Source organism: Sphingomonas oligoaromativorans (genome assembly GCF_011762195.1).
GTDB classification, from domain to species: Bacteria; Pseudomonadota; Alphaproteobacteria; order Sphingomonadales; family Sphingomonadaceae; genus Solisphingomonas; species Solisphingomonas oligoaromativorans.
Map to the genome: position 1 here is coordinate 1 of NZ_JAASQK010000012.1, position 55,933 is coordinate 55,933.

At 66.9% G+C, this 55,933-nt stretch carries 52 protein-coding genes; 18 read left to right on the forward strand and 34 right to left on the reverse strand.

Going from position 1 to position 55,933, the window contains the following annotated elements; all coding sequences use genetic code 11:
• Positions 1-448 precede the first annotated feature (448 nt).
• Both FHS98_RS17170 and FHS98_RS17175 read left to right on the forward strand, forming a co-directional pair.
• Positions 449-706, forward strand: coding sequence for a ribbon-helix-helix domain-containing protein (locus FHS98_RS17170; protein ID WP_167108123.1), 258 nt, complete (start codon positions 449-451; stop codon positions 704-706).
• 1 nt (position 707) lies between these two features.
• Positions 708-1,022 (forward strand): type II toxin-antitoxin system RelE/ParE family toxin, encoded by a 315-nt coding sequence (locus FHS98_RS17175; protein ID WP_167108126.1) that lies wholly within the window; start codon positions 708-710, stop codon positions 1,020-1,022.
• Positions 1,023-1,293: 271 nt separating this feature from the next.
• Here the strand turns inward: FHS98_RS17175 and FHS98_RS17180 are convergent, their stop codons facing one another.
• From FHS98_RS17180 to FHS98_RS17190, 3 genes are all read right to left on the reverse strand, one after another.
• Positions 1,294-1,701, reverse strand: a complete 408-nt coding sequence (locus FHS98_RS17180) for a nuclear transport factor 2 family protein (RefSeq protein WP_167108129.1) — start codon at positions 1,699-1,701, stop codon at positions 1,294-1,296.
• Positions 1,702-1,722: 21 nt separating this feature from the next.
• Positions 1,723-2,418: an MBL fold metallo-hydrolase gene (locus FHS98_RS17185; protein ID WP_341786098.1), complete on the reverse strand. Its 696-nt coding sequence runs from the start codon at positions 2,416-2,418 to the stop codon at positions 1,723-1,725.
• Positions 2,419-2,520: 102 nt separating this feature from the next.
• Entirely contained in the window at positions 2,521-3,426 is a 906-nt protein-coding gene (locus tag FHS98_RS17190; RefSeq protein WP_243848092.1) for an alpha/beta fold hydrolase, read from the reverse strand.
• A gap of 109 nt (positions 3,427-3,535) precedes the next feature.
• Here FHS98_RS17190 and FHS98_RS17195 point away from each other — a divergent pair, with 109 nt between their 5' ends.
• Positions 3,536-4,486, forward strand: a complete 951-nt coding sequence (locus tag FHS98_RS17195; RefSeq protein ID WP_208402349.1) for a LysR family transcriptional regulator — start codon at positions 3,536-3,538, stop codon at positions 4,484-4,486.
• 152 nt (positions 4,487-4,638) lie between these two features.
• Here the strand turns inward: FHS98_RS17195 and FHS98_RS17200 are convergent, their stop codons facing one another.
• The 3 genes from FHS98_RS17200 to FHS98_RS17210 all read right to left on the reverse strand — a co-directional run bounded on the left by FHS98_RS17200 (position 4,639) and on the right by FHS98_RS17210 (position 8,318).
• Positions 4,639-5,508 (reverse strand): 23S rRNA (adenine(2030)-N(6))-methyltransferase RlmJ, encoded by an 870-nt coding sequence (locus tag FHS98_RS17200; protein ID WP_167108132.1) that lies wholly within the window; start codon positions 5,506-5,508, stop codon positions 4,639-4,641.
• A 208-nt stretch (positions 5,509-5,716) separates the two neighbouring features.
• Positions 5,717-6,298, reverse strand: coding sequence for a pseudouridine synthase (locus FHS98_RS17205; RefSeq protein WP_167108135.1), 582 nt, complete (start codon positions 6,296-6,298; stop codon positions 5,717-5,719).
• 481 nt (positions 6,299-6,779) lie between these two features.
• Positions 6,780-8,318 (reverse strand): MFS transporter, encoded by a 1,539-nt coding sequence (locus FHS98_RS17210; RefSeq protein ID WP_208402350.1) that lies wholly within the window; start codon positions 8,316-8,318, stop codon positions 6,780-6,782.
• An 86-nt stretch (positions 8,319-8,404) separates the two neighbouring features.
• Between FHS98_RS17210 and FHS98_RS17215 the strand changes: the two genes are divergently transcribed.
• Positions 8,405-9,271, forward strand: a complete 867-nt coding sequence (locus tag FHS98_RS17215) for a LysR family transcriptional regulator (RefSeq protein WP_167108138.1) — start codon at positions 8,405-8,407, stop codon at positions 9,269-9,271.
• A 10-nt stretch (positions 9,272-9,281) separates the two neighbouring features.
• Here the strand turns inward: FHS98_RS17215 and FHS98_RS17220 are convergent, their stop codons facing one another.
• From FHS98_RS17220 to FHS98_RS17240, 5 genes are all read right to left on the reverse strand, one after another.
• Positions 9,282-10,169 (reverse strand): 2-hydroxy-3-oxopropionate reductase, encoded by an 888-nt coding sequence (locus FHS98_RS17220; RefSeq protein WP_167108140.1) that lies wholly within the window; start codon positions 10,167-10,169, stop codon positions 9,282-9,284.
• 18 nt (positions 10,170-10,187) lie between these two features.
• Positions 10,188-10,970, reverse strand: coding sequence for a 2-oxo-tetronate isomerase (gene otnI, locus FHS98_RS17225; RefSeq protein WP_167108143.1), 783 nt, complete (start codon positions 10,968-10,970; stop codon positions 10,188-10,190).
• The gene (locus FHS98_RS17230) at positions 10,967-12,259 is read right to left on the reverse strand and encodes a glycerate kinase type-2 family protein (RefSeq protein ID WP_167108146.1); all 1,293 of its coding nucleotides are present in this window, start codon (positions 12,257-12,259) and stop codon (positions 10,967-10,969) included. The genes otnI and FHS98_RS17230 overlap by 4 nt, the downstream gene beginning before the upstream one ends.
• 65 nt (positions 12,260-12,324) lie before the next feature.
• The gene (locus FHS98_RS17235) at positions 12,325-14,559 is read right to left on the reverse strand and encodes an alpha-amylase family protein (RefSeq protein ID WP_167108149.1); all 2,235 of its coding nucleotides are present in this window, start codon (positions 14,557-14,559) and stop codon (positions 12,325-12,327) included.
• Between the two features lie 29 nt (positions 14,560-14,588).
• Complete coding sequence (locus tag FHS98_RS17240; protein WP_167108152.1) at positions 14,589-17,378, reverse strand: TonB-dependent receptor domain-containing protein; 2,790 nt, start codon at positions 17,376-17,378, stop codon at positions 14,589-14,591.
• Between the two features lie 193 nt (positions 17,379-17,571).
• Between FHS98_RS17240 and FHS98_RS17245 the strand changes: the two genes are divergently transcribed.
• On the forward strand, positions 17,572-18,360 hold the full coding sequence (locus tag FHS98_RS17245) for an FCD domain-containing protein (RefSeq protein WP_167108155.1): 789 nt from the start codon (positions 17,572-17,574) through the stop codon (positions 18,358-18,360).
• A 149-nt stretch (positions 18,361-18,509) separates the two neighbouring features.
• A complete protein-coding gene (locus FHS98_RS17250; protein WP_167108158.1) occupies positions 18,510-20,114 on the forward strand; it encodes an L-lactate permease in 1,605 nt (534 codons plus the stop codon).
• Positions 20,115-20,172: 58 nt separating this feature from the next.
• On the opposite strand, the gene ahpF is transcribed toward FHS98_RS17250, so the two are convergent.
• Both ahpF and ahpC read right to left on the reverse strand, forming a co-directional pair.
• Positions 20,173-21,756, reverse strand: coding sequence for an alkyl hydroperoxide reductase subunit F (ahpF, locus tag FHS98_RS17255; RefSeq protein WP_167108161.1), 1,584 nt, complete (start codon positions 21,754-21,756; stop codon positions 20,173-20,175).
• A 124-nt stretch (positions 21,757-21,880) separates the two neighbouring features.
• Positions 21,881-22,444 (reverse strand): alkyl hydroperoxide reductase subunit C, encoded by a 564-nt coding sequence (ahpC, locus tag FHS98_RS17260; RefSeq protein WP_167108164.1) that lies wholly within the window; start codon positions 22,442-22,444, stop codon positions 21,881-21,883.
• Positions 22,445-22,751: 307 nt separating this feature from the next.
• Between ahpC and FHS98_RS17265 the strand changes: the two genes are divergently transcribed.
• Positions 22,752-22,988 carry an HP1242/YdcH family protein gene (locus tag FHS98_RS17265; protein ID WP_167108167.1) on the forward strand — a complete coding sequence of 79 codons (237 nt, stop codon included), beginning with the start codon at positions 22,752-22,754 and terminating at the stop codon, positions 22,986-22,988.
• 3 nt (positions 22,989-22,991) lie between these two features.
• Complete coding sequence (locus FHS98_RS17270) at positions 22,992-23,693, forward strand: Bax inhibitor-1/YccA family protein (protein WP_167108170.1); 702 nt, start codon at positions 22,992-22,994, stop codon at positions 23,691-23,693.
• 52 nt (positions 23,694-23,745) lie between these two features.
• On the opposite strand, the gene FHS98_RS17275 is transcribed toward FHS98_RS17270, so the two are convergent.
• A complete protein-coding gene (locus tag FHS98_RS17275) occupies positions 23,746-25,077 on the reverse strand; it encodes an MFS transporter (protein WP_167108173.1) in 1,332 nt (443 codons plus the stop codon).
• 166 nt (positions 25,078-25,243) lie between these two features.
• Between FHS98_RS17275 and cyoA the strand changes: the two genes are divergently transcribed.
• From cyoA to FHS98_RS17300, 5 genes are read left to right on the forward strand one after another with little or no spacing between them, the layout of a single operon-like run.
• Positions 25,244-26,305, forward strand: a complete 1,062-nt coding sequence (cyoA, locus tag FHS98_RS17280; protein ID WP_167108176.1) for a ubiquinol oxidase subunit II — start codon at positions 25,244-25,246, stop codon at positions 26,303-26,305.
• A 21-nt stretch (positions 26,306-26,326) separates the two neighbouring features.
• Positions 26,327-28,324, forward strand: a complete 1,998-nt coding sequence (gene cyoB, locus FHS98_RS17285) for a cytochrome o ubiquinol oxidase subunit I (protein WP_167108179.1) — start codon at positions 26,327-26,329, stop codon at positions 28,322-28,324.
• A gap of 1 nt (position 28,325) precedes the next feature.
• A complete protein-coding gene (gene cyoC / locus FHS98_RS17290) occupies positions 28,326-28,961 on the forward strand; it encodes a cytochrome o ubiquinol oxidase subunit III (protein WP_167108182.1) in 636 nt (211 codons plus the stop codon).
• A complete protein-coding gene (gene cyoD, locus FHS98_RS17295; RefSeq protein WP_167108185.1) occupies positions 28,958-29,326 on the forward strand; it encodes a cytochrome o ubiquinol oxidase subunit IV in 369 nt (122 codons plus the stop codon). The genes cyoC and cyoD overlap by 4 nt, the downstream gene beginning before the upstream one ends.
• A gap of 17 nt (positions 29,327-29,343) precedes the next feature.
• Positions 29,344-30,066: an SURF1 family protein gene (locus tag FHS98_RS17300; protein ID WP_167108188.1), complete on the forward strand. Its 723-nt coding sequence runs from the start codon at positions 29,344-29,346 to the stop codon at positions 30,064-30,066.
• Between the two features lie 98 nt (positions 30,067-30,164).
• Here the strand turns inward: FHS98_RS17300 and FHS98_RS17305 are convergent, their stop codons facing one another.
• The 11 genes from FHS98_RS17305 to FHS98_RS17355 all read right to left on the reverse strand — a co-directional run bounded on the left by FHS98_RS17305 (position 30,165) and on the right by FHS98_RS17355 (position 43,362).
• A complete protein-coding gene (locus FHS98_RS17305) occupies positions 30,165-31,649 on the reverse strand; it encodes a tryptophan 7-halogenase (RefSeq protein ID WP_167108191.1) in 1,485 nt (494 codons plus the stop codon).
• 20 nt (positions 31,650-31,669) lie between these two features.
• Positions 31,670-32,695 (reverse strand): cupin-like domain-containing protein, encoded by a 1,026-nt coding sequence (locus FHS98_RS17310; protein ID WP_167108194.1) that lies wholly within the window; start codon positions 32,693-32,695, stop codon positions 31,670-31,672.
• A 4-nt stretch (positions 32,696-32,699) separates the two neighbouring features.
• Entirely contained in the window at positions 32,700-33,452 is a 753-nt protein-coding gene (locus tag FHS98_RS17315) for a SapC family protein (protein WP_167108197.1), read from the reverse strand.
• Positions 33,453-33,638: 186 nt separating this feature from the next.
• Positions 33,639-36,863, reverse strand: a complete 3,225-nt coding sequence (locus FHS98_RS17320; protein ID WP_167108200.1) for a TonB-dependent receptor — start codon at positions 36,861-36,863, stop codon at positions 33,639-33,641.
• 304 nt (positions 36,864-37,167) lie between these two features.
• On the reverse strand, positions 37,168-37,491 hold the full coding sequence (locus FHS98_RS17325; protein WP_167108203.1) for a polyhydroxyalkanoic acid system family protein: 324 nt from the start codon (positions 37,489-37,491) through the stop codon (positions 37,168-37,170).
• 69 nt (positions 37,492-37,560) lie between these two features.
• A complete protein-coding gene (locus tag FHS98_RS17330) occupies positions 37,561-37,887 on the reverse strand; it encodes a hypothetical protein (protein WP_208402352.1) in 327 nt (108 codons plus the stop codon).
• Between the two features lie 73 nt (positions 37,888-37,960).
• On the reverse strand, positions 37,961-38,551 hold the full coding sequence (gene kdpC, locus FHS98_RS17335; RefSeq protein WP_167108210.1) for a potassium-transporting ATPase subunit KdpC: 591 nt from the start codon (positions 38,549-38,551) through the stop codon (positions 37,961-37,963).
• A gap of 10 nt (positions 38,552-38,561) precedes the next feature.
• Positions 38,562-40,631, reverse strand: a complete 2,070-nt coding sequence (gene kdpB, locus FHS98_RS17340) for a potassium-transporting ATPase subunit KdpB (protein WP_167108213.1) — start codon at positions 40,629-40,631, stop codon at positions 38,562-38,564.
• Positions 40,632-40,645: 14 nt separating this feature from the next.
• The gene (kdpA, locus tag FHS98_RS17345; RefSeq protein ID WP_167108216.1) at positions 40,646-42,349 is read right to left on the reverse strand and encodes a potassium-transporting ATPase subunit KdpA; all 1,704 of its coding nucleotides are present in this window, start codon (positions 42,347-42,349) and stop codon (positions 40,646-40,648) included.
• 13 nt (positions 42,350-42,362) lie between these two features.
• Entirely contained in the window at positions 42,363-42,452 is a 90-nt protein-coding gene (gene kdpF / locus FHS98_RS17350; RefSeq protein WP_019834363.1) for a K(+)-transporting ATPase subunit F, read from the reverse strand.
• A gap of 106 nt (positions 42,453-42,558) precedes the next feature.
• A complete protein-coding gene (locus FHS98_RS17355) occupies positions 42,559-43,362 on the reverse strand; it encodes a TorF family putative porin (RefSeq protein WP_243848093.1) in 804 nt (267 codons plus the stop codon).
• 328 nt (positions 43,363-43,690) lie between these two features.
• Here FHS98_RS17355 and mgtE point away from each other — a divergent pair, with 328 nt between their 5' ends.
• A complete protein-coding gene (gene mgtE / locus FHS98_RS17360; RefSeq protein ID WP_167108219.1) occupies positions 43,691-45,058 on the forward strand; it encodes a magnesium transporter in 1,368 nt (455 codons plus the stop codon).
• Between the two features lie 23 nt (positions 45,059-45,081).
• On the opposite strand, the gene FHS98_RS17365 is transcribed toward mgtE, so the two are convergent.
• The 4 genes from FHS98_RS17365 to FHS98_RS17380 are packed head-to-tail and all read right to left on the reverse strand — an operon-like array spanning position 45,082 to position 47,534.
• Entirely contained in the window at positions 45,082-46,074 is a 993-nt protein-coding gene (locus FHS98_RS17365; RefSeq protein WP_341786095.1) for a zinc-dependent alcohol dehydrogenase family protein, read from the reverse strand.
• Positions 46,075-46,119: 45 nt separating this feature from the next.
• On the reverse strand, positions 46,120-46,494 hold the full coding sequence (locus FHS98_RS17370) for a hypothetical protein (protein WP_167108222.1): 375 nt from the start codon (positions 46,492-46,494) through the stop codon (positions 46,120-46,122).
• Positions 46,495-46,550: 56 nt separating this feature from the next.
• Positions 46,551-47,015: a nuclear transport factor 2 family protein gene (locus tag FHS98_RS17375; protein WP_167108225.1), complete on the reverse strand. Its 465-nt coding sequence runs from the start codon at positions 47,013-47,015 to the stop codon at positions 46,551-46,553.
• A gap of 12 nt (positions 47,016-47,027) precedes the next feature.
• On the reverse strand, positions 47,028-47,534 hold the full coding sequence (locus tag FHS98_RS17380) for a DUF1993 domain-containing protein (protein ID WP_167108228.1): 507 nt from the start codon (positions 47,532-47,534) through the stop codon (positions 47,028-47,030).
• Between the two features lie 272 nt (positions 47,535-47,806).
• Here FHS98_RS17380 and FHS98_RS17385 point away from each other — a divergent pair, with 272 nt between their 5' ends.
• Positions 47,807-48,013: a hypothetical protein gene (locus tag FHS98_RS17385; protein WP_167108231.1), complete on the forward strand. Its 207-nt coding sequence runs from the start codon at positions 47,807-47,809 to the stop codon at positions 48,011-48,013.
• Positions 48,014-48,086: 73 nt separating this feature from the next.
• Here the strand turns inward: FHS98_RS17385 and FHS98_RS18910 are convergent, their stop codons facing one another.
• Positions 48,087-48,683 carry a Ros/MucR family transcriptional regulator gene (locus tag FHS98_RS18910; RefSeq protein WP_341786096.1) on the reverse strand — a complete coding sequence of 199 codons (597 nt, stop codon included), beginning with the start codon at positions 48,681-48,683 and terminating at the stop codon, positions 48,087-48,089.
• Between the two features lie 573 nt (positions 48,684-49,256).
• On the opposite strand from FHS98_RS18910, the gene FHS98_RS17395 reads away from it, so the two are divergent.
• A complete protein-coding gene (locus tag FHS98_RS17395) occupies positions 49,257-50,297 on the forward strand; it encodes a LacI family DNA-binding transcriptional regulator (RefSeq protein ID WP_167108234.1) in 1,041 nt (346 codons plus the stop codon).
• A gap of 108 nt (positions 50,298-50,405) precedes the next feature.
• Here FHS98_RS17395 and FHS98_RS17400 read toward each other — a convergent pair whose 3' ends face one another.
• Together FHS98_RS17400 and FHS98_RS17405 are read right to left on the reverse strand one after the other, a co-directional pair.
• Positions 50,406-50,708, reverse strand: coding sequence for a hypothetical protein (locus tag FHS98_RS17400; RefSeq protein WP_167108237.1), 303 nt, complete (start codon positions 50,706-50,708; stop codon positions 50,406-50,408).
• A 1-nt stretch (position 50,709) separates the two neighbouring features.
• Positions 50,710-51,153, reverse strand: a complete 444-nt coding sequence (locus FHS98_RS17405) for a DUF983 domain-containing protein (protein WP_167108240.1) — start codon at positions 51,151-51,153, stop codon at positions 50,710-50,712.
• Between the two features lie 71 nt (positions 51,154-51,224).
• Between FHS98_RS17405 and FHS98_RS17410 the strand changes: the two genes are divergently transcribed.
• On the forward strand, positions 51,225-52,625 hold the full coding sequence (locus FHS98_RS17410; protein ID WP_341786097.1) for an aminotransferase-like domain-containing protein: 1,401 nt from the start codon (positions 51,225-51,227) through the stop codon (positions 52,623-52,625).
• Positions 52,626-52,680: 55 nt separating this feature from the next.
• Here FHS98_RS17410 and FHS98_RS17415 read toward each other — a convergent pair whose 3' ends face one another.
• Entirely contained in the window at positions 52,681-54,144 is a 1,464-nt protein-coding gene (locus FHS98_RS17415) for a catalase (RefSeq protein ID WP_167108287.1), read from the reverse strand.
• A gap of 150 nt (positions 54,145-54,294) precedes the next feature.
• On the opposite strand from FHS98_RS17415, the gene FHS98_RS17420 reads away from it, so the two are divergent.
• Entirely contained in the window at positions 54,295-55,215 is a 921-nt protein-coding gene (locus FHS98_RS17420; protein ID WP_167108243.1) for an AraC family transcriptional regulator, read from the forward strand.
• A 3-nt stretch (positions 55,216-55,218) separates the two neighbouring features.
• Here the strand turns inward: FHS98_RS17420 and FHS98_RS17425 are convergent, their stop codons facing one another.
• A complete protein-coding gene (locus FHS98_RS17425; RefSeq protein ID WP_167108247.1) occupies positions 55,219-55,866 on the reverse strand; it encodes a helix-turn-helix domain-containing protein in 648 nt (215 codons plus the stop codon).
• Positions 55,867-55,933: the final 67 nt, after the last annotated feature.

Sequence of the window (55,933 nt, forward strand, 5' to 3'; positions counted from 1 at the left end):
GCCACCCGCTACGACAAGACCGCCCTGTCCTTCGCCAGCTTCCTCAATCTCGCTGCCATCCGCAGGTGGTTGCCGCACTTTGTCAACGCAACCTAAATGAACGATCGGATTCGGGTTTCAAGTTAAGTCGTTCGAATGACCACTTTGCTGGCGCTCTGTTGACATGCAGCTTCGTGCGGGCTGAACGACAGCTTCTATCAGAACCGGGCGTTCACCGAAGCTGATATGAACGACCGGATCTAGCGCTAGCCGCCGACCGTACTTTCATGTGGCCAATGGGATTATGGAAGCCGGCCAGTGGGAAGCCGCAAGTTCGGGGTCGCCAGTTGAACGAGGCGTTTGAAGGGCAGGCGCCCCAGCCTTGCACGGGTGAGCGACTGATCGACAGATCGCCTCGCACATTGCGAAGCGGCTTGCTCGTCCACATCTTTCCACTATATTGAGACACATGAACAAACCCATGACCCTTAACGTCCGCATCGGCGGCACGCTGGGCGATTTCGTTGCCACCAATGTCGGCGACCAGGGTGCCTATGAGAATGTCAGCGAATATGTTCGCGACCTGATCCGCCGCGACAAGGAGCGAACCGAAGCCGAGCAGTTCGACCGGCTCAAGGCCGAGCTGACCCGGGCCTTCGCCGCGCCCCAATCCAGCTATGCGCCGCTCGATGCGGACTCGGTGATCGCGCGTAACCGTCGGGGCTGACATGACCGGCTTCACGGTCTCGCCAAGCGCCGGGCAACGCCTCGACGAGATCTACGTCTATACCCGCGATACCTGGGGCGAAGCGCAAGCGGAAACCTATGTGCGGGAGCTCTTCGGGGGCTTCGACCGTATCGTGTGCCGCGATCAGGTCTGGCGCGCGGTGCCGGCCGAGTTTGGCGTGGACGGCCTCTACTGCCGGCACGCGCATCATTACGTCTATTGGCGCCACTTCGCCGATGGCACGGTCGGCATCGTGACGATCCTGCATGAGCGGATGCACCAGATGGATCGCTTCCGCGAAGACAGTGCGCCCTAATCAACCACCCGAGGCTTCCGACACCTGCTTGGGTCGTCGCGATCGGCAAGGAGTGGGCACCAATTGCCCGACGGCTCAGCGCCCATTTCAGACCCTCATTGCAATATGGCCTGATCCTAGAAGCGGCCCTTCATTCATGCGCGCCGATCCGGCTTCGGCTGAGCAAATTTCGAGTCTCCAATCCGTGCGCTGGGAATGATCGAAGCCCCAGTTACCGCTACACTCTGCCAAGGATGCGCTCAAGTCGGAGAAGCCAGTGGGTTGCCGAGCGTCACGTCCGTGCCGCTCTCGACACGGCGAAACTATCCTCCAGCATCTGGAACCGCGTGATGCAGTCACCGGACGTGGTGAGGATGATCGCAAAATCGGTTTCGACGACCTTCTCGGTTGCCTTAATCCGGGAGGCGATTTCTCCGACGATCACGGCGCGTGTGTCGTTCGCCAGGATGTCCGCGACGTCGAAACTCAGGGGCTCCGTTAGTGACCGTATGGCGGTGATGAAGTTGACGACCGCAGGGTGGCCCGTCCGACGGCCCACCCACGGCAGCACGCCGTCATCCCCGGGGATTTCAAACAGAGCATCGTCGCTGAACATGGCCGCGATCGTTTCAGCAGGCGATCCGTCACCGATCGCGGCGAGGAGGCGTTGCGCCAGGACGATGCTGTTCGGCTGCGCCATGCCCTTCCTCCCGCTCCGGCGTCAGACGCCACGATAAACAAGCGCGGTGAAGAGCTTGCCATCGATGACCGACCTGCCCCATTTCACGTCGAAGGCGGCGGCCGGGTGTGCGGCCTGCACCTCCTCCAGCGACTTGCCCTGTGACTTGAGCGAAGACACGCGGGCGCGGACGCTGACCAGCATGTCGCGGAAGGCGACCAAGGCGGTGCGATCGCCCACCGGGCCATGTCCCGGTATGACAACCGTGCGTGCGCCGACCATCGCGATGTTGGCATTGGCGGCGGCGATGGCGCCGTCGATGCTACCGCCAGTCACATAGTCGATGAACGGATACATGCCGTTCCAGAAGGTGTCGCCGGTCTGGAGGATGTCGGTCTTTTCAAACAGGGCCGCAAGATCGCCATCGGTATGGCCCGGACGATAGTGCCGGATCCGCACCGTCTCGCCATCGAAGCGGAGCAGCTTGTCACCCGTGAGCACGGAGTTCGGCAAATCCTTCGTCAGGACCGGGGAGAAGCTGTGCCCCCATTCGACGACGCGGATCGTCTGGGTGAACCGCTGCACCGCCAGCTTGTCGGCGATCAACGTGGCACCGGCGGCACGGCCCCAGCCATCGCCGTCGCCATGATCCCAATGCCAGTGGGTGATGATCGCGTAATGCACCTGCCCCGACCGGCGCCGCGCCGAGATTGAGAATGGCGGCGGCCATGAGAATATCCCCTTCGTCGCCGCCCGTCAGCCACAAGGCGTCGCGCGGATGCCGGATTATGGAGAGGATCGCGCATCGCTCGGTCTCCCGATGGTGGATGGCTGGCCGGGTCAGTTGTCGTCGAGATGACGGCCGAGGAAGCTGCGCATCAGCGGCACCATCTCGTCAAGCTTGTCCTCGAGCGCGAAATGGCCGGTGTCGAGCAGATGCAATTCGGCCTCCGGCAAATCGCGCAGGTAGGGCGTCGCGCCGTCGGCCGGGAAGATGAAGTCGTTCTTCCCCCACAGGATAATCATCGGCGGCTTGTGCTGCCGGAAAAAGGCCTGAAAATCGGGGTAGAGGGGGACGTTCGTGCCATAGTCACGGAACAGGTCGAGCTGGATGTCGCGATTGCCCGGGCGGTCGAGGAGCGCCTGGTCATGCGCCCAATTGTCGGGATCGATCCGCGAGACGTCGCTGACGCCATCGACATACTGGAATTTGGTGGTCTCCGGCGTGACCAGCACATTGAGTGCCTCGCGACGCTCTTGAGAGTTATCCGCCCAATAGGCTTTGATCGGATCCCAGAAGGCCTTCAGCCCCTCCTCATAGGCATTGCCATTCTGGACGATGAACGCGCTCACGCGCTCCGGATGCTTCAGCGCGAGCCGGTATCCAATCGGCGCGCCGTAATCCATGACGTACATCGCGTAGCGTGACACTCCCAGTTGCTGGAGCAGGCCGTCCATAAGGTCGGCATAATGGCCGAAGCTGTACTCGAAGGCGGCGTGATCCGGCGCTGCGCTGTGCCCGAAGCCCGGATAGTCCGGCGCGATGACATGGTATTTGTCTGCAAGAAGCGGTATCAGATTGCGGAACATGTGGGAGGATGTCGGGAAGCCGTGCAACAGCAGTACGACCGGTCCGTCAGACGGGCCCGCTTCGCGATAGAAGATTTCGACCCCGCCCACTGTCGCCGTTCGATAATGCGTGACCGGGTTGCTCGATGCGTGGTGCAGAACGTTCGATGCAGTCATCGTCGGTCTCCCTTGGCATGGCGAGTCATGCCTTGAGGAGAGCGTAGGCGGCTGCCGGGGAGATCAGAATGCCCGAAATACGGCAACCTAGCTTCCACAGCCCGAAACCATGATCGATCGGCTCGACACGATGCGCGTCTTCGTGACGGCGCTCAACGAGGGGAGCCTTGCCAGAGCCGGCCAGCGTCTCGGCCGCTCGCCAGCCGCCATCACGCGCGCGATCGCGGCGCTGGAGAGCCATGTCGGCACGATCCTGCTGCACCGAACGCCCCGCCGGTTGCAGTTAACCGAGGCCGGTGAGCGCTATGTCGCGGTCTGTCGTCATGTCCTGGCGCAACTCGACGAGGCGGACCGCTCTGCGACGGGCGAAGGAATGGTACCCCACGGCATACTGACGGTGACGGCGCCAGTCATGTTCGGTACGCGCATCCTGCGCCCGATCGTCGGCGAGTTCCTGAGCAAATATCCTGCGGTGCAGGTGCGCTACCTCCTGCTCAACCGCATGACCAACCTGGTCGATGAAGGGATTGATGTCGGCCTGCGCATCGCGCCGCTACAGGACTCGGCGCTGATCGCCTTGAAAATCGGCGAAGTCCGCCGCGTCTTGTGCGCGTCGCCCGCCTATCTTGCCCGTAGACGGGCGCCGGAGACGATCTCGGATCTTGCAGGCCATGACTGCATCGCCATCGAGCCCACCAGCGCCGAGGATATCTGGAGCTTTCCGCCGTTGCGTGGACGCAAGATGGCCCGGACGGTCAGGGTTCGGCCGCGGCTCATGGTCAATGCCGACGAAGCAGCGGTGAGCGCCGCAGTGGATGGAGAAGGCATCGTCCGGATACTGAGCTACAAGATCCAGCAGGAGGTGTTGGACGGGAAGCTTGTCATTCTTCTGCCAGACGATCAGCCCCCGCCGGTTCCCGTTCACCTGATCGCCTCAGAACATCGTCTGGCTCTCACCAAGGTTCGTGCCTTCATGGATTTCGCCGGCGAGCGGTTGCGAGCAAGCTTCAGGGCAACGGAAACGCTGGCTCCTGTGCACGAGCTACGCGGAGTGGCCTGATAACCGGGCCTCGCAAAGGACACTGTTCTCCCTTCGCGCACCAGTAAGCCGCTCCGTCTCAAAGGTTCGCGCCGTCGGCGAAGCTGTTTCAGGGCGGCAATCGATTCCGCCCAGCGACTTGAAGAGTGCTCGCGCCAGCTTTGCGCCCCAAGTCAGCCATTGCAGCGGGCCCGCCGATCACCTGAAAGCAGACCAGCGTCCAACCAATCCGCTGTGATGTCGCCCCGATGTCCCTCCGGCGCCAGTGCAGCACGGAGGGCTTCCAGCAGAGGTGGCAGCGCCTGCGTGAAGGCATGGGGCGGATTGACTATGAAAAGGCCCGCACCGTTATAGATGCCGGGCTGATCGGTATCATGCAACCAATGCTCCACCGACAAGAATTTCGGGATACCGAGCTTGCGCAACTTGTCCTTCCACCGCTGATGCGTGGCGCGGTCTTTCAGCGGATACCAGATCACCGTCACGCCATGCGCCCATTTGCGGTGCGCCGCGGCGAGGGTGGCTGTGATGCGGGCGCGTTCGTCTGTCTGCTCGTACGGCGGATCGACCACCACCACGCCGCGACCGGTACGGGTCGGGAGCATCGCCAGCCAAAGCTCATAGGCATCGCGCTCATGCACGGCAGCAGGCGTGTCGCGCATCGCGCCGCGCAGGGCACTGGCGTCATCGGGATGCTTTTCATTGAGGATCAGCAAGTCCTGCGGGCGCAGGAGCTGCGCCAGGAATCGCGGCGAGCCGGGGTAGAGGCGCGGCTCTGCCCCGACATTCACCGCCTGTACGGCGGCGCGATAGTCGTCCAACAAGGGGTTCGGGTCGGCAAAAGCCCGCAGCACGCCTTGTGCGGCTTCGCCGGTGCGCTGGGCCTGCTCGCCGCCAAGGTCGTAGAGCCCGCAGCCGGCATGGGTGTCGATCAGGGTCAACGCGCCCTGTTTTTGCTGCAAGGCCCGGACGAGAGCGATCAGCAGGCTATGCTTCACGACATCGGCGCTGTTGCCGGCATGGAAGGAATGGCGATAGTTCATTGAAATCCAAAACCCTGCCGATCTGTTTTTGTACGAGGTGCTCGACGAGGAAGCCACCAATCCGGAGCTCGTATGCGCCGCGCGGAAGGCGTCAAAGCCCCTCTGAGCGAAGCCTCAAATCAGCTTTCGCGGTAGGCGGCAACCGGCAGCAGGCACGGCTGTGATCCTCAATCCCGCCAGCCGGTTCCCATTCACCCACCAATCTGCGTCATCGGTCATACGTGCCGCTGGCACTTTTGCCCAAGGTGGAGGCCTCCTCGAACTGGCCCGGCGCGATCCCGGCGACAGACCAGTCGCCGATCGACCAGCGCACCAGCCTCAGGGTGGGCAACCCGACCGCCGCCGTCATTCGGCGCACTTGCCGGTTACGCCCTTCGCGGATGGTGATTTTCAGCCAGTTGTCGGGGATGGCCTTGCGCTGGCGTATCGGCGGATCGCGCGGCCACAGGTCTGGCGCGTCGATACGAGCAACATCGGCAGGCAGGGTCATGCCATCCTTGAGCCGGACGCCCCGCCGCAAGCGCTCCAGTTCCAGCTCCTGCGGATCGCCTTCGACCTGCACAAGGTAGGTCTTGGGCAGCTTGAAGCGTGGATCGGAAATTCGCGCCTGCAGCCGCCCTTCATCGCATAGCAGCAGCAGGCCCTCGCTGTCCCGATCGAGCCTTCCGGCGGGATAGACGCCCTTCACCACAATGAAGTCCGACAATGTCGACCGAACCGTTGGCGATCCGCGGTCGGTGAATTGCGATAAGACCCCGAAGGGTTTGTTGAACAGCAGCAGCCGGGTCATGCTGCGCTCATATCGTTCGGCTGCGGATATGTCTCCTGGCGCATGCCGCCGCCGGAGAGGCTGCGCGCGCCAGCCCCAACCCGGAGGCTGTCGGTCGGCTTTCCTGTTTTCTCAGCGAGGATCGGCCGTTCCACTATCGGCCAGAGTTTGCCGAAAACGGACCGCCGGAAATCGGCCAAGATCGGCCAGCGCTACGATGCGGACAGCCGATCTCGCATGTGATCCAGTGCGCGTCAAAGGACGGGTTTATGGTGCCCGCGTTCTCGCGGCGACGCCTACCCTCGAGTCGTTCCCCGCGTCGTTTGCGCCTGTAGCGAGAGTCTGGTACAACATTGAACCGAACTGGAAAATTATTGCGTTAGCTCAGTATCTTACGGAGTGTGCGCTGTGGGGCCCGAATCCTGCCGCCCCAGCCAGATGGCGCCCTCGATGGGAGCCGCCGGCCGACGCGCCCGCTCCCGCATCTGACCCCGCCGATCGGTTACGGCGATCGGCGGCGGCCGGCGATCAGTGCGAACACGCACAGGGACGAAAGCCAGGCCATCGCCGCGGCGGAGGCCAGGGCGATCGAAAATCCCCATGAATAAGCCCGGTGCGCCGTCGCGAGCGCGGCCTGGGCGGCGGGGGCCGATAGCCCCGAGACGAGAGCATCGACATTGCCGGCGACCACCGCATCGGCCAGATCGCGCAGCGATGCCGGGGCGGCGGAGCCTGTCTGGATCGCCGAACGGGCGGCGGAGGCCAGGACGCTGCTCAGCAAGGCAAAGCCGAGCAGGATGCCCGAGAAACGCGCCGTCGTGCTGATGCCCGACGCCATCCCCGCCCGGTCGCGCGGGAGGTTGTTCATGATGGCCTTCTGAGTTTCGCCGTTGAGCAGGCCGCCGCCGCTGCCCAGCACCGCCATGCCCGTGAGGATGAGCGGCCAGCTTCCCGATAAGGCCCCCCACGCCGTCAGCGCGTTGCCCAGCCCGGTGAGGGCGAGGCCGGTTGCGAGGATGCCCGCCGACGTCATGCTTCGGCTCAGCAGGCGGCCGATCTGGGGGAAGATCAGCATCGCGAAGGCGAAGGGCGACATCGCGATGCCGGCCCTGATCGCCGTCAGCCCCAGGCCGTTCTGGAGGAAGGGCGGAAGCAGCGTGGCCATGACCTGCGCGCACGCCGCATAGGCGAACATCGCCCATACCGCCCCGATCAGGCGGCGATTGGCGAACAGCCTCAGGTCGAGCATCGGCCGATCCTGGGCGCGCTCGATCGCGATGAACGCGGCCAATGCGACGGCCCCGCCGATCAGGCCGGCAAGGCATCGGGCGGAGCCCCAGCCATGAGCCGGCCCGCTGATGAGGCCCCAGGTCAGCGCGAACATCGCCACCGCGAACGAAAGGATGCCCCCCGGATCGAGGCTTCGCGCGGCTTCGTCCCGCGATTCCGGGACATATCTCCGCACCGCCCCGCCGAGCGCGATGCAGATCGGGACATTGATGTAGAAGGCCCAGCGCCAGCCGAGCAGATAGGCGATGAGGCCGCCGGTGATCGGCGCGAGCACCATCGTCAGCCCCATGATGGCGCCCCAGAGCGCCCAGGCGCGATTGCGCGCCGCCTCCTCGTGGAAGCCGTGCGCGATGATCGCCAGCGCCGACGCCAGCAGGAAGGCGGCCGCTCCACCCTGCAAGGCGCGCGCGAGATAGAGCAGCGGTGCCGACGGCGCGATCCCGCACAGCAGCGAGGAGATGGCAAAGCCGGCGATGCCGAGGAGAAACACCCGCCGCCGCCCGAAGCGGTCCGCGATCGCGCCCGCCGGGAGCAGCAGCGACGCGAAGCAGAGGACATAGGCGCTGACGACCCATTCGATATCGGCGAAGCTCGCCCCAAGGTCGCGCGCGATCCCCGGCAACACGACGGCGACGATATTGGCGTCCAGGACGGTCATCGCGCAGCCCGCCGACGCGGTCAGCAGCAGGAAAAGCTCCGGGCGCGAGGCCCTGGCATGGGCGGTCGGGCGCATATCGCGATGATAGTCCATGAACGCTCCATGCCTTCCCATGGGCTTGCCCGTCATTGTTGCATTTCGAGGCTTCTGTTAGGAAAAAACTAATAGAGGAGGGACGGATGGAGCTTCGCCATCTGCGCTATTTCGCGGTGCTCGCGGAGGAGCTGCATTTCGCCCGCGCGGCCGAAAGGCTGAACATCGCCCCGCCGACCCTCACGGTGCAGATTCAGGAGATCGAGCGGCGGCTGGGCACGCCCCTGCTCGTCCGCACGCGCCGGTCGGTGGCGTTGACACAGGCCGGCGCGATCTTCCTGCACGAGGCGCGGCAGGTGATCGCCCGCTTCGAGCGCGCCGAGACGATCGGGCGCCGCGCCGCGCAGGGGCAGATCGGGCGCCTCGACATCGGCTATGTCGGCTCGGCGGCCTATTCGGGCGTGCTACAGGAGCAGGTGCGGCAGTTTCGGCGAACGCACCCGGATGTCGACGTCCATACCCGCGAGCTGGTGATGGAGGAATTGCCGGAACGGGTGCGGACGGGGGAGGTGGACGTCGGCTTCGTGCGCCTTCCGATGGCGTTGCCCGAGGGGCTGGTCAGCCGCACCGTGCTGCACGATCATTTCTGTCTGGCGCTGCCGCCCGATCATCGGCTGGCACGGCAGGCGGAGAATCCGTCGCCGCGCCAACTGGCCGGCGAGCCCCTCGTCGTGCCCGAGCAGCTTGCCGGAACCGACGAGATCGCGCGGCGGGGAGGGTTCACCCCCATCATCGTCGCCCGGCCGGGGCGGATGTCGGCGGTTTTGATCGAGGTGTCGCTGGGAACCGGCGTGTCGATCGTGCCGAGCAGCGTGCGGGATGTCCTGCGGCTGCCCCATCTGTGCTTCCGGGATATCGCGGGCAAGCCGGTTCCGTCCGAAGTCGCGGCGATCTTCCGGGCCGAGGGCACGGTGATCGCCGGGATGTTCGTGGGGCAGCTCGGCGAGGGATAGCCCGGTCGGTTCATCCGTCGCTGACCGGATGATCGGCCAGCATCTCGATCGCCCGGACCATCGCGGAATGATCCCAGCCCCCGCCGCCTCTGGCGACGCAGGCGCCGAAGAGCTGCTGGGCGGAGGCCGTATGGGGAAGCGCCATGCCGAGCGCGCGCGCGCTGCCCAGCGCCAGCCCCAGATCCTTCTGATGCAGTTCGATGCGGAAGCCGGGATCGAAGGTGCGCCGGATCATGCGCTCGCCATGCACCTCCAGCACGCGCGAGGCCGCGAAGCCGCCCATCAGCGCCTCGCGCACCCTCGCCGGATCGGCGCCGGCCTTCGACGCGAAGGTGAGCGCCTCGGCCACCGCCTCGATATTGAGCGCGACGATGATCTGGTTGGCGACCTTGGCGACCTGCCCGTCACCCACCCCGCCGACGAGGGTGATGTTCTTCCCCATCCGCTCGAACAGCGGCCGCACGCGTTCGAAGACGTCGGCCTTGGCGCCGCACATGATGGTGAGCGCGGCATTCTTCGCGCCGACCTCACCGCCCGATACCGGCGCATCGACATAGTCGCAGCCCAGCGCCTCGATCTTCCCGGCGAAGCGGCGGGTGGCGATCGGATCGATCGAACTCATGTCCACCACGCATCGCCCGGCACTCAGGCCCTGCGCCACGCCGTCTTCGCCGAACAGGATGCGCTCGACGTCCGGCGTGTCGGGCAGCATCAGGATGACGACCTCGGCGCCCTCCGCCACCTCGCGCGGGGAGGCGCACGCCCTGGCGCCGCCCGCCAGCAATTCCGGGGGCAGGGGGGAGCGGTGCCGCACCAGCAGCAGCTCGTGGCCCGCGGCCTGGAGATGGCCCGCCATCGGCCGGCCCATGATCCCCACTCCGATGAATCCGATCTTCATATGCGCTGCTCCTGGCGATCAGGCGAGATAGGGCTTGGCCCAGCCGAGGCCGGAGGCGGTGTCGCCGGCAGGTTTATATTCGCAGCCGATCCAGCCGCCATAGCCCAGCGCCTCCAGCCGCCCGAGCAGCCAGGGATAGTTGATCTCGCCGGTGCCGGGCTCGTTGCGGCCCGGATTGTCGGCGAGCTGGATATGGCCGATCCGGGGCAGCAGCCGCTCGATGGTGCGGGCGATGTCGCCCTCCATGATCTGCATATGGTAGATGTCGTAGAGCAGCCTGACGTTCGGCCGGCCGGCCGCGTCGATGATCTCCAGCGCGGCGGCGGTGGTGTCGTAGAAATAGCCGGGCATGTCGACCTTGGTGTTGATCGGCTCCAGCACCAGCGTGATGCCGTCCGCCGACACCGCGTCGGCCGCCAGCCGGATATTGTCGACGAGGGTCCGCGTGCAGGCCGCGCGATCGGCGCCGGGGGCGATCTTGCCGGCCATCAGGTGCAGCGTCCTGCACCCCGTCGCGCGGGCATAGTCCAGCGCGACGCCGATGCTGCGGCGGAACTCGTCGACGCGGGCGGGATCGGCGCCATAGCCCCGGTCTCCCGCCGCCCAGTCGCCCGGCGGCATGTTGAAGAGGGCGGCGGCGAGGCCGTGGCGCCGGAGCCGCTCCGCCACCTCCGCCGCCGGGGCGACATAGGGCTCGACGCACTCGATCGCCCTGAAGCCCGCCGCCGCCGCCGCGTCGATGCGCTCCAGAAAGGGCCGGTCGGTGAACAGCATGGAGAGATTGGCGGCCAATCGGGTCATGAAGTGCCTCCCTGGGGCAGAATGAGGATGGCGCGGAAATCGTTCACGTTGGTGCGCGTCGGCCCGGTGACGAGCAGGTCGCCGAGCTTCGCGAAGAAGCTGCCGCTGTCGTGGCCGGCGAGATGGGCGGAAGGATCGAGCCCCGCCGTCCGGGCGCGGGCCAGCGTGTCGGGCGCGGTGACGGCGCCCGCCGCGCCGCCGTTCGCGCCATCCTCGCCGTCGGTGTCTGCGGACAAGGCCCAGATGGCGGGATGGCCATCCACCGCGCAGGCGAAGGACAGCATGAACTCGGTGTTGCGTCCGCCGCGCCCGGTCGGCCCGCCGGTCAGCGTCACGGTGGTCTCCCCGCCGGAGAGCAGCACCGTCGGCCGATCGACGGGCCGCATGGCCATCGCCGCCAGATCGGCGCCCAGTTGCCGGCTCTCGCCTTCCAGATCGTCGCCCAGGATCAGCGGCGTGATCCCCTCCCGCCGCGCGGCGGCGGCGGCGGCTTCCAGCGCGGCGGCGGGCGTGCCGATCAGGCGGAATTCCTGCCGCACCGGCGTCGGCGGCCGGGTGGGGCGCTGAAGCAGCCGGCGCACGGCGGCTTCCGGCAGGCCGGCGCCCAGCACGCGCACCACCTCCTCAAGATCGGTGTCGGCATGGGGATCGGGAACCGACGGACCGGAGGCGATCGACGCCACGTCGTCGCCCGGAATGTCGCTGATGCCGAGGGTCAGGACGCGCGCCGGCGCGGCGGCTTCGGCCAGCTTGCCGCCCTTGATCGCGGAGAGGCGGCGGCGGACGATGTTCATCGTGCGGATGTCGAGGCCGGAGGACAGCAGCGCGCGATTGACCGCCTGCTTGTCCGCCAGCGTCAGCCCTTCCGCCGGCAGCGCCATCACCGAGGAGCCGCCGCCCGAGATCAGCACCACCACCAGATCGTCCGGCGTCAGGCCGGAGACGGCGGCCAGTATCTCGCGCGCGGCCGCCTCGCTGTTGGCGTCGGGCACGGGGTGGGCGGCCTCGCGCACGACGATGCGCCGGGTCGCCATGCCATAGCCGTAGGGCGTGACGACCACGCCCGACAGCGGCACGTCGGGCCAGGCGGCCTCGAGGGCGACCGCCATCGAGGCGGCGGCCTTGCCCGCCCCGACGACGACGCAGCGCCCTTCCGGCGGGGGCGGGAGGTGCGCGGCCAGAATCCGTGCCGGATCGGCGCTCGCGATCGCCGCGTCGAGCATCGTCCGCAGGGCGAGGCGCGCGCGGCGATCGGTCCAGCCGCCGGGCGGCTCGATATGGGCCGTCATGCCGAGGCCGGCGGATGCGGCGGGGGCAGAAGGCAACGGTCTTCCATAAATGCTGGATCCTTCAATCAGGCGAAATCGACGGCGACGACCTCATGCATCTCCAGCCGTGGCACTTGCACGACGATGCGGTCTCCGTCGCGCCGCGCTTCGACATCGCGGCCCGCTTCCAGCAGGCGGACGCGCTTCGGGCTGGTGCCGGGCGGCAGTTGCAGGGTCACCTCATAGGGGCCGACGGGCAGGATTTCCCGCATGAAGCCCTTCATCGCCATGGGGTTGGTGAGGTTCACCAGATGCGCCGCGACGGACTTTTCCTGCCGCCAGTAGCTGATGTCGACCATGCCGGCGCCGGAGACGGCCATCGGTTGCGGTTCGTTCGCGGCCCACAGCACGGCGTTGCGCAGCAGGGCGAAATGATCCTGGTTGGCGCATTCCCAGAAGGTCCGGTCGAGATCGAACGGGAAATAGACGACCCGGCCCTTGCCGAAGCTCCGCGCATAGACCATCGGCACGTCGGTCTGCGCGACGGTGGGGAAGACATTCTCCATCGGCAGATCGGGATAGCTCGGCACCAGCGTCAGGGCCGGCTTGCCCAGCCCGGCGCGCGGGGTGACCGAGACGAGGCGCGTGCCCGCCATGATGCGCGGCGTGTCGTCGAACCCGGCCGTCATCGGATTGGGTCCGCGCACCGTCATGTAGGAGTTCTGCACGCGCGGGGCGACCTTGCCCGCGAAGTCGCAGCCGAACAGGTCGGCGAGGGCGAAGTTGGCGCGGCGCTTGCCCCATTCGTCGTAGAGCGAGGTCTCGTCAGTGGCGACGATCGCGCCGCCGCGGTTCACATAATCGCGGATCTGCGCGCATTGCCGATCGGAGAGCGCGGCGATGTTGGCCAGCACCAGCACCTTGTAGCGGCCGATATATTCGGGTTCGAGCTGCCGCTCGTCGGCGAAGCTGAACGGAATGCGGGCTTCGACCAGCGCCTGATAATAGCCGTTCGCCGCATCGTCCGCGCCGGAATGCAGCGACTGGACGTCCTGCGGGCCGGCGCCGCCGGTGTCGGCCGGAGCGTTCGCGCGATAATAAGTGGAGGTCTGCGCCGACTGGAGCATGGCGACGCGGGCCAGATTCTCCGTGTTGCGGAAATAATCCTCGTTCTCCGCGTGCCAGACATAGGCTTTCTCGACCGCCGGCACCCAGCGCTTGTCGAACACCTCCGCCTTGAACTTGGTCATCCACGGGCGGAAGCCCTGCGCCAGCCCGTCGTGCAGATAGGCGCTGATCTCCGGATTGGACTGCGTCGAGTCCATCCAGCGATAGGGCGTCGACGTCTCGCCCACCGCGAAGATGCCGCTCATCGGCCTGTCCTGCATCAGGCAATAGGTTTCCTTGGCGCTCCGCCCGTTGAGCCACGCCGCGTTCTGCCCGCTGCGCCCCTGCCTGTCGGCATAGATGGAGCGGATCGTCTGGCGCAGCCGCTTGGGGTCCAGCCGGCCCCAGCTTCCCGGCGTGAAGAAGGCCTGCGGATTGACCGCGCTGACCGTATCGCCCCACAGCTTGAGCTGGGCGTAGCGCTTCTCGTCGTCCCAGACGAGATAGGCGCGCACCACCTTGTCCTGAGGGTCGGCGAGCGAGCGCGGGATGTCGAAGCCGCTGGCGCGCCTGAAATCCGTCTTGCAGACGTCGCAGTGGCAGATGCCGGCGCTGCCCGCCCAGCGATTGCCGAAGATCGCGTCGACCGGATAGGTGCCGACGATCTCCTTCAGAATCTGGGGCATCCATTCGAAGGTCACCGGGCCGTTGGGGCAGGTGAGGTAAAGCTCCGGGTCGGTCGGGTGCCGCTTGGGCTGGCCGTCGGCGGTGCGCGCCACCCATTCGGGGTGGGCGGCCAGCGCATCGGCCCGCATCGCGTGCGGATCGACCCGCCCCAGCACCCGGATGCCCATTTGCTTGCAGGAATGGGCGAGGTCGCCGAACATGTCGCCCGAGCCCAGATAAGGGCTGCGATGATGATAGGGCACCCTGGTCGGATAGAAGGCGGTCACGCCGCCGGCGCTGAGGCACACCCCCTGCGTCCGCGTGCGGCGCAGGAAATCGATCCAGAACTGCTTGTCGTAACGGGCGGGATCATCCTCCGTCGCGCAGATCTGCACCCAGCGCATCGGCCCCCATTCCCAGCCCTTGCCCGGTGGCGGCGCGGCCAGCGCGGCGCCCGATCCCGCCAGCGGCAGCCCGGCGGCGAGGCCGGCCGTCGCCATGCCCGCCATCATCTCGCGCCGGCTCGGCGTCATGTGGTTCCCGGTCATGTCCTGTCTCCCCTCCTGCTGTTCGGCCATCACCAGCGAATCCGCGCGCCGATGCCGAGATCACGCCCGACGAAATCGTAGAAGCTCGATGCCGATGCGGCGCCCGCCCGGACGATGGTGTTCTCGGCCAGAAGAGGGGGGTCTTTGTCGAACAGGTTTTCGACCTTGGCATAGAGCTGGAAATGCTCGTTGATCCGATACTCCACCGACAGGTCGACGTAGAAGATGCCCTTGTAATGATCCTTGTTGATGTCGAGCGGGCCGTAGGTGTTGTCGTAGTTGCCGCCGCCCACATAGTTGCCGAGGACGCGGAAGAGCGCCGGCCCCTTCTCGAAGATCAGGGTGGTGGCCGAACGCCACTTGGGCACCGCGTTGGTGCCGGTCAACTGGCCGGCGGTGTCGACGGTGACCCCGTTCGACACCGTGATGAGGTGGGCGACATAGGTCGCGACCTCCGACAGGCTCAGGTCTGCGCCGATCCCGTCGAGCGGGATATGGTAGGACGCCGCCATGTCGAGCCCGCGCGTCTTGAGAACCTGCGCGTTGAAGGTGGTCGTCTGCACCTGCGTGATCGTGCCCGCCCCGTTGCGGGTGACCGCCGAGCAGAACTCCGACGCGCCGGCGGCGCAGCGATCGAGCACTTCCTGCGCGCCCAGCGTGGTGATCGCGCCATCCAGCTTGATGTCGAAATAATCGACGGAGGCCTGGAAATTGGGAAGGAAGCTCGGCTGGAGCACCACGCCCGCCGTGAAGGTGTGCGCCACCTCCGGCTTCAGATCGGGGTTGCCGCCCGAGCTGGTGGCGACGACGACGGACTGGTTGTTGGTCCGGTCGATCACGGCCGTGCCCTGACGGATCGTGGTGGCGGCAAACAGCTCGTTGATCGTCGGGGCGCGGAAATCGCGCGAATAGCTGCTGCGGAAGCGGATCGAGTCGTTCACCGCCCAGGTGCCGCCGACCTTCCACACGCCCGTGCTGCCGCTGGTGCTGTAATCCACATAGCGGCCGGCCAGATCGAGCTGGACCTTCTTGGCGAACGGCAGATCCCTGAGCAGCGGGACGCCCATCTCCAGATAGACCTCCTTGACGGTGACGGCCCCGTGATAGGGCGCGGAACTCGCCTGCCGCCAGCCGTTGATGGCGGAAATCGGGTCCGAGGTGAGATGCACCGTCTCGCGCCGGGCCTCGGCGCCAACCGCCGTCGCCACCGGGCCGGCCCAGGTTTCGAAGAGATTGCCCTTGGCGTTCAGATTGCCGTCGATCTGCGTCGAGATCGCGCGGATGTAGGATGTGCCGGTGACATAGGCGGCCGCCTCGGGCGAGACGCTGTTCAGGCCGAAGGGGTTGGCCGCCACGCAGCCATTGTTCGGATTGGTCAGCGTCGACCGGCAGATCGGCGTCCCGCCCGGCCCGATCACCGAATCGAGGGCGTTGGTCCAGTTGGCGTTGATGCGGTTGTTGAGGCTGACATTGCTATATTTGGCCCAGGTGTAATTGACGTTCCCGTCCCACGACCAGTCGGCGAACAGCCCGCCCTTCAATCCGCCGGACGTGCGGATGTAGGTGTCCGTCGTCGTGTTGTCGTCGATGCCGGTTTCCTGATTGAGCCGGCCCATGTTGAACGACTTGATGTTGTTGGCGACCATGATGTCGCGGATATTCGTGGGCAGGAAGGCATTGTCCTGCTGGATGACGATATCGCCATTGTTGTAGTTATAATTGTTGGTCTGGTGCTGCTTGGTGCGCGCCGCCAGCACGTCCAGATGGCCTTGCAGGGCGGGCGAGAAGTCGTAGGTCGCCCGCGAATAGCCGTTGATCCGCTGGGTGGAGGGCTGGAGCACCGCGAAATCCGGTTGCAGTTCCAGCCCTTCGCCGCCCTGCATCCACACGGAGCTGACGTTGGTGCCCTGCACGAACTGGCTCTGCGCGCCATTGACGCCGAACTGGATGTTCTTGAGCGGGCCGTTGCTGGTGATGACGCCGCCATAGGTCATCGACGACAAGCGGGCATCCGGCACGATCAACTGGCGATACTGGCCGTTGGTGGGCGTGTAGGCGGAGTTCGGGATCAGCGTGACGCCTCTCGAACCCCAGGCCCGGCTGCCCTGATAGAGGATGTCCGGCTGGTCGAAATAGGAGCCCGCGATCACGAAGTGGCCCTTGTCGCCGGCGAAGCGCGTCCCCCAGGCGACGTTGACGGTATAATTCTCCGCATCGCCGTGCTGCGAGATATTGTTCTGGCCGTCGACCTTCAGGCCCGTGAGATTGCCGTCGAGGAAGACGTTGACCACGCCGCTGACCGCGTTGGAACCGTAGACCGAGGACGCGCCGCCGGTCACGATCTCCATGCGCTGGATCAGCGGGGCCGGCAGCAGGTTGACGTCGAAGCCGCCGGTCGGGCTGGAATTCATCACCCTCTGCCCGTCGATCAGCACCAGCGTGCGGGTCGCGCCGAGCGAGCGGAGATCGAAGGTCGCGGTGCCGACGTCCGTCGCCGAGCCGTTGTTCCGGTTGGGCCGCAGGGACGGCAGATCGCGCAGCAGGTCGACCACCGTCGGCGCGGCCTTGGCCTCGAGCTGCTTCTGGCTGATCGCCGTGACAGGCGTCGGCGTTTCGAACGGCGATCGGGCGATCCGGCTGCCGGTGATGACGATCTCCTGGCTGGCCGGTTGATCGCCGCCCGCGGGCGCGGCCTGAGCCACGGTCAGCGGCGGCGGTGGTGCGCCTGCCGCGGCCGTGATCTGGGCCATGGCGGGTGTGGTGAACGCGACGATGCTGATGCCGGCCAGAAGCCCGGCCAAACGATGGGCCTTCTCCATCTCTCTCCCCTTCGCAGTACGGCGTACCGCCCCCCGGGTGCTCACGAGCACCGGCTCACTTTTTGAGCTTTCGCCATTTGGCTAACATTTATGACCATGAGTCGCAATGGACAAAAATGATGACCGAGATTGACCGGGTTTCAACGAAATGAGAGATGCTGAGGCCTTCGGAATTATGGGGTTAGAGAAGACCATGTCGTCGATCAGGCCGGCCAAGCTGGCCGATGCAATTGCCGAGCATATCCAGCAACTGATCCTGGAAGGCGCCCTCCAGCCCGGCGAGCGTCTGCTGTCGGAGCGGGATTTGTCCGCCAAGCTCGACGTCTCGCGCCCCTCGCTGCGCGACGCGCTCGACAAGCTGGTGGGGCTCGGGATGCTGACCACGGACGGGAACGGCGCTTCCTATGTCAGCGAATCGATCGGCCGATCCCTGCGCGATCCGCTGGTGCTGCTGATGGACGATCCCGAGGCGCGGCTGGACTGCATGGAGTTCCGGCTGGTCGTCGAGGCGGCGGCGGCGGCCTATGCCGCTGAAAGGGCGTCGGAAATCGACCGCGATCTGATCGTGGAGCGCTATGAGGCGATGGTCGCCGCGCATGAAAGGCGTGATGTCGACGAGATCGCGCGGGCGGATGCCGAGTTCCACTTCGCCATCTATGAGGCGAGCCACAATCTGATGATGCTCCACTTCATGCGGAGCCTCGAAAGCCTGTTGCGGTCGAACGTCTATCTCAACCGCAAGAACCTGTTCGAGCATCGCACGGAGGGGGATTCGCAGCTCGTGGAGCATCGCGCGATCTTCGATGCGATCATGGCGCGCGACCCCGAGGCGGCGCGCGCCGCCGCGCAGGCGCACATGATCTCCACGATACGGACCCAGCGCGCCATCCACGAGGCGGAACGCCGTCGCGAGGCCTCGATCCGGCGGCTGGCCCGCAACGATCTGGTGGCTCCGCGCGCCCGAAAGCCCCGGAAACCCTGATCGCGGTGGCGAGCCGAGGCACGATCCTCCCCCTTCTTGCCGGGTCCGAAAATTTTACCGGTTGATCGAACCGGCGGTCCAGAATATCGATTGGTAAGAAAAAGTGACCGCAGTCGATATGAGCGGGCTGCGCACCGGGGAGGTGCCGAATGTTTCATCAACTCGTCGAACCTGTCAGCGGCAGCCTCGCGCTCTCTTTCCTGGTGGCGGCGATTCCGATCGCCATCGTGCTGGTGCTGCTGGGCGTCCTGCGGCGGCCGGCATGGCAGGCCTCCGCCGGGGGGCTGATCGTCGCGCTGGTGCTGGCGGTGGCGGTCTGGAAGCTGCCGCTCCTGCTCGGGCTGGACAGCATCGCCGCCGGCGCCACCTTCGCCCTGTGGCCGGTCATGTGGATCGTCTTCAACGCGCTGGTGCTCTACAACGTGGCCGTGAAATCGGGCTGCTTCGATGCCTTCCGCAACTGGCTGGTCGCGCATCTGCCCGATGACCGCCGCGTCGTGCTGGTGGTGATCGGTTTCTCGTTCGGCTGCCTTCTGGAAGGGGTGGCCGGGTTCGGCACGCCGATCGCGATCACCAGCGCCCTGCTGATCGGGCTCGGCTTTCCGGCGATCGAGGCGCTGGTCTTCACGCTCATCTTCAACACGGCGCCGGTGGCCTTCGGCGCGCTGGGGGCGCCGGTGACGACGCTGGCCGCCGTCACCCAGCTTCCCGACCAGATGCTCGGCGCGATGATCGGCCGGCAACTGCCGTTCATCGCGGTGCTTCTGCCCTTCTATGTGATCGTCGCCTATGGTGGCCTTCGCGCGCTGCGCGGCGTGTGGCCGGTGCTGCTCGTGGCGGGAGGGTCGTTCGGCATCGCCCAGTTCCTGTCCGCCAACTATCTCGGCTATGCGCTGACCGACGTTCTGTCGTCGCTGATCTCGCTGGCGGTCACGCTGGGGTTCGTGCGGGTGTGGCGGATGACGCCCGATCCGGCCTTCGCGCTCGCGATCCCGCCCCAGCCGGTCACGGAGCCGGCGAGCGAGGCCGGGACGTGGCGGGGCTGGACGCCCTGGCTCATATTGTCCGTCACGGTCATCGCGTGGCTGCATCTGAAGCTGCCGCTGCTGGGTGAGATGCAGGTGCGGTGGCCGGGCCTCCATAACGCGGTGTTCATCACCACTTATGGCAAGCCTTATGCTGCGATCTGGTCGTTCCAGCCGCTCGCGGCGGGCACCGCCATCCTGCTCGCCTCGATCATCACCTGCCTGCTCGTCGGGTTGAGCGTGGCGGAGTTCGGGCAGGCGATGCTGCGCTCGTTCCGGCAGGTGAGGCTGCCGGCGATCACCACCATGCTGATCGTCGGGCTGGCCTATCTGATGAACTATTCGGGCATGGCCTATACGCTGGGCGTGGGCATCGCATCGGTCGGCGCGCTGTTCCCGCTGGTATCGGCCTTTCTGGGCTGGCTGGCGGTGTTCCTGTCGGGCAGCGACACCTCGGGCAACGCCCTGTTCGGCAATTTGCAGGTGGTCGCGGCGCGGCAGCTCGATCTGAGCCCGATCCTGATGGCGGCGACCAACTCCTCCGGCGGCGTGATGGGCAAGATGGTCTCGCCGCAGAATATCTGCACGGGGACGGTCGTCACCGACCTGAGCGGCCGGGAAGGGGAGGTGCTGGCGCGGACCTTCAAGCACAGCATCGCGCTGACGCTCCTGCTGGGCCTGCTGGTGCTGCTCCAGCAATATGTGTTCCCGGCGATCATCCCGCACTGATGGGCGGGAAAAGCCGGACAGGTCTTTCGAGGCCCGTCCGGCTCATCGGTCGTAAGGGTCAGGCCGCTTCGGCGATCTCGTCCTCGGCGGGCAGGCGGATGAGATAGTCGAACGCCGCCAGCGACGCCTTGGAGCCTTCGCCCATCGCGATCACGATCTGCTTGTAGGGCACGGTCGTGCAGTCGCCCGCCGCGAAGATGCCGGGCTGGGAGGTCTCGCCGCGGTGATCGACCTCGATCTCGCCCCGCGTGGACAGCGCCACCGCGTCCTTCAGCCATTCGGTGTTGGGCACCAGGCCGATCTGGACGAAGATGCCCTCCAGCTCGATCTCGTGCACCGTGTCGTGGTTGCGATCCTTGTAGGTGAGCGACGTCACCTTCTCGCCATCGCCCTTCACCTCGGTGGTGAGCGCGGAGGTGATGACCTTCACATTGGGCAGGCTGGCGAGCTTGCGCTGCAACACCGCATCCGCGCGCAGATCGCGGTCGAACTCGATCAGCGTCACATGCGCGACGATGCCGGCAAGATCGATCGCCGCTTCGACGCCCGAATTGCCGCCGCCGATCACCGCCACGCGCTTGCCCTTGAACAGCGGGCCGTCGCAGTGCGGGCAATAGGTGACGCCCTTGTTGCGATAGGCATCCTCGCCCGGCACGTTCATCTGCCGCCAGCGCGCGCCGGTGGAGAGGATCACGGTGCGGGCCTTCAGCGTCGCGCCGCTCTCCAGCGTCACTTCGTGCAGGCCGCCGATCGTCTTCGCCGGCACCAGCTTCGCCGCCTTCTGGAGGTTCATCACGTCGACCTCATAATCGGCGACATGCTGCTCCAGCGCGGTGGCGAGCTGCGGGCCTTCGGTGTGCTTCACCGAGATGAAATTCTCGATCGCCATGGTGTCGAGCACCTGGCCGCCGAAGCGCTCCGCCGCGATGCCGGTGCGGATGCCCTTGCGCGCCGCATAGATCGCGGCCGCGGCACCGGCCGGGCCGCCGCCCACCACCAGAACCTCGAACGGCTCCTTGGCGGCGATCTTCTCGGCCGCGCGGGCCGAGGCGCCGGTGTCCAGCCTGGCGAGGATCTGCTCCACGTTCATGCGGCCCTGGCCGAAGGGCTCGCCGTTCAGGAAGATCGCCGGCACCGACATGATCTGCCGCGCCTCGACCTCGTTCTGGAAGGCGCCGCCCTCGATCGCGACATGGCGGATGCGCGGGTTGAGCACGCTCATCAGGTTGAGCGCCTGCACCACGTCCGGGCAATTCTGGCAGGTGAGCGAGAAATAGCTCTCGAAGGCATAATCGCCGTCGAGCGCCCGCACCTGCTCGATCACCTCCTGCGCGAGCTTGGAGGGGTGGCCGCCGACCTGGAGCAGCGCCAGCACCAGCGAGGTGAACTCGTGGCCCATCGGGATGCCGGCGAAGCGCACGCCGATATCGGTGCCCTTGCGGCGGATCATGAAGGAGGGGCGGCGCTTGTCGTCATCCTGGCGGACGACGTCCACGCTGTCCGAAAGTTCGGCGATCTCGCCCAGCAGCGCGAGCATCTCGCGCGACTTGGGGGAATCGTCGGCGGAGGCGATCAGCTCGATCGGCTGGGTGATGTTGGCCAGATAGGCCTGCAACTGCGTCTTCAGATTGGCGTCGAGCATGGTGCCCTCCTCCGGGGGAATGTCTGGCTGGTTTCGCGATAACCGTGGCGCGCGCCCACGGCTGACAGGAAGGCAGCAGGACGGGATGAGGGGTGGAGCCGGCCGCAGCCGGCTCCACGGCCGATCAGATCTTGCCGACCAGATCGAGCGACGGGGCGAGGGTGGTCTCGCCTTCTTCCCACTTGGCCGGGCAGACCTCGCCCGGATGCGCGGCGATATACTGCGCGGCCTTGATCTTGCGCAGCAGCTCGGCCGCGTTGCGGCCCACGCCCTCGCTGGTGATCTCGACGAGCTGGATCACGCCCTCCGGGTCAACCACGAAGGTGCCGCGATCGGCCAGGCCCTGGCCGGCGCGCAGGATGTCGAAATTGTTCGAGATCGTGTGGTTCTGATCGCCGAGCATGTAATAGTTGATCTTGCCGATGGCCGGCGAGGTGTCGTGCCACGCCTTATGGCTGAAATGGGTGTCGGTCGACACCGAATACACCTCGACGCCCAGCTTCTGGAGGGTCGGGTAGACGTCGGCGAGGTCTTCCAGCTCGGTCGGGCAGACGAAGGTGAAGTCGGCCGGATAGAAGAAGAACACCGCCCACTTGCCCTTGGTATCGGCATCCGTGACGGTGACGAACTTGCCTTCCTTGTAGGCCTGGGTTTCGAACGGCTTGATGGTCGTTCCGATAAGCGACATGTTAGCTCCTTAAGGCGGGTTGCAAGGCAGGTTGCGGGGGCAAACATAATGCACCGCAGCAAATCGCCAAGTCACTTATATCGAACCCATAGATCGAAGAAATCGATTAAGCGTGACCCGCCGCCTCGCTCATCGGGGGTTCAGCTTCAAGCCGATACTCCTGTCTTCGCGGACCGGGCCCCTCTGGCGGCGGCTTACCCCAAGCCCCGTGATGTCGGACCGCATCGAGCGCGCTCGGTGCTGGTTCGGAAATTGCCCTTCCACCCACACCGAGGCCTCGATCGAAGTCATTTCGATGGAGGACATTATGAACGCTCTGATCGAGCGCCTGATCGCCAGCCACCGCCGCCTGAACGGCGAGATCCGCCGCGAGCGCGCCCGGCTGGCGCCCGACGAATTGCGACTGACGCAGCTCAAGAAGCTGCGGCTGGCGACGAAGGACCAGCTTGCCCGGCACATCCCCGACGCCGCCGAGTTCCGGCGCGCGGCGCGGCGCCTGCTGGGCTCGCTGCGTGCCCGCCGCCTTGCCGCGCAGGAGGCCTGAGCCATGGAACGCATCCTTCTAAGGCCGCTGGCGACGCCCGACTATGACGCGGGCCTGCGCCGGCACATGATCGGCATCTATCGCGTAATGGCGCTCGGCCTGCTGGTGACGGCGGCCGTGGCGTTCGGCGTGGCGAGTTCGCCCGCGCTGACCGCGGCGATCTTCGGCACGCCGCTCAAATGGGTGGCGATGCTGGCGCCGCTGGCCTTCGTGATGCTCTTCTCCTTCCGCATCGAGCGGATGACGACGGCGTCGGCACGGCTGGCCTTCCATGGCTTCGCGGCGCTGATGGGCGTGTCGATGGCGAGCATCTTCCTCGTCTTCACCGCGACGAGCATCGCGCAGATGTTCCTCGTCGCGGCGACGATGTTCGCGGGCGTCAGCCTGTGGGGCTACACCACGGGGCGGGATCTCTCCCGCTGGTCGACCTTCCTGATGATGGGCCTGATCGGCGTCGTCGCGACGTCGCTCATCAACATCTTCGTGGGGTCGAGCGCGATCCAGACGCTCGTCTCCCTCGCCGGCGTGGCGGTCTTCACGGGGCTGACGGCGTGGGACACGCAGCGCGCCAAATCCGAATATCTCGCTTATGCGGGCTCGGAACAGGCGGAGAAGCTTCAGGTGATGAGCGCGCTCAGCCTGTATCTGAACCTCATCAACCTCTTCCAGCTCCTGCTCAATCTGGGCGGCGACCGGGAGAATTGAGGCTCAGGCCGGGGGGGGGGCGGCCGGGTGAAAACCGGCCGCCGCTTCCCTTTCAGTCCGTCTTGCGGCCCCATTCGCGGTTCAGGCCGAGCGCCGCCAGCGTGCAGATCGCGCCCGACAGAAGATAGGCGCCCACCGAGATCAGCCCGAACGTGCTGGCGAGCAGCAGCGCGGCCAGCGGCGCGAAGCCGGCCCCGATGAACCAGGCGGCGGTGGCCGTCGTCCCCGCGCCGGTATAGCGATGCTTGATCGAGAAGCTGCTGTTCACCGCGCCCGAAGCCTGGCCGAAGGACAGGCCGAGCAGAACGAACCCCAGCATCATATAGGCCCATTCGCCCGCCGTGCCGCGCCCGAGAAGCTGCGGGGCGAAGCCGCTGTACGCGCCGATCAGCACGGCCGAGCTGCCCAGCAGCGTGCGGCGCCCGACCCGGTCCGCGATCGCGCCGGACAGGGTGACCGCCAGCAGGCCGACCGCCGCGCCCACCATCTCGATCGCCAGGAAGCGGACCGGCTTCTCCCCGGACAGCACCACCCAGGACAGCGGGAACACCGTCACCAGATGGAAGAGCGCGAAGCTGGCGAGCGGCGCGAAGGCGCCGAGGATCACGGTATGCCCTTCCTCCCGGAACATCTCCGTGACGGAGGAGGGTTGCAGCTCGCGGCTCTCGAACAGCTCCTGGAACTCGGGCGTGGAGATCAGGCGGAGGCGGGCGAACAGCGCCACCACGTTGATGACGAAGGCGACGAAGAAGGGATAGCGCCAGCCCCAGTCGATGAAATCCGCCGGGCTGAGCGTGTTCAGCAGGAAGGTGAACACCGCCGCCGCCACGAACAGGCCGATCGGCGCCCCAAGCTGCGGGATCATCGCGAACCAGCCGCGCCGCCCGGCCGGCGCGGCGAGCGCGAGGAGCGAGGGCAGCCCGTCCCACGCCCCGCCCTGCGCGAAGCCCTGGCCGAGACGGAACAGCGCGAGCAGCACCGCGGCCATGCCGCCCACCTGGGCATGGCCCGGCAGGAAGGCCATCGCCGCCGTCGATCCGCCGAGCAGGAACATGGCGATGGTGAGCTTGACGCCGCGCCCGTGCCGCCGGTCCAGCCACATGAAGACGAGCGCGCCGAACGGCCGCGCGGCGAAGGAGAGGGCGAAGATCGCGAAGGAATAGAGCGTCCCGGTCAGCGCGCTGACATAGGGGAAGATCAGCGCCGGGAAGACGAGGACGGAGGCGATGGCATAGACGAAGAAATCGAAGAATTCCGTCGAGCGCCCGATGATGACGCCCACCGCGATGTCGCCTGGCCGGATCTGATGCTCGCGGGCGTTGATGAGCCGGGCGTCGCGCTCCAGCGGAGTCGAGTTCGCCGTGTCCAGCGTGCCTGCCGCCATCCCGTTCGCCTCCCTCGATTCATCGAAGAGCAGTCATGACTGTCACGGATACTTCGCCAACGACGGGGACGCAACGATCTCCCTTGCTGTTTGTTCATCCGGCGGTCCACTATAGCGGGGCTCTGATCGAGCGATCGAATCGGACAAGGGAGGGCTCGCGGGACGCATGCGGAGACAAGCACCCAACCTCATCGGCCACGGCCTGCGCCTCGGGCTGCTGGCCATGTCCGCATTGCTCGGCGGATGCAGCCGGGACGTCATGAATCCCGCCGGGGACATCGCCCTCCAGCAACGCAACCTGATCCTCTTCGCCACGCTCGTGATGCTGCTCATCATCGTGCCGGTGATGGTGCTGATCGTCCTCTTCGCCTGGCGATACAGGCGCGGCAATCCCAACAAGACCTACGATCCGGGCTTCGATCATTCGACCACGCTCGAACTGGTGATCTGGTCCTGCCCGCTGTTCATCATCATCGCGCTCAGCGCCGTCACCTGGACGAGCACGCATCTGCTCGATCCCTTCCGTCCGCTGGCGCGGATCGCGCCGGGCAAGCCGGTTCCGCCGGGCACCAAGCCGCTGGAGGTGGAGGTCGTCGGGCTCGACTGGAAATGGCTGTTCATCTACCCGGATCTCGGCATCGCGACGGTCAACGAACTGGCGCTGCCGACCAACGTGCCGGTCCATTTCTCGATCACCTCGACCGACCAGTTCAACGCCTTCTACGCGCCGACGCTGGCGGGCATGGTCTATGCCATGCCCAACATGCGCTCCGAGCTGAACGCGGTGCTCAACCGGCCGGTCGAGACCACGGGCTATTCGAGCAACTATACCGGCCGGGGCTTCTCGGACATGCAGTTCAGGCTGCGCGGGATGGCGCCGGCGGATTTCGATCGCTGGGTGGCCGGCGTGAAGGGATCGGGCGGGGGCCTTGCCACGCAGGCCTATATCGCGCTCGCCAAGCCGAGCGAGCGGGCGCCGGTGATGCACTTCGCCTCGGTGCAGCCGGGGTTGTTCGATCGGATCGTCAACGCCTGCGTCGAGCCCGGAACGCCCTGTCAGGCGGACGTCATGCACCGCGACATGCAGCGCGCGGGCGGCACGGCGCCCGGAAGCGCGGTGAAGCCCGCCGCCCCCGCCCAGCCCAAGCCCGGCGATCCGCATCACCGCGACATGACGCGGGCCGATCCCTCCCTCGCCCCCGGCGCGGTGCGCGCCGGTCACGCCTGATCTCGTGCCAGCGGAACAGTTATGACCGACACGCTCACCAAGACGATCTTCGGGCGGTTGACCTGGGACTCCCTCCCGATCCACGAGCCCATCCTGGTCGGCACCTTCATCGTCGTTGCCCTGGGAGGGCTGGCGGTTCTGGCGGCGATCACGCGCTATCGCCTCTGGGGCTATCTCTGGAAGGAATGGTTCACCAGCGTCGATCACAAGCGGATCGGCATCATGTATCTGGTGCTGGGCATCATCATGCTGCTGCGCGGCTTCTCGGATGCGCTGATGATGCGCGGGCAGCAGGCGGTCGCGTTCGGCTCCGATCAGGGCTTCCTGCCGTCGCACCATTATGACCAGATCTTCACCGCGCACGGGACGATCATGATCTTCTTCGTGGCGATCCCGCTGGTGGTGGGCATCGTCAATTTCGTCATGCCGTTGCAGATCGGCGCGCGCGACGTCGCCTTCCCGTTCCTCAACAATCTGAGCTTCTGGCTGACGGTGGCGGGCGCGGTGCTGGTGATGCTGTCGCTGTTCGTCGGCGAGTTCGCGCGCACCGGCTGGCTCGGCTATGCGCCGCTCTCCGAGCTGGCTTACAGCCCGGATACGGGCGTCGATTATTATCTATGGTCGTTGCAGATCGCCGGCGTCGGCACCACGCTGTCGGCGATCAACATGGTCGCCACCATCATCAAGATGCGCGCGCCGGGCATGACGATGATGAAGATGCCGGTGTTCTGCTGGACGGCGCTCTGCTCCAACGCGCTGGCGGTCGCCATCTTCCCCGCGCTCACCGCGGCCTTCTTCCTGCTGATCCTCGATCGCTACGCCGGCACCCATTTCTTCACCAACCAGCTCGGCGGCGCGCCGATGATGTACTGGAACATGGTGTGGATCTGGGGCCACCCGGAGGTCTACGTCCTCGTCCTGCCCGCGTTCGGCATCTTCTCCGAGATCACCTCGACCTTCACGGGCAAGCGCCTGTTCGGCTATTCCTCGATGGTCTACGCGACGGTGGTCATCACCATCCTGTCCTATCTGGTCTGGCTGCACCATTTCTTCACCATGGGCGCCGGGCCGAGCGTGAACAGCTTCTTCGGCATCGCCACCATGGTGATCTCGATCCCCACGGGCGCGAAGATCTTCAACTGGCTGTTCACCATGTACCGGGGCGACATCCGCTTCGAGCTGCCGATGATGTGGGTGGTGGCCTTCATGCTCACCTTCGTGATCGGCGGCATGACCGGCGTGCTGCTCGCCATCCCGCCGGCCGACTTCGTGCTGCACAACTCGCTGTTCCTCGTCGCGCATTTCCACAACGTCATCATCGGCGGCGTGGTGTTCGGCCTGTTCGCGGGGATGGTCTACTGGTTCCCCAAGGCGTTCGGCTTCAAGCTCGATCCCTTCTGGGGCCATGTCGCCTTCTGGGGCTGGACGGTCGGCTTCTGGATCGCCTGGGCGCCGATCTACATCGTCGGCCTGATGGGCACGACGCGGCGCGTCCATCATTTCGACGACCTGTCGCTCCAGCCCTATTTCATCGTCGCGGCGATCGGCGCGGTGGTGATCCTGATCGGCATCCTCGGCTTCGTGATGAGCATCATCATGGGCTTCGTGAAGCGCGACCAGCTCCGCGACACGACGGGCGATCCGTGGGAGGGGCGCACGCTCGAATGGTCGACCACGTCGCCGCCGCCGGCCTATAATTTCGCGCTGACGCCGGTCATCCACAATCTCGATGCGTGGTACGACATGAAGACGCACGGCTATCAGCGGCCGGCGGAGGGCTTCCGCCCGATCCACATGCCGCGCAACACCGGCGCGGGCGTGATCCTGTCGGGGCTCGCCTTCACGCTCGGCTTCGGCATGATCTGGTACATGTGGTGGCTGGCGGCGCTCAGCTTCGTGGGCCTGTTCGTGGTCGCCATCGGCCACACGTTCAACTTCAACCGGGACTATTTCATCCCCGCGGACGAGGTGACCCGGACGGAGAGCCAGCGACCGCAACCGCTGGAGGCGAGGGCCTGACATGACCGATCGCGCTTTGGAACCCGGCGAGAACGGCGCCATCACCTGGCATCAGGTGGAGGAGGAGCATCACGATCATGGCGGCGGCGCCACGATCCTGGGCTTCTGGATCTACCTGATGAGCGACGCGCTCATCTTCACCTCGCTGTTCGCGATGTTCGGCGTAGTGAGCGGCAACTATGCCGGCGGGCCGACCTCGCGCGAGGTCTTCGAGCTGCCGCTGGTCGCGCTCAACACCGGCTTCCTGCTCGCCTCCTCGATCACCTTCGGGCAGGCGATCCCCCATATCGAGGCGGGGCGCGTCGGCCCGACGCGCTTCTGGCTGGCGGTGACGGGTCTGCTCGGCGCGGCGTTCATCGCGGTCGAGCTTTCGGAGTTCGCCGGCCTCGTCGCTGAAGGCGCCGGCCCGCAGCGCAGCGCCTTCCTCTCGGCCTTCTTCACGCTCGTCGGCACGCATGGCGCGCACGTCACCTGCGGCCTGATCTGGCTCGTCACCATGCTGGTGCAGATCGGCCAGCGCGGGCTGACGACGGACACCAAGCGGCGGCTGATGTGCCTGTCGATGTTCTGGCACTTCCTCGACATCATCTGGATCGGCGTGTTCACCTTCGTCTATCTCTATGGAGTGATCCGTTGAGCACTTCCCCCACCGAAACCCATCACGCCCATGGCGACACGCATGGGCATGGCAGCCCGCGCGGTTACCGGATCGGGGCGGGGCTCGCGATCCTGCTGACGATCCTGCCCTTCTGGCTGGTGATGGCGCGGCCGCTGTCCAGCCCGGGGTTGACCGCCGCGCTCATCTTCGCGCTTGCCCTCCTCCAGATCGTTGTCCATGTGACCTGCTTCCTGCATCTGGACACCCGATCCGAGGGCGGATGGACGCTGCTGTCCTTCCTGTTCACGACGGTGATCGTGGTGCTCACCATCGGGGGCTCGGTGTGGGTCATGTTCCATCTCAACGCCAACATGATGCCGATGCCGAACGGCCCGATGCACTGATCGTTCGGGAAGAGAATATGGACGACGACGCTCCTCCCAGCCGGGGCAAGCGCTTTTTCCTGGCCGGCTTCGCGATGCTCTGCGTCGCGCTGTTCGGGGCGTTGTGCATCTGGCAGATCGAGCGGCGCGCGTGGAAGCTGGCGCTGATCGACGCGGTCGACAAGCGCGTCCATGCCGTCGCGACGCCGGCTCCGGGGCCGGCGGACTGGCCGGGCGTCACCGCGGCGCGCGACCAGTATCGGCATGTGGCGATCGAGGGGCGGCTGCTCAACGACCGGGAGACGCTGGTGCAGGCGCTCACCGAGCAGGGGCTCGGCTATTGGGTGCTGACGCCGTTGCAGACGCCGGCGGGATACACCGTCCTCATCAACCGGGGCTATGTGCCCGAGAAGCTGGCCGATCCCCGATCGCGCGCCAGCGGCGAGCCTGCCGGCCCGGTGCGGATCACCGGGCTGCTCCGCATCACGGAGCCCAAGGGACGCATCTTCGAGCCGAACGAGCCGGCGCAGGGGCGCTGGTTCTCGCGCGATGTCGGCGCGATCGCGAAGGCGCGGGGGCTCGGCGCCACGGCGCCCTATTTCATCGATGCGGATGCGACGCCGAACCCCGGCGGATGGCCGCTGGGCGGGCTGACGGTGATCTCCTTCCCCAACAACCACCTCGTCTATGCGATCACCTGGTTCTGCCTGGCGCTGCTCTCGGCCTATGGCGCGGTGCTGTTCTGGCGGGAGAAGCCGTAGCGGTTTCACCCGCGCTCGGGGCGGGGTGCTGCCCCGGCCCGGCGCATCGCCGGGGCCAAGCGGTCAAGCCGCTGGCGAACCCCCGCTGAGGGGCGCCGTCAGGCCGCCGGGCAATATTGGTCGAGGAAATCCTGATGGCGGGGCAGGTTCGCCACCGCCCGCGCGATATTGCCCTTGAGGCTGGTGAGCGCCTCGCGCAGCTCCTCGGGCGGCAGCAGGCGGCCCATCTGGTGGTGCCCCTTCGGCCGCACGCGCTGGCCGAGCATCACCTGAAGCCAGCTATCGACGCGGAACAGATCGTCCGCATCCTGCACGAGATGCCCGTCCTCGCGGAACAGCGCGACGCGTTCGGCCAGCGTCTCGGGCACATCCATGGTGCGGCAATAGTTCCAGAAGGGCGAGTCATCGCGCTCGGTCTGGTGGTAATGCAGGATCACGAAGTCGCGCACCCGCTCCAGCTCGGCGCGGGACTGCTGGTTGTAGCGGCGGACCAGCGCCGGGTTCATCCCGTTGAACGGGAAATTCTGCACCAGATGCGTCGCGCCCAGCATGATGAGGTGGATGCTGGTCGATTCCAGCGGCTCGACGAAGCCCGAGGCGAGGCCGAGCGCGATGCAGTTCTTCTCCCACACCGTGTTGCGCGCGCCGGCGCGATAGCGGATCAGGCGCGGCTCGGCGATCGGCTCGCCATCCAGATTGGCGAGGAAGCGGGCGCGCGCCTCCTCGTCCGACATATGCTCGCTGCAATAGACGAAGCCGTTGCCCATCCGGTGCTGGAGCGGGATGCGCCATTGCCAGCCGGCCTCGTGCGCGCTCGCCAGCGTATAGGGGGAGGCGGGCTTGGTGGAGGGCGTCTGCGCCGCGATGGCGCTGTCGGTCGGCAGCCAGTGGCGCCAGTCCTCGAAGCCGGCCTTCAGCGTCTGCTCGATCAGCAGGCCGCGGAAGCCGGTGCAGTCGATGAACAGATCGCCTTCAAGCACCCGGCCGTCGCTGAGCAGCAGGCTCTCGATATAGCCCGTCTCGCTGTTCTGGCGGACCTCGGCGATCCGGCCCTCGACGCGCTTGGCCCCGTGCGCCTCGCTGAAGGCGCGCAGGAAACCGGCGTAGAGCCCGGCGTCGAGATGATAGGCGTAGTTGATGTTGGCCTTGTCGGAGGTGGCGAAACGCTCCTGCTTGATCGCCTGAAGCTCGAAGCAATAATCGCCGATGTCGCCGCCGAAGCCCTGCGCCGCCGCCTGCATCCACAGATGCTGGAAGCCGCCCATCCACGTCGAATGGCCGACCTGCCCGAAGGAGTGGATGTAACGATCGCCGATGCCGCCCCAGTTCTCGAAGGTGACGCCGAGCTTGAAGCTCGCCTTGGCGGCGCGCATGAAGCCGCGCTCGTCGAGGCCGAGCAGGCGGTGGAAGGTGCGCGCCGTGGGGATGGTGGATTCGCCCACGCCGACGGTGCCGATCTCGTCGGATTCGACCAGCGTGATGTCGAGGAGCGGCCCCAGATGGCGGGAGAGGGCCGCCGCCGCGATCCAGCCGGCGGTTCCGCCCCCTGCAATCACCACTCGCTTCACGGTCTGCGTGCTCACAATAGGCTCCGGGTTCAGGGTTATCGGTTGAGGCGGTTGAGGAGGAGGGCGCGCAGCCGCCGCGCCTTCATCTCGTCCATCGGGCCGAGCGGGCCTCGGGCGTGTTCGGGGAGATGCTCGGCGGCATGGCCGGCGGGGCCGAAGATGTAATAGTCGAACAGCTCGCGCCACGCCCGCTTCTCGCTCATCGGCCGGTCGCGGAGGCTGAGCAGGCCGTGGAGCAGCGTGTTCTGCGGCGTGTCCATGAAACGCGGCGCGCCGGTCCACCAATAGTTTATCATCGCGTTGAAGCCGTCGAGCGCATCGACCTGATGCCACCAGAGCGCGGGGTAGAAGAGCACGTCGCCCGGCTCCATCTCGACGACCCGCGCGGCGGCGAGGGCCTGCGCGAAGCGGGGGTAGCGCGCGAGGTCCGGCGCGTGGAGGTCGACCATGCTGACCACCTGCCCGCCGGGCGTGGGCTCCAGCGGGCCGGGATAGAGATTGTGGACCTGTTCGGGCGGGAACAGCGTGAACCGCCGCCGGCCGACCATGCAGCAGGCGATGTTGTTCGACATGTCGTAATGGGTGGCCGCCGTGGTGCGGTTGCCGATCCAGATGCTGACCAGCGGCGGGCTCACCCCGAAGGCCGTATCGTCGAGCGGAAGGCCGTTCTCGCCGCGAAGGCCGGGCAGATAGCCGTCCAGATCGGTCGAGCCGACATAGAAGGCGGGCGCCTGCGGGTCGTCCAGATGCTCCCGGATGCGATCGAGGAAGCCATCCAGCGCGACGCTCTCGGCCCGGAAATTCATGGCCGTCACATCGTCGTTGTAGAAGAAGCGCCCCTTGATCGCGGGGTCGCCCGTATAGCCCGCGACCGGCCGCCCCCGATAGAAGCGCTTGAGATAGGCCATCGCCGCATCCGGCCCCTCGCGTCCGGCGCGGACCAGCGGCCAGTCGCCGGCGAGGCCCTTGAACAGCACCGGCTGCTGGCCCTCCAGCAGCCGGGCGAGGTCGGGTTCGGCCCGGCTCGTCACGGTCTCGACGGGGGGCGCGGCATCCAGCATGGGATCAGGCCAGTTCCGGGGCCTTCGCCGCCTGCGCGGCCTCGCGCTTGCGGTTCTTCATGTCGATCAGCCGGCTGATATTGCCCCTCGACTGGACGACGTTGAACGCCGCCCGCAGGAAGCCCGCGCGATGCAGCTTCTCCAGCGCCGCGCCGTCGAGCTGCTGGAGCTTCTCGGCGCTGACCGTGTGATAATCGGTGAGGTCGTAGCGCGTCGTCTCGTCGAGCGAGATTTGCAGGCGCACCGGCTCGATCAGCTCATGCTCGGCGAAGGCGTCGTACATCGCCTGGCCAACCTCCAGCCCGTCATGGATGACGCGCAGGATGCGGATCTCATGATCGAGATAGGGGGCATTGCCACCCTGGGCCAGGAACAGCGGCTGGCTGCCTTCCTTCTCGCCGCGATGGATGCGCGGATGGTCGAGATCGACATGGATCATCGGCTCGCGGCGGCCGTCGCGCTCCTGAAAGCCGATTAGGAAGGGACCACGCTGGTGGATCGCGGGGACGTAGCGGCCGGTCCAGCCATTCTGTTCGAGATAGAGATTCTCGTCGCGATCGAGGCCGAGCAGCACCACCGCCTGCGTGCGGCCATCTTCCGTCTGCTGAAGCAGGATGGGATATTCCCGCTGCGCATCCTCAAATTCGGTCGGCAGGATCAGCGTCTGGTTGACGGCGTCGCCGAACGCGGCGGAATGGCCGAGCATGACCCGGAGGTCATGATGCTCGACATTGTTCAGAAGCACTATGTTCGTCATGCGAAAATCCCGAGAGCTTTTGTCGCTGGCCCGTTGGCGACGGCGCTTTCCGCAGGGGCAAGCCGCCATCCCGATCGGGCGGGACCGCATCAGCATGGAACCAACACAGGTTCCGTTCAACCCGGTACGAAAGAGGCCGCCACCCGCAGGCAGCGGCCTCCCTTCGTCCGTATGTCCGTTCAGGCTTTAGAACTTGTAGCGCGCCCCGAAGAGGAAGCGGCGCTGCAATTCCTGCGCGAACCACACATTGCTCACCGAGCGGCCATAGGTACGCAGGCTCTCGTTGGTGAGGTTGATGGCTTCGATCGACACGCCGATACGCGGCGTGATGTCGTAGCTGATGTTCGCATCGAGCTGACCGTAAGCCTTGGTGTTGACCGGGTTACGATAGCTGTCGCGGTTCAGCGACGACAGGAACTTGTCACGCCAGTTGTACGACAGGCGGGCGGAGATGCCGTTCTTGTCGTAGATCAGCGTGGCGTTGGCGGAGTTGCTGAGGCCGGTCAGCGCGAACTGATCGACGTTCGGATCGCCGCCATTGTCGAAGCCCACGTCGCCATGGACGTAGGTGAAGCTCGCCGCGACGCCAATGCCCGTATTCCCGAAGAAATGCTGGCCCTGAAGTTCGAAGCCCCAGATCTGCGCATCCCGGTTGTTGATCGGCTTGGAGATGGAGAACTGGTAATCCGGGTCGTCCGCATTGCCGTTGAGATCAACCGCTGTCAGGACTTGGCTGACAAAGTCCTGATCGACGGTGTGCGTCGCCGGGTTGTAGTGCGCACCGAACTCGGTTGCCGCCGCGGCCGCGCCATCCCGCTGGATGAGGGCCGTGTAGGTGAACAGGTTCACGTCGGTGATGTCGGCGCCCAGAGCCTGGAGCGCCGCCTTCGCTGCACCCGAACGCGTGCCCGGAGCCCCCGAAGTGGGATCCTTCAGGCCGAACAGCGGTCCGGTCGTCTCGCCCGTGCCCAGGAAGTTATGCACGCGCTTGTCGAAGAAGCCGACCGAGATGTAGCTGTCGCGCTTGTAATACCACTCGAACGACACGTCGAAGTTGTCCGAGATCAGCGGCGCCAGGTTGGTGTTGCCGGTGGTCGCGGTCGGAACGCCGCCGATCGCCGTCGGACGCGGCGGGCCGGACACGGCGGTCGACGCGAACAGGCTGTCGTAGTTCGGACGCGCGATCGTGCGGCTCGCCGAGAAGCGGGCGATCAGGTTCGGCTTCAGGTTGAGCGAGAAGTCGAACGCCGGCAGCAGATTGTCGTAATGGCCCGTGTTGCGCAGCACCGTCGGCGTATTTGAGACGCTCACCGTGAAGTCGTTGTCCGATACCCAGGTGATGGCGGTCGGCACGGCCTCGAGCGAGGTCGCCTGCTCCTCGGTGTGCTCGTAACGGGCACCCGCGACGAGGTTGGCATCCATGCCGGCGAGCTGGCCCTTCCAGGTGACCTGCCCGTAAGCGGCCCAGATCTTCTCGCGGACAGTGTTGTTCTCGTTGTTGGTGACAGTGATCTGGTGGGGCTGTGCGGCGTTCGGATTTGCGGCGAGCGCCGCGGCATCCTGCGCCAGATAACCACCGGACAGATCGTTGTAGAGCGTGAGCGGGTCACCACGGAAGGTGATCAGGTTCGCGCCCGACGCGCGCGGGTCATAAGAGTTGAACTTGCAGAGCAGGCAGAAGTCATGAAGCGTGCCGGGCGACATCGCCTCGACGTCGCCAGGGTGATCGACCGACCAGTTGCCGAGAGTCTGCTGCGTGGCGAGCAGGCGCTCGTTAGTCTTGGTGTCGCGATACAGGCCGCCGAAGTCGAAGCGGCTGCCACCGCCCAGATCCCAGCCACCGTCGGCGCGGATTTCCTTGACAGTCTGACGCTGGCTGGTCGTGAAGGTACGGCCGATCGACGAGCCGACATCGCCCACGTCGAGCACACCGTTGCCATTGCCCGTCTTGCCCGGAACATTGTCGACGACGGTGATGTCCTGCACGGGGATGCCGCCGCTGTAATCAACCGAGTGCGCAGCGATCACGTTGGCGCCGAGGCCGACGAGGGTCGAGCTGGTGCCGTTCTTGTTGTCCGGCAGAACCGAGGACTTGCCGTAATGGCCGTCGACCGAGAAGGTGAAGCGATCGGTCACGTCCCACTTCGCGTTCAGGCCGTAATCCTGAAGCGTGTTCTTCTGGGCGCGGGCCTGCTGCTCGAAGTCCTCGTCCTTCACGCCCGCGATGGTTTCATGCAGGTAGGTGGTGGTCGCGACGGTCGGGTTGTTGTCGAAGGTGACTTCGTCGAACGGACGGTTGAACCAGTTCGATTCGTCCGAACGGATTTCCTTCTGCTTGGTCTGGACGTAGAGGGCGTCGGCCGTCAGCGTCAGCGTGTCGACCGGCTTCCACTGCACGACGCCGCGCGTGTTGAAGCGCTCATACTTGTCGTCGGAGAAGTGGTAGCGGCTGTCGTTCGGGACCGAGACCAGTTCGTTCGGGTTCGACGGCAGATTGTTGATCTTGGTCTGCGCGTTCACGAAGCCGTTGGCCGGATCGAGGAAATCCGAAAGAGTACGGATGTTCCAGTCGTTCGACGTGGCGGCGACGGTCGAGAAATGGCGCTGCGAATAGTTGCCGAACAGCGAGACGCCGAAGGTCTGATCCGGGTTGCTCCAGTTCAGAACGCCGGTGAGGTCGGGCGTGACCTTCGATCCGCAATGGACGCAGTCGTCGGCGCTGGTGTCCCAATCGGCCTTGGCGCCGATCGAGCCGTTGAAGCCCGGATCCTTGGAATCGAGAGGCGAGCGGGTGACGACGTTGATCGTAGCACCGATGCCGCCCGAGGGAACCGCCGCGCGGCCGGTCTTGTAGACTTCGAGCGTCTTCACGCCTTCGGTCGCGATGTTCGAGAAGTCGAACGAGCGGGTGACGCCGCGCGAGCCGTCGCCGCTTTCGTCGCCGCCGACCGTCTGGTCGTAGGAGGACGCCAGCGTGCGGCCGTTCAGGGTCACGAGGTTGTAGCTCGGGCCGAAGCCGCGAACCGTGACCTGCGCGCCTTCGCCGTTGACGCGATCGATCGACACGCCGGGAATGCGCTGGAGCGATTCCGCGAGGTTCGTATCCGGGAACTTGCCGATATCCTCGGCCGAAATCGCGTCGACGATGCCGAGCGTGTTGCGCTTGATCGCGATCGAGCGTTCCAGCGAGGCGCGGATGCCGGTGACGACGATCTCGCTGCCGACGCCCGCGGAGGCGGCGTCACTTTGCGGACCGGCGGCTGTTTGCGGTGCGGCGAGCGTGGATGCCGCGGTGTCCGACGGCCCGGTGGCCGTCTGCGCCATCGCCACGCCCGGTATCGCAAGACCGGTGGCGACAGCAATCGTCGATGCCGAACGCGCAAGCGTCGGCAAGAGCCCGAAGCCCTTCATGAAACCCCCTCCATCTGGCGCCGGTCCCTGAAACCGGCCACATCTTTTTCACTCGGGCAATCTTACGCCGCCCGATGGTAGGGCTACCATCCAGACACCAATTGTCAATGCTGTCATCCGCTAAAATCCTAGGATGTGCATCTGTGCAACAGCATCATGACTTGGCCCGTTTCGACCTGTTCTTCATTTGTCAGATCAATACTCGGAAAGCCGCATCGAGCCGTGCTTCCCGCGTGTGTCGACCACGCGAATGACGATGCCGGACGAGGCGCGCGCTGCAACATTCCGACATGCGCCAACCGGCTTACCCCGAATGATCGGGCAGCAGCAGTTCCTCTCCGCCACGCCGGATCGCGGCCGAGATGGCCTCGGTCATGAAGGAAAGAATCGGTGGTAAAATCAATTTTACGCGCACGATTCGGTCTTCGATGTCGATCGTGGCGTTCGCGGATTGCCCGAGCGCGACGAGGTGAAGGGTCATGCGGTCCCGGTCCGGCCAGTCCGTCGTCATCCGGGCGACGCCTCCGGGGATGTGTTGGGGCAGCTCCCCGATCCGGTTCGCAAGCCGCCGGCGCACCTCTTCACGGCCGAGCGTGTGAGGGATTTCGATCGTCGGCGCGCTGGCCATGGCGCATCGCCTTTCCGGGATGATCGGTTCGCCGCTGAAACAGGTGGGGCGGGGCGGCGGTTCCGGGGCTCAGGCGGTCCGCCGGCCGGGGGGCTCGGCGGGAGGATCGTCCGACGTCCAGCGGGATTCCGCGAGGGCGGGCGGCGCGCGCGCGATCCAGCGCTCGGAGACGCGGACCCGATCGAACAGGTGATGCCCCTCCAGCAGCAGCGCGGTGCCGGCGCTGCCCGACGCGAAGGCCAGCAGGGACAGGAGATAGACGAGCGGCGGCTGCTGCGCGGGAACGGGCGCGCCGATCGCGACGAGGGCGCGGCCGAGGCCATAAGCGGCCCCCAGCAGGAGCAGGCCGAGCGGCCGCAGGGCGGGGCGCAGGATGCGCGCGGTCTTCCGGTCCATCATCGGCTCCCAGGGCCGGTCGCGGTCCGGCGGCGGGGCGCCGCCCCGCGCGGGGCAGGGGCGGCGCGGGGTTTCACGGCGCGGGGTGGCCCATCGCGTCGAGCGCCCGGTTCAAGGCCAGCACGTTCACATGGCGATCGCCGAGAAAGGCGATGGCCGGCGCGTCGATGCTGCGCCGGACGAGCTGGCGCACCGCGTCGACGCCGAGCCCGCGCGCCTTCGCCACGCGGTCGACCTGGAAGAAGGCCGCGTCCGGGCTGATGTCCGGGTCGAGGCCCGAGCCCGAGGCGGTCGCGAGGTCGGCCGGGATGGCGCGGCCGGGCGCTTCGGCCGAGAGCTTCGTCACGTCGCCCTTCACGCGATCGGCCAGCGGCTGGCTGGTCGGGCCGTAGTTGGAGCCCGACGAGGCCGTGCCGTCATAACCCTTGCCCGCCGCCGACGGGCGGGGGTGGAAGTAGCGGTCGGACGCGAAGGTCTGGCCGATCAGTTCGGAGCCGATCGCCTTCCCGGCCCTGTCCGTCACTAGGCTGCCATTGGCCTGATGGGGGAAGACGGCCTGCGCCACGCCGGTGATCGCCAGCGGATAGCCGATGCCGAGCAGCAGCGCGAAGCCGGCGGTCAGCGTCAGTGCCGGGCGCAATGAGGTGGTGAAATCCTTGGCCATGATGAAATCCTCAGGCAAGACCGAGGCCGCTCACGGCCAGGTCGATGAGCTTGATGCCGACGAACGGCGCGATGATGCCGCCCAGGCCGTAGATGGCGAGGTTGCGGCGGAGCAGCGGGCCGGCCCCGATCGGTCGGTATTTCACGCCCTTGAGCGCCAGCGGCACGAGCAGCGGGATGATGATCGCGTTGAAGATGATGGCCGAGAGGATCGCCGACTGCGGCGTCTTCAGCCCCATCACGTTCAGCACCGCGAGGCCCGGATAGATCGCGATGAACATCGCCGGGATGATCGCGAAATACTTCGCCACGTCGTTCGCCACCGAGAAGGTGGTGAGCGCGCCGCGCGTCATCAGGAGCTGCTTGCCCAGGCCCACGATCTCGATGAGCTTGGTGGGATCGCTGTCGAGGTCGACCATGTTGCCGGCCTCGCGCGCGGCCTGCGTGCCGGTGTTCATCGCCACGCCGACATCGGCCTGCGCGAGCGCGGGCGCGTCGTTGGTGCCGTCGCCGCACATCGCGACGAGCTTGCCGCCCTGCTGCTCCTGACGGATCAGCGCCAGCTTGTCCTCGGGCGTCGCCTGCGCGAGGAAATCGTCCACGCCCGCTTCGGCGGCGATGGCGGCGGCGGTGAGCGGGTTGTCGCCGGTAATCATCACCGTGCGGATGCCCATCTTGCGCAGTTCGCCGAAGCGCTCGCGGATGCCGGCCTTGACGATGTCCTTGAGATAGATCGCGCCCAGCAGCTTGCCGTCGCGCGCGACCGCCAGCGGGGTGCCGCCCGCGCGGGCGATCTCGTCGGTGGTGCGGCGCAGTTCCTGCTCGGCGCGTTCGTCGTGGCGGGCGAGGGTGGCGACGCCGCCATTGGCGTCCGCCGCCTCGCGGTGGAGCGCCTTGAGGATCGAATCCACCGCGCCCTTGGTGATGGTGGCGGCGCCGATCTTCACGCCCGAGATGCGCGTCTGGGCGGTGAAGGGGATCACCTCGGCATCGCCCGGCAGCGCCTTGGTGGCGACGCGGAACTTGTCGCGGGCGAGCGCCACGATCGAGCGGCCTTCCGGCGTCTCGTCGGCGAGGCTGGCGAGAAGGGCTGCCTCGGCCAGCTCCTCGGGCCGGACGCCGGCGAGCGGACGGAACTCGGTGGCCGCCCGATCGCCGATGGTGATGGTGCCGGTCTTGTCGAGCAGCAGCGTGTCGACGTCGCCCGCCGCCTCCACCGCGCGGCCGGACTTGGCGAGCACGTTGAAGCGCACGAGCCGATCCATGCCAGCGATGCCGATCGCGGAGAGAAGCGCCGCGATGGTCGTCGGGATCAACGTGATGAGCAGCGCCGCCAGGATCGCGACCGGCACGCCGCCGCCCGCATAGGCGGTGAAGCCCGGAATGGTGCCGACCGAGATCAGGAAGATGATGGTCAGGCCGACGAGCAGGATGGTGAGCGCGATCTCGTTCGGCGTCTTCTGGCGCTCGGCGCCTTCGACCAGCGCGATCATGCGATCCAGGAAGCCCTGTCCGGGGTTCACCGTGACGCGCACCCTGATCTCGTCCGAGATCACGCGCGTGCCGGCGGTGACGGCGGAACGGTCGCCGCCCGCCTCGCGGATCACCGGCGCGCTCTCGCCGGTGATGGCCGCTTCGTTCACCGAGGCGACGCCTTCGATCACTTCGCCGTCGGAGGGGATGAGGTCGTTGGTCTCGACGACGACGATGTCACCGACCCGCAGCGCGCTGGCGGGGACGGCTTCGACGCCGCTCCCCTTGACGCGCTTGGCGGTCAGCTCCGCCTTGGTGGCGCGGAGAGACGCCGCCTGCGCCTTGCCGCGCCCTTCGGCGAGGGCTTCTGCGAACGTGCCGAACAGCACCGTCAGCCACAGCCACGCGACGAGTTGCAGCTTGAAGCCGGTCGTCAGAGTGTCATGCCCGACGACGAGCAGGATGGTGAGCAACGCCGCCACGCAGGCGGTCACGAACATCACCGGGTTGCGGATCAGCTCCTTCGGGTTGAGCTTCAGGAAAGCGTCGCGACAAGCGGGCAGGATCAGGTCCGCCGTGAACAGCGATTTCTTTGCGGTGCGAGCCATGGGGCGTCGTCCTGTCAGAAGAGTTGGCCGCGGATCATCGCGAGATGATCGGCGATAGGCCCGAGCGCGAGGCTGGGCAGGAAGGTGAGGCCGCCGAGGATCAGCACGATGCCGACCAAGAGGCCGATCCAGAGCGGGCCGGTCGTCGGGAAGGAACCGGCGGTGGCGGGCGTGTATTTCTTCGCCGCGAGCGAGCCGGCCACCGCCAGCATCGGCACGATGATGAAGAAGCGGCCGAGCCACATCGCGACGCCCAGCATCCCGTCATAATAGGGCGTGGAGGCGGTGAGCCCGGCGAAGGCCGAGCCGTTGTTCGCGACGCCCGAGGTGAAGGCGTAGAGGATCTCCGAGAAGCCGTGCGGCCCCTTGTTGAGCGGCCCCGCGAGGCCGGCGGGCAGCACCGAGCTGATCGCGGTCATGCCGAGGATGACGAGCGGTAGCACGGCGATGGCGAGCACCGAGAGCTTCACCTCGCGGGCCTCGATCTTCTTGCCGACATATTCGGGCGTGCGGCCCACCATCAGGCCCGCCACGAACACCGCGAGGATGGCGAACAGCAGGAAGCCGTAGATGCCGGCGCCCACGCCGCCGATGACGACTTCGCCGAGCTGCATGTTGAACAGCGGGATCAGGCCGCCCAATGCGGTGAAGCTGTCATGCATCGCATCGACCGCGCCGCACGAGGCCGCCGTCGTCACCACCGCGAAGAGAGCGGAGGCCGCCGCGCCGAAGCGGACTTCCTTGCCCTCCATATTGGCCCCGGCGACGCCGAGATGGTGGAGCACCGGGTTGCCCGCCGCTTCCTGGCTGTAGCAGACGGCCACGCCCGCGATCAGCATCAGCATCATCGCCGAAAGGATCGCCCAGCCCTGCTTCGTGTTGCCGACGGCCCTGCCGAAGGTCCAGGTGAGCCCCGAACCGATGCAGAGGATCAGCAGCATCTGCGCGAAGTTGGTGAGCGCGGTCGGGTTCTCGAACGGATGCGCCGAGTTGGCGTTGAAGAAGCCGCCGCCGTTGGTGCCGAGCATCTTGATCGCTTCCTGCGTCGCGACCGGGCCGAGCGCGAGCGTCTGCTTCACGCCTTCGAGCGTGGTGATGTCGGCCGAGGCCGCCAGCGTCTGCGGCACGCCGCAGGCCACGAAGGCCAGCGCCACCACCACCGAGACCGGCAGCAGCAGATAGAGGGTGATGCGGGTGCAGTCGGCCCAGAAATTGCCGAGCCCGCTCGCCTCGCGCCGCGCGAAGCCGCGGAACAGCGCGAAGGCGAGCGCGATGCCCGTCGCCGCCGACAGGAAGTTGTGGATGGTAAGGCCGAGCATCTGCGAGAGGTTCGACAGCGTCGATTCACCGGCATAGCTCTGCCAGTTGGTGTTGGTCGTGAAGCTCACCGCCGTGTTGAAGGCGAGATGCTCCGGCATTCCGGCGAAATGGTTCTGGTCGAGCGGCAGGACATATTGCGCGCGCAGGATCAGATAGGTGAAGGCCATCAGCGCGGCGTTGAACACGATCATGTGGACCGCGTAGCGGCGCCAGCTCTGCTCTTCGTTCGGGTCGATCCCGGCGAGCCTGTAGAAGCCCGTCTCCACCGGCCCGAGGAGGGCGTGAAGCGGTGTGCGGCGGCCTTCGTAGAGCGCGTGCAGCCACAGGCCCATGGGCTTGGTGAGCGCGAGCAGCACGCCGAAGAAGGCGATGATGAGGGTCCATCCCTGCATGGTCATGGCGGAGCTCCGGTCAGAAGCGCTCGGGCCGCAGCAGGACTGCGACCAGATAGAAGAGAAGGCCGATCGCGGTGATCGCGGCGAGCCAGAGGTCGAGCGTCATGGGCTTGTCCTCAGATGGTGTCGCAGAGGCCGACATAAGCGAGCGTGATGCCCACCAGCCCCAGCATGAGTGCGATCCAGAGAAAGTCCTGCATGGGGATCTCCCGTCAGAAGGAGGCGCTCACCGACCCGACCAGCACGGTCTTGGCGGCGCGGTGGAAATCATCGGTGTCGAGGGCGAGGTCGAAGGGGCGGGTGTCGCGCTTCGACAGGTTGGTGCCGGTGACCGAGAGGTCGAAGGCGAGCGCCTTCCACCTGGCGGTCGCGCCCACCGTGTAATCGACATAGTCGCGGCCGGCATAATCGAGCCCGCCGCCGGTGTGGCCGACATGGCTGTGGAAGGAGACGGGCAGGGCCTTCAGCGCGAAGCCCAGCTCGCCATAGACGTACATGTTGGTGCGGGTGGCGGTGGCGAAATCGTCGAAATAGGCTTGGTGTGGCGCCCAGTTGACGCCCGCCTTGGCGGTCACCGGACCGAGCGTCCTGGCCAGCGAGCCATAGACCTCATAATAATTCTCGCTGATCCCGACGGCGTGCCTGCTGCCCGGATAGATATAGCCGTAGAGGCCGGCGTCGACGGTGACGCCGCTCTTGCCGATGGCGTGGGTGTAGCCGCCATAGATGTCGATCTCGGTGCCGCCGATGTTGACGGCGTCGTTGGCCGACGCGCTCGATCCCCACGCCGACAGATAGAAGCCGGACGCGTGCGCTACCGTTACGGACCCCTGGAAGACGGGCTTGTTGTCCGACTGGGAAATGCCGCGGAAGCGATATTGCGACCACAGGCCCGCCGAACCGGTGATGGTGAAGGGCGAGGCGGAAGCGGGCGCGTCGTCCGCCAGCGCGGGCGCCGCGGCGAAGGCCGAGGCGAACAGGCAGGCGGCAAGCGGCAACATTCGAAAGCTGGTCATCAATGTCCCCATATGCGCAGGCGGCGCCGGAGTGCCGGTCGCCATGCCCCACGCGAGGACGCCCCATTAGGCGTGCCCGCCGTTGGAATTCGAGAGCGCTCTGCGCCGTCCGCATAGGATTCCCATAAGCATCGCCGTCGATCGCAGACGCCCGGTTGACAGGCCGCGCCGGCTGGTTCAGGGGCGCCGCAGGACCGGCGCCGTCGGTCCATCCTCGGGAAGGATCCCATGTCTAGCGACAGTTCCAGTAGCGCCGCACGCCCGAGGAGGATCGTCCGCTAGCATTCGCTTGCCGTCGTCCGCCTCAGGTGTGCGGGCGGGTAGGTGAATGATGAACAAGCGAGTGAAAGCGGGCGGCTTCGCCCGGACGACGGCCGACGATCTGCGCCATGTGCGCGCTGCCGATCTGGCGGAAACCCTGAGCCATCTCGAACCGGAGGCCGCCGCCGGTGCGCTCGCGCGCATGACGGAGGCGCGCGCCGTCATCGTGCTCGACCGGCCGGAATTTCTCGGCGCGTCGGCCGCGATCGCCGAGATGCAGCCCGAGCGGGCGGTGCCTCTGGTCACCGCCATGTCCGCCGATCGCGCCGCCGACGTGCTGGGCGAGATGGACGCCGAACGGCGGGACGCGATCCTCGCGCTGCTCGATCGCGAGACGCGCGCCACGCTCGACGGCCTTCTGGCCTATCCGCCGGAAAGCGCGGGCGGCATGATGACGACCGAGTTCGTCTCCGTGCCGGTGACCGCGACGGTGGCCGGGGCGCTCGACCATATCCGCACCATCGAGCGCAGCCGCGAGACGATCTATTCGATTTACATCGTCGACCCGGAGACGGACGCGCTGGTCGGCACGGTGTCGCTCAGGCGGCTGGTGACGGCCGATCCCGCGCAGCCCGTGCTGGAGCTGACCCGCCAGCGCGATCCCGTCGTCGCCTCGCCCGAGATGGACCGCCGCGCCGTCGCCCGCCTCATCCGCCGGCACGATCTGCTGGCGGTGCCGGTGGTGGATGCGGAGAAGCGCGTGCTGGGCATCGTCACGGTGGACGACGTGCTGGACGCGATCGTCGACAAGCATACCGAGGAAGCGCAGCGCTTCGGCGGCGTCGAGGCGCTCGACCGGCCTTATCTGGACACCAGCTTCCTTGGCATGATCCGCAAGCGCGCGGGCTGGCTGTGCGCGCTGTTCCTGTCCGAGATGCTGACGGCGAGCGCCATGCAGCATTTCGAATCCGAACTGGCCAAGGCGATCACGCTGACGCTGTTCATCCCGCTCATCATGAGTTCGGGCGGCAACAGCGGCAGCCAGGCGACATCGCTCATCATCCGCGCGCTGGCGCTCGGGCAGGTGCGGCTGAAGGACTGGTGGCGCGTCGCGCTGCGCGAGCTGCCGGCGGGCCTGGTGCTGGGGGCGATCCTCGGCGCGGTGGGCATCGCGCGGATCAGCGCGTGGCAATATCTGGGCTTCTACGATTACGGCCCGCACTGGCCCCTGATCGCGGCGACGGTGGGCGCGGGGCTGGTCGGCATCGTGACGTTCGGGTCGCTGGCGGGATCGATGCTGCCCTTCCTGCTCCAGAGGCTGCGCTTCGATCCGGCCAGCGCGTCGGCGCCGTTCGTGGCCACGCTGGTCGATGTGACGGGGCTGGTGATCTACTTCTCGATCGCGCTGGTGATCCTGTCGGGGACGCTGCTCTAGCGCCCCCGATGTCGGGCGAGCGCCTAGTCCGCGATCCCGACGACGATCTTGCCGCGCGCCGATCCGTCGGTGATCGCGGCATGGGCGTCGTCGGCGGTCGCCAGCGTGAAGCGGCGCGGATCGAGGCGGGGGACAAGCTGGCCGGCCTCGGCGAGGCCGGCGGCTTCCTCCAGGATGGCGCCATGGCGGCGGCGGCCTTCGCCCGAGAGCAGCGGCACCAGCGTGAACACGCCCGAATAGGCCGCGCCCTTGAACGACAGCGGGGCGAGGCTGTGCGTGCCCCAGCCGAGGCAACTCACCACACGGCCGAAGCGCCGCACGGCGGCGAAGGAAGCGTCGAGCGCCGCGCCGCCGGCGGTGTCGTAGACGAGATCGAAGCCGCGCCCGCCGGCGAGGCGCGCCACATAGTCGGCGACGGGCTCGTCGCGATCGATGAAGGTGGCGCCGAGCCCTTCGATCGCCTCGCGGCTGTGCGCCGAGCCGGTGGCATAGACGTCCGCGCCCCTGGCCAGCGCGATCTGCACGACGATATGGCCGACGCCGCCCGCACCGCCCTGCACCAGCACGGTGTCGCCCGCCTTCACCGCCATCTGGTCGATCAGGCCTTCCCAGGCGGTGATGACGATCAGCGGCATCGCGGCCGCCTCGCGCATCGAGAGGTTGGCGGGCTTGCGCGCCAGCAGATCGGCGTCCACCGCCGCGAACTCCGCCAGCGAGCCCTGCACGCCGCCGACGCCGCCGGTCATGCCGTAGACCTCGTCGCCGGGGTGGAAGCGGGTGACGCCTTCGCCCACCGCCTCCACCGTGCCGGCCAGATCGAGGCCGAGGATCGCCGGCAGCGGGTGGCGCGCATGGGGCGCGGCGGCGGCGCGGATCTTGGTGTCGAGCGGGTTGGTGCCGCTGGCGGCGATGCGGACGAGCACCTCGCCGGGGCCGGGCTCCGGCCGCGCGACGGCGGCGATGCGGAAGGGGGCGCCGGGGGTTTCGGCCAGGGCGGCCTGCATGGTGTCCGTCACGAGAAACAATCTCCTTGCTGCGCGTCGATATCCGTCGGCCCCGGCTCAGCGCAACGGTTCGCAGAAGCGGAACAGCGCGACGATCCGGCCGAAGGCGACATCGTCCTGATGGTTCGGCGCGATGCCATATTCGGTTACGTCGACATCATTGGCGCGCGGCTGCCCGAACCGTGCCTCGATCCGTATGCCGGGCCGGGTCAGCGTGGCGAGCGTCGGCGTGCCCGACGCATCGGGCGTGCCGGCCGCATAATCGAGGCTCGACCGGCCCGCGATGCGCTTCAGCGGCACCACGAAGTTGGGAAGGACGGCGGATTCGCAATGCGCCGCGAAATGCCGGGCCGGCTTCGGCGGCGTGTCGGCCGGGGCGCCCGCCCCGCAGAGGCTGACGGCGAGAAGCGGCAGGAGCGGGCGGCGCGGCATGGGCGCACCATGCCACAGCCGCGCCGCGCCCGAACGGGCAATTCCGGGGGAGGGCCTCAGAAACCGAAGTCGCTCAGCCCCGGATGCTCGTCCGGCCGGCGGCCGAGCGGCCAATGAAAGGCGCGATCCCTCTCCGCGATCGGATGCTCGTTGATGCTGGCATGGCGGTGGGTCATCAGCCCGTCGGCCGCGAACTCCCAATTCTCGTTGCCATAGGCGCGGAACCAGTTGCCGCTGTCGTCATGATATTCATAGGCGAAGCGCACCGCGATGCGGTTCCCCTCGAACGCCCACAGCTCCTTGATGAGGCGATAATCCAGCTCCTTCGCCCATTTGCGGGAGAGGAAGCCGATGATCTCGGCGCGGCCGGTGGGGAACTCGGCGCGGTTCCGCCAGCGGCTGTCCTCGCTGTAGGCGAGCGCGACCTTTTCGGGATCGCGGCTGTTCCAGCCGTCCTCGGCGAGGCGCACCTTCTCGATCGCGGTCTCGCGGGTGAAAGGCGGGAGAGGGGGGCGAGGCATGAGCGGGCTCCTTCAGGGGCGGCCGAGGAAATCCATCTTGCCGATCGGCACGCCCTTGTGCCGCAGCAGGCCGTAAGCCGTCGTCACATGGAAGAAGAAGTTGGGCAGCGCGAAATGCAGCACATAGTCGCGCGCCTTGAAGTGCAGGGTCTGCCGGGGCGTCTGGACGGTCACGTCGTCCTCCTCGCGGCCGTCCATCGCATGGGCGGGGACGCTTTCGAGCAGCGCGATGGTGGCGGCGATGCGCGCCTGGAGATCGTCGAAGCTCGCCTCATCGTCCTCCATCGCGACCGGGGCGATGCCGCCGACGCGCACCGCCACGAACTTGGCGGCGTCGCTCGCGCGCTGGATCTGGGCGGGGAGGGCGGACATGTCCTCGATCAGCCGGGCGTCGAGCAGCGTGCCGTGCGGCAGGCCGTTCTCGTCGGCATGGAGCCGGCCCTTTTCGAGGATCGCGGAAAGATTGCGGAGCGAGCGGATGAAGACCGGAACGCTGACGTCGTAGAGGGACAGGGCCATGGGATTTCCCGGATGCGGAACGAAGACCGCGCGATCGTACCCGCCCCGCCCTTGCGCCCGCAAGCGCGGACTCGCCCGTCCGGGGCCGCCGGATTATAGCGGCCGGGCGGCACGCATCATACTTTCGGATTAATATGTCTCAACTTGCGACGGGGCGCCGGAGCTCCGCTTTTTTGGCGGCTGGACGGGCATGTTCGGCCGATATAGCCTGACGCCGCGAGTAAATGTGGCGCTCCGCCCTGTAGGCCATCCAGGATATTCGGAGAGAAGAGATGTTGCCCGACGCGGGGACGGAGATGCCGGGCGAGCGGGATCGTGCCGGAAAGGTCGATCGGCTGGCGATATCCCTGATGGAATTGTTCGGCGATCGCGCGCTGGAGGTGAGCGAGCGTCAGATCAGCATGGGCAATGTCGTCGCCATATCCGAAATCTGGCGGGAAATCGCGGAGAGCATCCGAAGGCGCGACGCGGCTCGCTGATCCTGCCGCCCCGCCGCACGGCGCATGTCTTCGGGCGGCGTCCGGCACGGCGCGGCCGGACGCCCCGTGCCGGTCAGGAGTTGAGGTGCGCCTTCGCGGCGGCCTTGGCGGTGCGGATGCCGAGGCGCTTGCGCGGCGTGGCGTCGGTGGCGGGCGCCGTCGCCTTGGGGGCCTTCGCTCCGTTCCTGGAAGCCTTGGCGGGAGCCGCCGCCTTCTTCGCCGGAGCGGGGGCGGCGGCCTTCGCGGCCGCCTTCTTCGCGGCGGGCGCGGCCTTAGCGGCGACCTTGTTGCGGCCGAGGCCGATCTGGTGCGCCAGCGCGCTCCGCGTCTCGCGATAGGAGGGCGCGACCATCGGATAATCCTTCGGCAGGCCCCACTTCGCGCGATAGTCTTCGGGCGACATGTTGTAGTTGGTGCGCAGATAGCGCTTCAGCATCTTGAGCTTCTTCCCGTCTTCCAGGCAGACGAGATAGTCGGGCTTGATGCTGGCGCGGATCGACACCGCGGGCTCGGGCTGCGGCTCGGCCACGACGACGGGCTTGCCGACCTTGTCGAGCGCCTCGAAGACGCTGCGGATCAGTTGCGGCACATCGGTGGCCGCGACATTGTTATGGCTGACATGTGCCGAAACAATATCTGCGGTCAGGCCGATCAAATCGCTGTCGTTCACGAGTATCTCCGAGATCGGATGTGATGGAAGGAAATCATCACTAATATGTTGACCGAATTGTTCAAGCCCTACTTCAACGGGCAAGTGATTTGTTGATGCCCGGACGAGAAATCGGAAAGACGGGGCGAGGAGAGCGGGGCGCCGATTTCCCACCGGCGCAGATATGCGGGAAACAAGCGATGTTCAGTCGTCCTACGATGGAAAATGATGGCCGCGGAGCTTCCCCGATCGACCCAAAATAGAACAGTGAGTTCGATGCTGGCGCTGCTTCGGCCCGTGCTCCGCGCTGTTGCGAACATCTGGCCGGCATTCTTTCCAATATGTCGATCGCGGAAACAATGTGACGGCATCGCAAAGCACCGCTCCGGCCACGCCTTTTCCCGAAGAGGCCCATGAAGATCGGATGCCGGGAAGGCGGAATGCGGCGAAACCGGTCAACGCACGCGGCGGATTTCATCGCCTGTGTTGCGCCGGGCGTGGCGAGCCGCTTCTGTCACCGGTGGCATCGCGCCGGCGAAAGGATGTTGGCGCGATCCGGCGAAGGGCGCTAGAGCGGCAGGAAAGGGGATATCGATGATCCGCGACGCGTCCGCGAAGCCATTCGTCAAGCCGACCATCAACGACATCGCCCGGCTGTCCGGCGTCTCCAAGAAGACGGTCAGTCGCGTGATAAACCGCTCGCCGCTGCTCAATGAAGAGACGCGCAAGCGGGTGGAGGAGGTGATCCGCGAGACGGGCTACATCCCCAATCCGCAGGCGCGCGCGCTGGCGCTGGGGCGCAACTATCTGATCGGGCTCGTCCACGACAATCCGAACGCGCAGATGGTGATGAACGCCCAGCAAGGCATTCTCGATGCGCTGCGCGACACCGAGTTCGAGCTGATCGTCCGCCCGGTCGATCGCGGCTCGCGGACGATGCTGGACGATATCCACGCCTTCCTCCAGCGGCACAGGCTCTATGGCGCGGTGCTGCTGCCGCCGATCTCCGAGGACGACCGGCTGGCGCAGCTCTGCCGCGACGCGAACTGCCGCTATGTCCGCATGGGCTCGGCCGAGCTGGACGACGCGGATCATATGGTGGCCTCCAACGATCGCGACGCCGTGCAGGAAGCGACGCATTTCCTGATCGCGCAGGGGCACAGGCGGATCGGGCTCGTCACCGGGCCATCCGGCTTCCGATCGGGGGCGGAGCGGCGCGCGGGCTTCGAGGCGGCGTTGCAGCAGGCCGGCATCAAGCTGCCGCGCGGGCTGGTGGTGGAGGGCAACTACACCTTCGAATCCGGGGTCGCCGCCGCCGACAAGCTGCTCGACCTGCTGCCGCGCCCGACGGCGATCTTCGCCTCCAACGACGAGATGGCGGCGGGCGTGCTCCACGCCGCGCGGGTGCGCGGGCTGGATGTGCCGGGCGACCTGTCGATCATCGGGTTCGACGATACGCCGGTAGCCGCCCATATCTGGCCGCCGCTGACGACGGTGCGCTGGCCGATCGCGACGATGGCGCGCTCCGCCGCGCTCAAGCTGATCGGGGATTTCGGCGAGGGCGGCGAGGATGAGCCGTCGCTCTTCCACTCCTCGCTGATCCGCCGCGCTTCGGTGGCGGCGCCGAAGGGCTGATCCGTCGGCGGAGGGCAGGGGAATCACGCGGGCGGGCGGCGGAATCCGCGCCGAAGATCGCACGATTCCCGCTGCTTTGGAGGTTTCCGGGCGGAATATGCCCGGCGGCTAGTCCCGATGCAGCTCGAACAACTCGCGGCCGTCGAGCGCCGCCCGCGCGATCAGGCCCTGATCGTGATAGGCGGGCGTCGCCTCCACGATCTCGGCCTCCCAGAAGCCGGGATCGGCATAGGATCGTAGCGCGCGTTCGTAGCGCCCGATCTCGTCCCCGCCCTGACGCAGCAGGGCCGCCGCGATGGCGACTTCCGGGAAATCATCCCCGCTGCCCTCGCGCACGATCGCGGCGTCCATCGTCTTGCCCCGCGCGGCCAGATAGGCGGCCGCCGCCATCCGGGCCTTGCGCATGTCCATGTCAGCGATCCAGGAACCGGGTCGGCGCGGGCACCTCGGCGCCGCCGGCGAAGGGCGTCCACGGCGCCGCCAGCCGGCCTTCGCGCGCCTTGTAGAAGAACTGGCTGCACACCAGCCATCCTTTCAGCGGGCGCAGCGGCAGCACGCAGGTGAGGAGCAGGATCGGCAGCGTCGTGAACAGATGCACCCAGAAGGGCGGATCGTAGAGAATCTGGAGCATCAGCGCGAAGATCACGCTGGGCACGCAGCCGAAGCAGATCACGAAGAAGGCCGGGCCATCCGCCGGGTCCGCGAAATCATAGCTGAGCCCGCAGGACTCGCAGTGGGAGCGGAGCTTCAGGAAGCCGTGGAACAGATGACCCTTCCCGCAACGCGGGCAGCGGCCGCGAATGCCGGTGCGGATCGGTTCCAGTCTGGGCCACTCGCGGCCTGCGTCCTCAGTCATGTCGATGTCCCGACTCGATCTGTATGGAAAGCATTGCAACTCTGTACGGGTGACTGTATGGATATTTGGCTGTGAAAAGTCAAGGTTATGTCCGTATGCAAAGCTGGCATCCCGATCTGGAGAAGGCGGAAGGGCCGAAATATCTGGCGATCACGGCGGAGCTGGAGCGCGATGTCGAGGCGGGGCGGCTGGTCCCCGGCGATCGCTTGCCCCCGCAGCGGGCGCTGGCCGAGCGGCTGGGCGTCGATCTCACCACGATCACCCGCGCCTATGACGAGGCGCGCCGTCGCGGCCTGATCGAGGCGGATGGCCGCCGCGGCAGCTTCGTGCGCGCACGGGCGGTCGCTCTGGTGGAGGATGAGGACGCCGTCCCGGCCGACACCGGCATGAACATGCCGCCCGTCCCCCGCGCGGCGCTGGCCGAGGCGTGGACGCAAGGCACGGCGATGCTGTTTCAGGGCCGGGCGGCGGCGCGCCTGCACTATCAGCCGGCGGGCGGCGCGATGGAGGATCGCGAGGCGGCGGCGCGCCTGCTGGAGACGCGCGGCGTCGAGGCCGGGCCGGACATGGTGCTGGTGACGGCGGGCGGGCAGCACGCGCTCCACGCCGCGATCCGGGCGCAGCTCCGGCCGGGCGATGTCATGTGCGTCGGGCGCTATGCCTATTCGGGCTTCCTCGCGCTGGCGCGGAGTTACGGGCTCAGGCTGCGCGTGGTCGAGGGCGACGGGGAGGGCGTCGATCCCGACGCGCTCGACGCCGCCTGCCGGGCGGAGCGGGTGCGCGGGCTCTATGTCGTGCCGACCAACGACAATCCCACCACCGCGACGCTGGGCGAGGATCGCCGCCGTGCGATCGCGCAGGTCGCGCGGCGGCATGATCTGGCGATCGTCGAGGACGACGCCTACGGCCAGCTCCCCGCCGAGCCCCTCCCGCCGCTTGCCGCCCTCGCACCCGAGCGGACATGGCATATCGCCAGCGTCTCCAAGATCCTGTCGCCGAGCCTGCGCATCGCCCATCTGCGCGCGCCGTCGGTGAAGGACGCGATGCGCGCGGCGATCGATCTGCACGCCACGGCGGTGATGGCAGCACCGCTCAACGCCGCGCTGGTGACGGGGTGGCTGGAGAACGGCACCTATGCGCGCCTGATCGACGAGGTGCGCGCCGAGGCGGCGTGGCGGCGGCGACTGGCGGCGGACATCCTCGACGGCGCCGACTGGCGCGCGCATCCGCAGGGCTATCACCTCTGGCTCCGGCTGGAGGAGGGCGTGATGATCCACGAGATCCTCAACACGCTGCGTCCGGCGGGGCTGTCGGTGGTGCCGGGCGGCGCCTTCGCGGTGGAGCCGCTGGCGGAGCGGCGGCTGCGCATCTCGATCGGCGGCGGGCTCGGGCGCGAGCGGCTGGAGCGCAATCTGCGCCTGCTGGAGGCGATGCTCCACCCGCGCGGCGGGCAGGCGGCACCGCTCGTCTGAGAAGAAGAGGGGCTCCGCTCGCTCGAACCGGCGAGCGGAGCCCCGGACAGGCGGCTTATTCCGCCGCCGCGCTCATCGCGAGGCCCAGCGCGGCCGCGACGCCCGCGCCATAAGCGGGATCGGCGCGGGTGCAGTTGGCGACGTGGCGCTGCTGGATGTGGAGCGCGGCGCCGCCGACCGAGCGCGCGGTGTTGTCGAACAGCGACTGCTTCTCTTCCGGCGTCATGTTGCGGAAGAGATTGCCCGGCTGCTCCCAATGGTCGTCATCGACGCGATGATCCCAATGCTCGGCGGGCTGGCCGTCGAGCGCGAGCGGCGGCTCGGCGAACTGGGGCTGGTTGGCCCAGAGGTCGGCGCTGTTGGGGTGATAGCTCAGCGTCGCGCCGAGATTGCCGTCCGTCCGCATCGCGCCGTCGCGGTGATAGGAGTGGAACGGGCATTTCGGCGCGTTCACCGGGATATGGTTGAAGTTGACGCCGAGGCGGTAACGCTGCGCGTCGCCATAGGAGAAGAGGCGCGCCTGAAGCATCTTGTCGGGCGAGAAGCCGATGCCGGGGACGATGTTCGCCGGAGAGAAGGCGGCCTGCTCCACCTCGGCGAAATAATTGTCCTGATTGCGGTTCAGCTCCATCACCCCGACCTCGATCAGCGGATAGTCCGCCTTCGGCCAGACCTTGGTGAGGTCGAACGGGTTGTGCTTGTGGGTGCGGGCTTGCTCCTCGGTCATCACCTGGATGAACAGCGTCCACTTCGGGAAGTCGCCCTTCTCGATGCTCTCGAACAGGTCGCGGCCATGGCTCTCGCGATCGCCCGCGACGACCTGCGCCGCGTCGGCGTCGGAGAGATTGTCGATGCCCTGCTGGGTGCGGAAGTGGAACTTCACCCACACGCGCTCATTCGCGGCGTTTATCATCGCGAATGTGTGGCTGCCGAAGCCGTGCATGTGGCGGAAGGTCTTCGGGATGCCGCGCTCGGACATCACGATCGTCACCTGATGCAGCGCCTCGGGCAGCAGCGTCCAGAAATCCCAGTTGTTGTCGGCCGAGCGCAGGCCGGTGCGCGGATCGCGCTTCACGGCGTGGTTGAGATCGGGGAAGCGCAGCGGATCGCGGAAGAAGAACACCGGCGTGTTGTTGCCGACGATGTCCCAGTTCCCCTCCTCGGTGTAGAATTTCACCGCGAAGCCGCGGATGTCGCGCTCGGCGTCCGCCGCGCCGCGCTCGCCGGCGACCGAGGAGAAGCGCATGAACAGATCGGTCTTCTTGCCGACCTCGGAGAAGATCTTCGCCTTGGTGTAGCGCGTGATGTCGTGGGTCACCGTGAAGGTGCCGTGCGCGCCCCAGCCCTTGGCGTGCATCCGCCGCTCGGGGATCACCTCGCGGTCGAAATGGGCCAGCTTCTCGATCAGCCACACGTCCTGAAGCAGGGCCGGGCCGCGCGGGCCGGCGGTCAGGATGTTGGTGTTGTCGGCCACGGGCGCGCCGGTGGCGTGCGTCAGGCCAGTCTTACGGTCGTCCATCATCAACCTCCTCGCAGACGGTGCAGCTCAAATTCCTGAGGGCGAATCGTTATTAACCCGATTCGGAGACGTATTGAATTTATCGGATATGCCGAGCATCTTTTCGACAACTGACGGAAAAATGCGCCGCGTGGCGGGAGACGGGACGGAATGGAGGCCGGCATCGACGATCCGCTGAGCGTGCTGGCGCCGCTGCTCAGGGTTCGGCCCATTCTCGACGATCTCTGCCGTTTCGGCGGGGACTGGGCGGCGCCGCACGACGCCGCCGGCCCCGGCTGGGCGCATTTCCACATCGTCACGCGCGGCGAGTGCCTGCTCGATCGCCCCGGCCATGGCGCGCTCCGCCTCGGGGTCGGGGACGTACTGCTGCTGCCGCACGGCGATCCGCATGTGGTGCGCGCGCGGGCGGGAAGCGGGGGCGGCCGGCGCGCGCCGGTGGTGGAATATCGCAACGCCATCCGCATCAAAATGAGCCCCGGCGTCGAGGCGGATACCGAACTGGTCTGCGGGCGCCTGCATTTCGAGGCGGCGCCGCAGAGCCTCATCGTCGCGGTGCTGCCCGAGGTGGTGGTGCTCCGCGCCACCGATCGCCACCATGCGATGCTGGAGGGCATTCGCGACGAGCTGGATATCGATGCCGCCGGCGCCGCCGCGATCGCCACCGATCTCGCCAGCGCACTGTTCATGATGATGCTGCGCGCGCATCTGGAGGCGGCGGGCACCTCGTCGGGCGTGCTGCGCCTGCTCGGCCAGCCGGTGACGTCGCGCGCGATGATGGCGATGCTGCGCGAGCCCGCGCGGGACTGGAGCCTGGAGGAGCTGGCCGAGCGCGCCATATCGTCGCGCGCGACGCTGGTGCGCGCCTTCCGGGCGACATCGGGGCTGGCGCCGCTGGCCTTCCTCACCGAGGTGCGGCTGGGCCTCGCGCGGCAACAGTTGCTCGGTGGCCGGGCGACCATCGCGCAGATCGCCGCCGACGTGGGCTATCAATCCGAAGCGGCGCTGAGCCGGGCCTTCCATCGCCATTATGGTGTGCGGCCGGGGGCGCTCCGGGCCTTGGGCACGGGCTGAGCGTCAGGCCAGCGCCCGGCTGCGGACGCTCCCGCTCGTCACGCGGCGATACCAGGCGGTCGGCGTCTCCCCTTCGTGGCGCTTGAAGCAGCGCGTGAAATGGGCCTGATCCGAAAAGCCGTAGGCGAGCGCGATCTGGGCGAGCGGTTCGCCGGTCGTGCGCATCCGCTCCTTGGCGCATTCGATCCGGCGCCTGAGCAGATAATGGTGCGGCGAGCATCCCATCGTCCGCTTGAAGGCGCGCGCGAAATGGCTCGGGCTCAGCCGCACCGCGGAGGCGAGATCGGACACGAGCAGCCGGCCGCTCAGCCGCGCCTCGATCATCGATTTCGCGCGGCGCGCCTGCCAGGAGGCGAGGCCTCCACTGTCGTAAGCGCTGTCATCCGCGGCAGTCCTGCCGGCCATGGAGGAGAGGAATTCGAGGGCGCGATCGATGAAGTGCTTGGCTCCCATCGGGTCGCTCGACACGGTTTGCTGCGCCTGGGTCAGGACGAGCTTCAAGGTTGCGAGCTTCTGTTCGGTGGCCTGCGCACGATCATTGGAGATGATCGGAAGCGGGCTTCCGAAAAACGCGCCGGGGCTGGATGAAATATAGCCGTCGCGCGCTTCGTCCCGGCTCTCCAGGTCGAGGATGGCGGTGTTCGATATCATGACCAACTCCTTGCAAAGACATCGAAACGCCATGACACAGGAGAGATGTAACTGATGAACTGCGTCA

What these genes read in the sequence shown, in the direction of transcription:
- FHS98_RS17195 (WP_208402349.1), top strand. Translation starts at nt 3,536, where the DNA reads ATGATCGATCGGCTCGACACGATGCGCGTCTTCGTGACGGCGCTCAAC.
- FHS98_RS17270 (WP_167108170.1), top strand. Translation starts at nt 22,992, where the DNA reads ATGGAACGCATCCTTCTAAGGCCGCTGGCGACGCCCGACTATGACGCG.
- FHS98_RS17320 (WP_167108200.1), bottom strand. Translation starts at nt 36,863, where the DNA reads ATGAAGGGCTTCGGGCTCTTGCCGACGCTTGCGCGTTCGGCATCGACG.
- FHS98_RS17205 (WP_167108135.1), bottom strand. Translation starts at nt 6,298, where the DNA reads ATGACCCGGCTGCTGCTGTTCAACAAACCCTTCGGGGTCTTATCGCAA.
- cyoA (WP_167108176.1), top strand. Translation starts at nt 25,244, where the DNA reads ATGCGGAGACAAGCACCCAACCTCATCGGCCACGGCCTGCGCCTCGGG.
- ahpC (WP_167108164.1), bottom strand. Translation starts at nt 22,444, where the DNA reads ATGTCGCTTATCGGAACGACCATCAAGCCGTTCGAAACCCAGGCCTAC.
- FHS98_RS17415 (WP_167108287.1), bottom strand. Translation starts at nt 54,144, where the DNA reads ATGGACGACCGTAAGACTGGCCTGACGCACGCCACCGGCGCGCCCGTG.
- FHS98_RS17400 (WP_167108237.1), bottom strand. Translation starts at nt 50,708, where the DNA reads ATGGACATGCGCAAGGCCCGGATGGCGGCGGCCGCCTATCTGGCCGCG.
- kdpF (WP_019834363.1), bottom strand. Translation starts at nt 42,452, where the DNA reads ATGACGCTCGACCTCTGGCTCGCCGCGATCACCGCGATCGGCCTTCTC.
- ahpF (WP_167108161.1), bottom strand. Translation starts at nt 21,756, where the DNA reads ATGCTCGACGCCAATCTGAAGACGCAGTTGCAGGCCTATCTGGCCAAC.
- FHS98_RS17375 (WP_167108225.1), bottom strand. Translation starts at nt 47,015, where the DNA reads ATGCCTCGCCCCCCTCTCCCGCCTTTCACCCGCGAGACCGCGATCGAG.
- FHS98_RS17420 (WP_167108243.1), top strand. Translation starts at nt 54,295, where the DNA reads ATGGAGGCCGGCATCGACGATCCGCTGAGCGTGCTGGCGCCGCTGCTC.
- FHS98_RS17220 (WP_167108140.1), bottom strand. Translation starts at nt 10,169, where the DNA reads ATGAAGATCGGATTCATCGGAGTGGGGATCATGGGCCGGCCGATGGCG.
- cyoC (WP_167108182.1), top strand. Translation starts at nt 28,326, where the DNA reads ATGACCGATCGCGCTTTGGAACCCGGCGAGAACGGCGCCATCACCTGG.
- kdpA (WP_167108216.1), bottom strand. Translation starts at nt 42,349, where the DNA reads ATGACCATGCAGGGATGGACCCTCATCATCGCCTTCTTCGGCGTGCTG.
- FHS98_RS17265 (WP_167108167.1), top strand. Translation starts at nt 22,752, where the DNA reads ATGAACGCTCTGATCGAGCGCCTGATCGCCAGCCACCGCCGCCTGAAC.
- FHS98_RS17190 (WP_243848092.1), bottom strand. Translation starts at nt 3,426, where the DNA reads ATGACTGCATCGAACGTTCTGCACCACGCATCGAGCAACCCGGTCACG.
- FHS98_RS17370 (WP_167108222.1), bottom strand. Translation starts at nt 46,494, where the DNA reads ATGCCGCGCCGCCCGCTCCTGCCGCTTCTCGCCGTCAGCCTCTGCGGG.
- FHS98_RS17315 (WP_167108197.1), bottom strand. Translation starts at nt 33,452, where the DNA reads ATGACGAACATAGTGCTTCTGAACAATGTCGAGCATCATGACCTCCGG.
- FHS98_RS17385 (WP_167108231.1), top strand. Translation starts at nt 47,807, where the DNA reads ATGTTGCCCGACGCGGGGACGGAGATGCCGGGCGAGCGGGATCGTGCC.
- FHS98_RS17180 (WP_167108129.1), bottom strand. Translation starts at nt 1,701, where the DNA reads ATGGCGCAGCCGAACAGCATCGTCCTGGCGCAACGCCTCCTCGCCGCG.
- FHS98_RS17210 (WP_208402350.1), bottom strand. Translation starts at nt 8,318, where the DNA reads ATGGACTATCATCGCGATATGCGCCCGACCGCCCATGCCAGGGCCTCG.
- FHS98_RS17240 (WP_167108152.1), bottom strand. Translation starts at nt 17,378, where the DNA reads ATGGAGAAGGCCCATCGTTTGGCCGGGCTTCTGGCCGGCATCAGCATC.
- FHS98_RS17425 (WP_167108247.1), bottom strand. Translation starts at nt 55,866, where the DNA reads ATGATATCGAACACCGCCATCCTCGACCTGGAGAGCCGGGACGAAGCG.
- FHS98_RS17170 (WP_167108123.1), top strand. Translation starts at nt 449, where the DNA reads ATGAACAAACCCATGACCCTTAACGTCCGCATCGGCGGCACGCTGGGC.
- kdpB (WP_167108213.1), bottom strand. Translation starts at nt 40,631, where the DNA reads ATGGCTCGCACCGCAAAGAAATCGCTGTTCACGGCGGACCTGATCCTG.
- FHS98_RS17310 (WP_167108194.1), bottom strand. Translation starts at nt 32,695, where the DNA reads ATGCTGGATGCCGCGCCCCCCGTCGAGACCGTGACGAGCCGGGCCGAA.
- mgtE (WP_167108219.1), top strand. Translation starts at nt 43,691, where the DNA reads ATGATGAACAAGCGAGTGAAAGCGGGCGGCTTCGCCCGGACGACGGCC.
- FHS98_RS17325 (WP_167108203.1), bottom strand. Translation starts at nt 37,491, where the DNA reads ATGGCCAGCGCGCCGACGATCGAAATCCCTCACACGCTCGGCCGTGAA.
- FHS98_RS17330 (WP_208402352.1), bottom strand. Translation starts at nt 37,887, where the DNA reads ATGGACCGGAAGACCGCGCGCATCCTGCGCCCCGCCCTGCGGCCGCTC.
- FHS98_RS17175 (WP_167108126.1), top strand. Translation starts at nt 708, where the DNA reads ATGACCGGCTTCACGGTCTCGCCAAGCGCCGGGCAACGCCTCGACGAG.
- FHS98_RS17245 (WP_167108155.1), top strand. Translation starts at nt 17,572, where the DNA reads ATGTCGTCGATCAGGCCGGCCAAGCTGGCCGATGCAATTGCCGAGCAT.
- FHS98_RS17395 (WP_167108234.1), top strand. Translation starts at nt 49,257, where the DNA reads ATGATCCGCGACGCGTCCGCGAAGCCATTCGTCAAGCCGACCATCAAC.
- FHS98_RS17355 (WP_243848093.1), bottom strand. Translation starts at nt 43,362, where the DNA reads ATGACCAGCTTTCGAATGTTGCCGCTTGCCGCCTGCCTGTTCGCCTCG.
- FHS98_RS17235 (WP_167108149.1), bottom strand. Translation starts at nt 14,559, where the DNA reads ATGACCGGGAACCACATGACGCCGAGCCGGCGCGAGATGATGGCGGGC.
- kdpC (WP_167108210.1), bottom strand. Translation starts at nt 38,551, where the DNA reads ATGGCCAAGGATTTCACCACCTCATTGCGCCCGGCACTGACGCTGACC.
- FHS98_RS17230 (WP_167108146.1), bottom strand. Translation starts at nt 12,259, where the DNA reads ATGACGGCCCATATCGAGCCGCCCGGCGGCTGGACCGATCGCCGCGCG.
- FHS98_RS17215 (WP_167108138.1), top strand. Translation starts at nt 8,405, where the DNA reads ATGGAGCTTCGCCATCTGCGCTATTTCGCGGTGCTCGCGGAGGAGCTG.
- FHS98_RS17250 (WP_167108158.1), top strand. Translation starts at nt 18,510, where the DNA reads ATGTTTCATCAACTCGTCGAACCTGTCAGCGGCAGCCTCGCGCTCTCT.
- otnI (WP_167108143.1), bottom strand. Translation starts at nt 10,970, where the DNA reads ATGACCCGATTGGCCGCCAATCTCTCCATGCTGTTCACCGACCGGCCC.
- FHS98_RS17380 (WP_167108228.1), bottom strand. Translation starts at nt 47,534, where the DNA reads ATGGCCCTGTCCCTCTACGACGTCAGCGTTCCGGTCTTCATCCGCTCG.
- FHS98_RS17405 (WP_167108240.1), bottom strand. Translation starts at nt 51,153, where the DNA reads ATGACTGAGGACGCAGGCCGCGAGTGGCCCAGACTGGAACCGATCCGC.
- FHS98_RS17200 (WP_167108132.1), bottom strand. Translation starts at nt 5,508, where the DNA reads ATGAACTATCGCCATTCCTTCCATGCCGGCAACAGCGCCGATGTCGTG.
- FHS98_RS17300 (WP_167108188.1), top strand. Translation starts at nt 29,344, where the DNA reads ATGGACGACGACGCTCCTCCCAGCCGGGGCAAGCGCTTTTTCCTGGCC.
- cyoB (WP_167108179.1), top strand. Translation starts at nt 26,327, where the DNA reads ATGACCGACACGCTCACCAAGACGATCTTCGGGCGGTTGACCTGGGAC.
- FHS98_RS17275 (WP_167108173.1), bottom strand. Translation starts at nt 25,077, where the DNA reads ATGGCGGCAGGCACGCTGGACACGGCGAACTCGACTCCGCTGGAGCGC.